The organism is Bacillus sp. BR3(2024), assembly GCF_039134555.1.
In the GTDB taxonomy this organism is placed as follows: Bacteria; Bacillota; Bacilli; order Bacillales; family Bacillaceae_G; genus Bacillus_A; species Bacillus_A cereus.
Map to the genome: position 1 here is coordinate 1774515 of NZ_CP152433.1, position 57671 is coordinate 1832185.

Consider the following 57671-nt stretch of genomic DNA (forward strand, 5'->3'; position numbering starts at 1 on the left):
ATGGGTACAATTCCCGCATACAATTACAGCAGCAATTGCAACAGGTGCATTCTTTATTGCTGGTGTAAGTGCATGGAAAATTACAAAAGGACAAGAAACTGTAGTATTTAAAAAATCTTTCCGAATTTCTATCATTGTTGGAACAATTACAACGGCGCTTGTATTATTCTTCGGTCATGCACAAGCGCAACAATTAATTAAGACACATCCAATGAAGATGGCGGCAGCTGAAGCGCTATGGAATACAAGTGAGGATCCAGCACCATTTACAGTATTTTCGAAAATTGATACAGAGAAGAAAGAAAATTCGTTTGAAATTCAAATCCCTTATATGCTAAGTCTATTATCGTATGATAAGTTTAGCGGTCAAGTTGAAGGGATGAATCAAATTCAAAAACAATATGAGGAAAAATATGGACCTGGAGATTATATTCCTCCAGTGCATACAATGTTTTGGAGTTTTAGAGCGATGGTAATGAGTGGAACATTCATGCTTCTTCTAGGAGCTTACGGATGGTTCTTATCAAGAAAAGATCGTTTAGCGGAAAAAACGTGGTATTTAAAATTAATGGTGTATGCAATTTCTCTTCCATTCATCGGTAATACAGTAGGGTGGATTATGACTGAAATGGGTCGTCAACCTTGGGTTGTATTTGGTGTAATGAAAACAGAAGATGCTGTATCACCAAATGTAACATTCGGTGAAGTATTATTCTCACTTATTTCATTCACATCAATGTATTTAATTATGGGTGGAATTTGTGTGTACTTATTTGTTCGTACCATTAAGGGCCACACGAATAAGAAAACGAAAAAGGATTATCAAAGCCATGATCCATTTGATAAGGAGGAAGAGTATGTTATCTCTTAATGAGTTATGGTTTTTAGTTATTGCAATCTTGTTTGTTGGATTCTTCGTACTGGAAGGTTTCGATTTTGGTGTAGGAATGGTTTCGAGGTTTTTAGGAAAGAATGATTTTGAAAAACGAGTTTACTTAAATACAATAGGACCGTTCTGGCACGCGAATGAAGTATGGCTTGTTTGTGCTGGTGGAGCCATGTTTGCGGCATTTCCGCACTGGTATGCAACTTTATTTAGTGGTTTTTATATTCCATTTGTATTTATGCTTCTTGCTTTAATTTTAAGAGGTGTTTCCTTTAAATTTCGTGCGAAAATAGATAATCATAAATGGAAGAGCGCATGGGATTGGGGGATGTTTATTGGAAGTATGTTACCTCCTATCCTTTGGGGAGTTGCGATTGCAAACTTTATGGTAGGTGTACCTATTGATGAGAGTAAAAATGTTGTAGGTGGATTCTTGCAATTACTTCATCCATTTGCGTTACTTGGAGGAGTAATGTTTCTCCTACTATGTATTGTTCACGGATTACAATTTCTTACGATACGTACAACTGGTAAATTGAGAGAACGTGCACGAATTGCTGCAATAAAAATTGCACCATTTTCATTACTTACACTTCTTGTTTTTGCTGGTGTGGGGTTATGGAAAACCGACATTTTCACTGCTCATGGAACAGAATGGATTATGGTACCAATCGGAGCTTTTGTAGCACTATTAGTGTCCACTTTATTAAATAAAAGAAGAAGAGATGGTTGGGCTTTCTTTATGACGAGTTTAACGATCATTTTACTAAGTGCGAGTGTATTTATCGGTATGTTCCCACGTGTTATGATTAGCTCTTTAGGAGCAATGAATGATTTGACAATTTACAACGCAGCATCAGGAGCTTATGCATTAAAACTTATGACTTACTTTGCGATTGCTATTTTGCCTTTCGTTATCGGAAGTCAAATATGGAGTTATTATGTATTTAGACAACCTGTTAAGTCAGACAACGATTTGGAGTACTAATGAAAAGAAAAAGAGGACTTCCGTCTTATCCCGGTAGCCGTATTTTATATGTAGCGTTAACGATTATTAGTATTTTAGAAGCTTTTAGTATTATTGCGCAAACAATCTTTTTAGCACGAGCTATTACGTTTTTATTTCATGGAGAGACAGTACAAACAATATTAAGTGAAGTTGTTTATTTTGGTATCGCGTTTGCAGCGCGTAACATAGTAGTTCGAACATCACAAATATTAGTGGAACGTTTTGCTGAAAAAACAGGGTCGTTACTAAGAAAACAATTGATAGAGGCATATTTCACATTGGGTCCAAGGTATGTTCAAACTGTTGGAACTGGTCATCTGGTTACCTTATCAATTGAGGGGATTGAGAAATTTAAAACATATATTGAATTAACGATTCCTAAAATGATTAGAAGTAGTATCGTTCCAGGTCTAATTGTACTATATGTTTTTACGCTAGATATTGAGTCTGGAATCATTTTAGTTGTAACGATTCCTATCGTGATCATATTTATGATTCTTCTCGGATTAGCAGCGCAAAAAATGGCAGATAGTCAGTATGAGATATATCGTGTACTTTCGAATCATTTTGTAGATACGTTAAAAGGTTTAGAAACATTAAAGTATTTAGGGAAAAGTGAACAGCACGAAGGAAAGATTGAAAAAGTAAGTAAAAGATATAGAAAAGCAACGATGCGTACTTTGCGAGTTGCTTTTCTTTCTTCTTTTGCATTAGATTTCTTTACGAGTTTATCAATTGCGTTTGTGGCAGTTGGATTAGGGATACGTTTAATAGATGGAACGATTATACTATTACCAGCCCTTACAATTTTGATTTTAGCTCCGGAATATTTTCTGCCGATTAAACAAGTGGGAGCAAATTATCATGCGACATTAGATGGACAAATTGCGATGGAGCAAATAGAAGAGATTTTGCAACAACAAAAAGGAATACAAAAGAAAGATTTAAATGAAGATATAGTATGGAATGCCTCTAGTAGCTTGAAATTACAAGATATCAAAGTTAATAATGCTGAATCTGAAAAGGCTATATTAGAAGGAATTAATTTTACTTGGGAAGGTAACGGTGCTATTGGTGTTATTGGTGAAAGTGGTGCAGGGAAATCGACGTTAATCGACGTATTAGCAGGTTTTTTATCTCCTTCGAGTGGAAAGATGTTAGTAAATGGTGTAGAAGTTGATGGATCTACTCGTGAAGATTGGCAAAAAAATATTGCTTATATTCCGCAGCAACCTTATATTTTTCCGCTTTCATTAAAGGATAACATTCGTTTTTATGAAACAAATGCAACAGATGAAGAAGTTGAAAGAGTTATTAATGAAGTCGGCCTTCGTTCACTCGTTACATCACTTCCAAATGGGATACACGAAAGAATTGGAGAAGGTGGACGTATGCTAAGTGGCGGACAAGAACAGCGTGTTGCTATGGCGCGTGCGCTTTTAAGTAAAAAACCAATCATTTTATTAGATGAGCCTACGGCACATCTTGATATTGAAACCGAATTTGAAATAAAGCAAGCGATGTTACGTCTATTTAATGGAAAGTTAGTATTTTTAGCAACTCACCGTCTACATTGGATGAAACAAATGGACCATATTCTTATTCTAAATAAAGGGGAAATGAAAGAAAGTGGGACGTATGAAGAACTTTTAGAGAATGAGACATTACATTTTCATAGGGAAGAGAGGGGAGAGAAATGAGTAACTGGGTTAAACCTTATATAAAACAAAATAAAGGTAGAATGACTTTAACTATTTTCCTTGGTCTTCTTGGAGTTAGTTCAGGAGCGATGTTACTTTTTATTTCAGGTTATTTGATCTCAAAATCTGCCCTTAGACCAGAAAATGTAATGGCTGTATATGTTCCTATTGTTGCAACAAGAGCGTTTAGTATAGGGCAAGCTGTATTTCATTATATAGAGCGCCTAGTCGGACATGATGTCGTACTACGTATATTAGAAAAAATGAGAACGAGGCTATATAGAATAGTAGAACCACAGGCGTTATTTTTCCGTTCTCGATTTCAAACGGGTGATATGTTAGGAGTGTTATCCGAAGATATAGAGCATTTGCAAAACCTATATTTACGTACAATATTTCCTAGCATATTAGCGCTAGTTGTTTATAGTATCTTCGTACTTGTTATCGGTGCATTTGATTTTGTTTTTGCACTTATTGTAGGTTGTAAGTTAGCTATTATCGTTTTTCTTCTTCCGTTTGTATCATTACTTTTGATGAAGAAACATCATGTTACTTTAAAGCAAGGAAGAAACCGTTTGTATCAACAACTGACAGATGCTGTTTTTGGATTATCTGATTGGCAAGCAAGTGGTCGTAAAGATGAATTTATTAATGAGTATGTAAAACAAAATGATCAGTTGTTAAAAATCGAAAAGAGAGTGAAACGCTGGTATCATATTCGGGACAGTATCATTCAATTAGTAGTAGGTATTGTAGTTATTTCGATGATCATATGGACTGGGAATGAAGCGGCAAGTGAACAAATTGCTCCTACAGTTATCGCAGCTTTCGTATTAATGATTTTATCTGTAACAAACGCGCTTATTCCTATTGCAGATGCCATCGATCGAATACCGTCGTACGTAGAATCTACCCATCGTCTTAATGGCGTAGAAAGTGATAGTGTTTTACATGATGAAACGGATTTGCATGGAGAGAAAGATTATATTGAACCAAAACATGTAGATATTGAACTGAATCACGTATCGTATAGTTATCCAGATAGTAATGAGATTGTATTAAAAGATGTATCATTACAAATAAAAGCAGGGAAGAAAATTGCTATTTTAGGGAGAAGTGGGACAGGGAAATCTACTTTACTAAAATTATTAACAGGGGCGTTAAGCCCAGTAAATGGCCAAGTTGTATTGAATGGTGAACGAGCTCATACGAATCTTTTATCTAAATATATTTCTGTATTAAATCAAAAGCCGCATTTGTTTGATACGACAATTGGAAATAATGTACGAATTGGCAAACCAGAGGCGACGGATGAAAAGATATGGAAAGCTTTAGAGAAAGCACAATTAGCTTCACATGTTACTTCTCTTCCAGACGGATTACAAACAAAAATGCATGAAATGGGAAAGCGGTTTTCTGGTGGGGAAAGACAAAGGGTTGCTTTTGCTAGAACTCTTATGCAAGAAACACCAATTATTGTACTTGATGAACCGACTATCGGTTTAGATCCAAAAACAGAATTGTCTTTAATCGAAACAATGTTTTCTGCAACGGAAGAAAAGACGGTTATTTGGATTACGCACCATCTTGTAGGAATAGAACATGTAGACGAAGTTATATTCCTTGATCGTGGCCAAATTGTCATGCAAGGTAGTCATAAACAACTTCTGAAAGAAAATGAAAAGTATCGTAAACTTTATGAGTTAGATAAAGGAATATGATTTGAATAAGCAATAATTGTAAAAATAGCTACGCCTAATGGTGGAGCTATTTTTTTGTTAGATTGCAGGTGTATATGATTGTTACGAATTAAAAATGAATTTCATATTATACATATAATGGAGGGGATGTACATGAAGGAGCAATATAAAATCATTGTTTTAAGTGATGAGTTATCAGGGGAGAGGATTCGAAATACGTTAGACAAAAATAAATGTAAAACAATAGTTCATGTTGTAGACGTTTCAGATGTTGTTCGTATAGAAAGTTCTTTTCAATATATAGTCATTTGGAGAGGGGACGCAGAAAAACTTACAAATGACTTGATAAATAGGGGCGTGCAAAGTTCAAAAATTATTAATTTAACAAAATACATGTATGAATGGAAGGATAAATTAATTTCTATCTATCAAATAAATCCGGATCTTATGTCTTTATACATTGCTATGAAAAAAGCAAAGAGTGATCCGACGTATGAATTGTTTGCTACCGGTTTGTCTTATCCACATTGTGGCATAAGTACGGAGCTTCTCTCAAAAAAGTCAATAAAATTAACACTTCCATCGCAAGATCTATACTATGATTATTTAATAGCGTCACAACTTTTATCAAACAATCATTCATTTCAATATTGTTTAATAGGAATAGCCTATTTCTCGTTTTACTTTGATATGTCGTTATCATCTGAATCATATAGAATTCACAAAGTATATTATCCATTGTTTCAAGATGGTCATCATACTGCAGTTCATTCTCCTCTACCCACTGATGGATTCTCACATCTAAATACTCCGAAACCACTTCTTTCTATTTTTAATTTGCATTTTGAATATATTTTATTAGACGAACTAAAAGATGAATCATTGACGCTGCCTTGGATAAATGCTGAATGGAATACTACTTCTCTTCATATTCCTTTTGAAGAACACGGGAAAATAAGAGCAGCTTCACATGCTAAATTGGCGTATCCTCATACTTTAGTTGAAAATAAAATGATTTTTAAGAAATATTTAGAATTACTGTTAAAAAACGATATAAAGCCATTAATTGTTGTGTTCCCTGTTACTTCACATTATTTCAATTGTAGTAGTAAGAAATTAAAAGAAGATTTTTATAAAGTTATAAATGATTTTCAAACTCAATATTCTTTTCAAATTATAGATCTATTTGATTCGCCATTATTTTGTGACGATGATTTTTATGATAGTGATCATATGAATAAAAAAGGTGCAAATAAAATGTCCGCATTATTAAATATGTTTATTCAGGAATGAAAAGTATGATATTTTGTTTCATGTTTGCATAAAAGTATATAGGCTCCATACAGTTAAAGTAATGTGATTTTTGTGTCGCGTATATAAATAATATGCGAAGAGGTGAGAGAGTTAAAATGAGAACTCGTATTGAAAGAACTGAAGAAATGGTAGAGCAACTTCCGTTGGTAAGTGTATTAATTCCTACGTATAATCGTCCTAGTTACTTTGAAAAGGCGTTATGTAGTGTGTTAGAACAAACGTACCCTAATATAGAAATTATAGTTGGAGATGACAGCACGAATGATGAAACAGAAAAATTGTTACAAAAATACTTATGTGATCATTCAAATATTATTTATATAAAAAATAGATCAACTCTCGGACAATTTGAAAATGCGTTAATGTTATTTAATGAAGCGAACGGTGAGTATATAAATTTTTTAATGGATGATGATGTATTTCATGTGAATAAAATTGAAAAAATGATGAAGTATTTTTTCAATGATTTAGATAATGAAATTAAGCTTGTAACATCTCATCGTCAAGTAATTGATGATAAAGGGAAAGAACTGCGACATATTTATTCGACTGTCCGTTTATTTGAAGAGGATACCATTATAGAGGGAACAGAATTAGGAAATAAGGTAATTGTGGATCAAAAAAATTACATTGGAGAACCGACAACAGTTTTATTTCGTAAAAATGATTTACAAGAACCATATGGGATTTTTGATAAGAGGCGGTATTTATGTAACGTAGATATAGCTTCATGGTTATCTTTATTAAGTAAAGGAAAAGCAGTATATATAGCAGAGACACTTAGTTACTTTCGATTACATCCAGATCAACAGTTAAATGAATCTAATAAAATGATGGATGGGTTAGAAGATTTTTCACACAGTATTATAGCAGGAGAACAATATGGTTTCTTATCCACCGAAAAAGAGTTAGACAAAGCGATAACTAATTTTCTAGATTATGCAAGAAGGATAGTTCCATCATCAATATTATATACATTAGACTATTACCAAAAAATTAGAGCGAAGAAAATAAACATAGAAAAGAAAAAACAACATATAAATAATAATTCTTCATTACCGAAAGTAAGTATACTTATTCCTGCATACAATAGACCTTATTACTTGGAATTAGCACTCAACAGCGCTTTGAATCAAACATATGAAAATATTGAAATTATTATTTCTGACGATAGTACAAATAATGAAGTCAATGCTATGATTCAACCGTACTTACGTGAATATGAGTGTATTACATATGTTAAAAATGAAACGCCGTTAGTTGCTGAAAACTTTAATAAGTGTGTAGAACTTGCAAATGGGGACTATATAAACTTTTTATTAGATGATGATTTATTTCATCATGAAAAGATCGAGAGAATGATGAAATACTTTTTGACGTTAGAAAATATTTCATTTGTGACGTCATATCGTGAACTGATTGATGAGAATGGAGAGATATTACCACCTTCAACATTAAATATGAAAATCGCGAAAGAAACTACACTTTTTGAAGGAAAAGAATTAGGGAATTATATGTTAAAAAACTTGAAAAATGTAGTTGGTGAGCCGACAACTGTTTTGTTTAATCGGGATTTGTTTGACGGGAAGTTTGGATATTTTAAAGGAAAGGCTTATTCTGCTATTAATGACATTGCAACTTGGCTAGATATGATGAGGAAAGGAAAAGTAGTTTATATACATGAACCTCTTAGTTATTTTAGACAACATAGTGGACAAAATCAAAAACAAATGCATTTTATTTTAATGACAATTGAAGAGTGGATTGAATTAATTATAGATGCATATAATAGTGGGTTTTTAAGCTCCGAAAGTGAGTATAAAGAGAGTTTATCTTATTGTTTAGAAAATGCGGGATTTATAGTTAAGGATGCAGTAAGAAATGGCGAACTAGATCAAATTTATAATGAAAAGATAAAAAAAGGCTTAAATAATTTAGTTGCTCATATGTTCGAGAAAGAATCTTGTTATTGTCAATATTGTAATCAACAATTTGAAAAATTTTCACCTTGGCCAGCACATTATGATTTTCCGAAATATAAATTTGAAATGTGGAATAAAGATACAGGGATATGTCCAGTTTGTAATTCGATGGATCGTGAAAGATTGTACCGTGCGTACATTGAAACGGAAACGGACTTGTTAAATAGAAACTATACAATGCTTCATATTGCACCTGAAGCGAAGTTAAGAGATTGGTTTAACGAGTATAAAAATATTACGTATGTATGTGGTGACTTAGAACCAAAGGATCCATTAATGAAGGAAATTGATGTTACAAGGATTACATATGATAGTAATACTTTTGATGTAATAGTATGTAGCCATGTGTTAGAACACGTTCCTGATGATGACAAAGCAATGCGAGAGTTATATAGAGTGTTAAAGCCAAATGGATGGGGAATTATTCAAGTACCAATCGTAATGAATGTAGATTTTATTGTAGAGAATGAATTAATTGTAACACCACAATTGAGGAAATTAGCTTTCGGGCAAGAAGATCATGTGAGAATTTATAATCAATCGGGATTTATTCAACGATTAATGAATGCAGGATTTAAGGTAGAATTATATAACATAGCGGAAAAACAAGGAATGAAAAGTGCTAGGAAATTTGGATTATCTGAAACAGATATGCTCTATATTGTCCGAAAATGATAGGAAGGAATAGATAGATATGGAGAATATTCCTTTTTTACGTGCTTCAACTGTACCTGTAAGTGAGTATTTGGACGAATTGAAGGAAATTGATACATCTCACATATATACGAATTATGGACCTATAAATCAACGTTTTGAGGAAACAATTATGTCGTCATTTTTTCAAAACAGGGGAGCTGTTACAACAGTAGCAAACGCAACGTTAGGGTTAATGGCGGCTATTCAACTAAAGAAAAGAAGAAAGGGAAAGTATGCTCTCATGCCTAGTTTTACATTCCCTGCGACTGCCTTAGCCGCTATTTGGTGTGGACTGGAACCTTACTTTATTGATATTTCAATAGATGATTGGTATATGGATAAAACCGTACTTTTGGATAAGATAGAAGAATTAAAAGAAGAGGTTGCGATTGTTATCCCGTACGCCACTTTTGGATCATGGATGAACTTAGAAAAATATGAAGAATTAGAGAAGAAGGGGATTCCGGTTGTCGTAGATGCGGCGCCGGGATTTGGTTTAATGAATGGAGGGATGCATTACGGTCAAGATTTTAGTGGAATGATCGTATATAGCTTTCATGCAACAAAGCCTTTCGGAATTGGTGAAGGAGGGCTCATATATAGTAAAAACGAAGAAGATATACAACATATTAAAAGAATGGGGAATTTCGGATTTGATAAAAATCGTGAATGCACGATGATGGGGTTTAATTGTAAAATGTCTGAATACGCAGCCGCTATTGGGATTGCGACTATAAAAAAGTGGGATCAAAAATTAAAAGAACGCAGCCGTATTTCTGAATGGTATAAACAGTTGTTACAAAATACTGGGTTAATGAAAAAAGGGTGGAAAGTCCAAAAGACAGAAGCAGTTATTCACCAATTTATGCCTATCATTTGTCCAGAAGAAGTTCGCAACATACAAGTAATAGAAGAACTGAAAAAACAGAAAATAGAAGCTAGATTATACTTTTCACCATCTTGCCACCAACAAGTTCTTTTTAAAAACTATAAGTCTACAGATTTAACAAAGACGAATAAAATAGCAAAACGAATCGTAAGTTTACCTTTATGGGAAGGAATGACGAAAGAACTAGTAGAGCAAATTGTAATTTGTTTAGAGCAGAAGGTGGTGTCGGTAGATGAATAGTTTTTATAGTCAAGAAGAACTAAAGAAAGTTGGATTTTTATCTGTTGGGAAAAATGTATTGGTTAGTAAAAAAGCAAGTATATATAATCCGAGTGCTATATCAGTTGGCAATCATGTAAGAATTGATGATTTTTGCATTTTAAGTGGTAAAATCACAATTGGAAGTTATTCGCACATATCAGCGTATACAGCGTTATATGGAGGGGAAGTTGGGATTGAAATGCATGATTTTGCAAACATCTCAGCTAAAACAATCATATATGCAGTACTTGATGATTTCAGTGGAAATACATTAATGGGTCCAACCGTCCCGAATCAATATAGGAATGTGAAAGCAGAAAAAGTTATTTTAAAAAAACATGTGATTATTGGTGCTAATTCTATTATTTTTCCAAATGTAACGGTAGGAGAAGATACGGCAGTCGGTGCGATGAGTATGGTAAAAGAGAGTTTAGATGATTGGTATATTTACGCTGGAGTTCCCGTAAGAAAAGTAAAACCTCGTCAAAAAAAGATGCTAGAGTTAGAAATTGATTTTTTAAAAAGCATTCATTCTTAACAAAAAAGAATGAATGTTTTTATTTTTATCTCGCTATTTGCCGGGCAGTAAGACCCTACCTCAAAATTCAGCGGAAGTAAAGAAGTTAGGTGGGGATCGGGCTGATAGCCAGTGGGGATGAACAAAATCCTCACTGATTAAACTTTCACTTTATGATAGAGCAGAGAGTATCTTAACTTATTGTGTTTTAAATTTTGCTGACCAAGGCAATACTGAGCCATAGTGAATGTAAAGTTGGAGGGCGAGCGTATATGTTTGATGAAGATGGGATTGTTTTAATTATGGAACCAGCTGATGAAAGAAACTTGAGGAGATTTATTTTTTCAGTGCCAAAGTCAGTGTATGAAAAGAAGGGGCTTACATTACACTATGGAACAGCTATAGGACAAGGCTATATGGATATAATTGAAGATATTATAAGCGTACATATAGAAATAGATGTTGTAACGATAATAGGGCATGTAAGAGGATAAATAGCTATTTGAAAAAGGTTATAAACAATTTAGCTAGAAGTTATGTATAGAGAAAATTACAGACAATGATAAAGACGAAGGGAGTCTAAAATGAAAATAAAAACAATTTTATTAGTATTTATAGTTTCAATTGGTTTAATGGGATGTTCAATAGTGGAAGAAGGAAAGAACTCCATAGATTATGCTCAAAAGGCGACAGACTATGTAAATGAAATAAGTGCATTTGCAAATGATGCACCAGCATTAGCAGAAAAGGCCGTTAATGATAGCGAGGCTCGAAAAGAATTAGAAACGAAGCTTAGTGAAATTAAACAAGATATACCCGCATTCAATGAATTAACGCCACCCGATGTAGCAAAGGATATTCATCAACAAATCGTCGGATATAACGAAAAGTTAAATACGTTAATTGATACGGCGATGACAAAGATAGAAGAAGGAAAAGTGGATGTAGAGCAATTTAAAAACTCTGAGCTTATGCAGACGGTAGATCAAGTTCGAGATTTGAAAGATAAAGTGCAAAATTTAGGTCAATAGTAAAAAGCTCCGTTTGTGATAAACGGAGCTTTTTACTATTGGATACAATAAACGATTACACCAACGATAATAATCATGTTGCCGATGAGTTTACGTTTCGTTATTTTTTCTCCTAGGAAATACCAACCAAAAATTAATATGATGATATAACTTAAGGATTCTAATGCTGATGCTTGTTTTAATGCCATGCCCTTCATGGCGATAACATTTAATCCGGCGTTAATTACAAATAAAGAGTAGCCGATAATAACATAAGGATTCACATATTCTTTTATTCTAGAATCGTATTGTTGCAAAGTAGCTTTTTTTAATAATATTTGTGAGTAATTAGCTAAAATTATCCCGAAAATAAATAATAACATATAACTATTCATCTTTTGTCACCACCACAATTCCGACGATAATAATAGCTGCACCAAGTAAATGATTCCACTGAATCGTATCTCCAAATAGAAATACTGACCAAAGCATTGACCACAGTATAATAATCCCGCGATGTGAATATGCTTTTGAAATTTCGAAATGTTTAATTACTTGTTGCCATAAAATTGCATATCCGAATAAAAGTATAACTAATCCGAAATAAGCAACAAAAAATGAGATGGAAGCAATGGGGAATTTAGCTGCCCATTTCATGTAAACCATAATGATAGAATATATCAAAAAAGCTACATGTAAAAATACGTAATTTTTAATAGTTGGTTTCATTTATTCACTCTCTTTTGCATATAAATATATATTTATACCTAATTTTTCTAGTGTTAGATATTGGAACATATTTTGTTTAATCTTTCACATTTCAAATTATATAGTATCATGGCTTTTATTGTAAAACAATAGAAGCTATGCATTCATTTTTTCCAAGGTTCTACAATATGTATCGTTTTATTTGTTGCATCCAACTCTACTTGAACACCGATAGGCATGGTAATCATTGGATGTGTATGACAACAATCGAAGTCAGCTAGAAAAGGAATTCTTTGATTTTGAAGTACTTCTAGTAGTATTTCAAAAGGTTTTCGATTTGTACCACAATCATCAAATTGCTCATGTTTTCCAAGAATGATACCTGAAATTTTATCGAATACACCGTTAATTTTAAGTAATGAAAAGCTTCTTTCAATAGTAGCTGCATCTTTTGAACTGTCCTCAATGAAGAGAATGTCGCCTTCTTGAATATGTGGCATATAGGGGCTACCCCAAATTCCTTGTATCGTGTTTAAATTCCCGCCAATAATACGCCCAGTAGCTTTTCCATCAATTACTGAAATCCAATCGTTTGGTCGAAGTTCTTTCTCCTTTGTCTTTTCTTCCCAATTAATAAATTCATCTGACCAAAATAATGGTTGTTTTATATGATAAGGAAGAGAATGATCATGTAGTAAAGTTTCAGCGAAATATTTGTATGTGCAATCAACAAAAGGTTCAAATTCGCCAAAGGAAGGGACGAGAGCTGGTCCATAAAATGTAGGGATTCCTGTTTTGGTGTAAATTGCTAGTAATAAAGCAGTTGCATCTGAATACCCAATCATTATTTTAGGGTTCTTTAGAAAAGCATCATAATCAATATAAGGTAATATTGAATTTGAATTCATCCCACCAATTGTTGACATAATACAAGAAATATTAGGATTTCTTATTAAGACATTTAGCTCCTCAGCACGCTCTTGTATACTACCAGAACGATAAAAATCATATCGACCTGTTAATGAACCTTCTAATATATGAAACCCTTTCTGTTGTAAGTAAGATTTTGCTCGTTCAAATCTCTTTGGTGAAGTGTAGGTTACTGGTGAAGAAGGGGAGTAAATCCCAACTGTGTCTCCGTATTTTAATGATTTTGGAAGTAGCATTTGTATGAATCCCTTCTATTAAATAGTTTATCTCGCTATTTGACGGGTAGCCTGATTGGTGGGGCTGATTAAAGTTTCGCTTTATTTACGAGATTTTATTATTAAATATTCTTACGTTTCAATATTGTAAGTTTAACATAAATAAATTAAAATAATCATTGCTGTACTATGAATAAATATACCTTTTACCTTGACTGTATAAAGGAATTGTTGATAAGGTTAAATGTGAGTGTATAAAAGGTTTGCTAAAGGAGTTTTGAAATGAATCGGTTAAAATGGGGAAGGATGACAGTCCTATTAGTCATTATTTTAGGGATATGTTGGTTCTTATTCCAAGGAAATCAAAAGAGCATAGCGAATGTAGAGGGACAACCTTTGCAAGTGGCAGAACTACCTAAAGCAGGATTTACTGAAAAAGTAGTCCCGCCAAAGTACATCCCACCAGAAATTAACGCAAAAGCAGCTATGATTATCGATGCGAGTGATGGAGATATTATTTATCAATATAATGAAAATGAAGCTTTTGCACCGGCTAGTATGTCTAAGATGATGACAGCGTATCTCTTACTAGAGAGTATACATAACGGGAAAGTTCGCTGGGAAGATCCAGTAAAAATGAGTGCGAAGGCGGCACAAACAGAGGGAGCGAGAATCCCAGTACAAGTTAATGATACATTAACTGTTAAAGATTTATATCATGCATTAATGATTGAGTCAGCTAATAATTCAGCTGTGGCTTTAGCAGAACATATGGCAAAATCGGAGAAAGATTTCGTTCAGCTTATGGATGCAAAAGCGAAACAGTTAAAAATGTCGGAACATGCTAAATTTGCAAATGCTTCTGGATTACAAGAGCCAGATGGAAGTGAAACAAAAATGACGGCTGCTGATGTAGCGCAATTGGCATATCATCTTATAAAAGATTATCCGGAAATATTAGAAGTGACTCACTTACGCCAAAGTCAGCTAGCATTTAATAATATTAATGTTATAAGCACAAACGACATGTTAAATAAAAATAATAAAAGTTTATATATAGAAGGAATGGACGGACTAAAGACTGGATTTACAGATAGTGCAGGATACTGTTTTACTGGGACTGCAAAGCAAGGTGATAATCGAATTATTACAGTGGTCATGGGGACATCAAGTAAAACAAAACGTTTTACAGAGACAAATAAGTTAATGTCGTATGCATTTGGATTAGTTAATTAAGTAAGTAAAATACGAATCTAGATCGCTACATAAGTAAGACTGTTTGTTGTTACTAATTTTAGATAACAACAAACAGTCTTTTTATTTTTATTTTAAAAAGGAAAAAGCTTCTAAATACAAGTGTTATCATTTGAGTTTATTTGTTGCTGTGATATTATAAAGTTATAAGCTTATTAATAATAAGTTTGAGGGGCGTAATATGATATATACATATGAAATAGCCTCAATTGAAAATTGGAGGGAATTATGATGGCAAAAGATTTTTACTCAGCAATTGAAGACAGAAGATCTATTTATGCAATTAGTAAAGAGCAAGTAGTTTCTGATGAGAAAATTCAAGAAGTGATTTATCATGCTGTAAAACATACACCTTCAGCTTTTAATTCTCAAAGTGCTCGCGTTGTTGTTTTATTAGGAGAACAACATGATAAATTATGGGATATTACGAAAGAAACGTTACGAAAAATTGTACCTGAAAATAACTTTGCACCTACTGAAGAAAAAATGAATGCATTTAAAAGTGGTTATGGAACGGTTTTATATTTTGAAGACAGTGAAGTAGTGGAAAGCCTTCAAGCAAACTTTGCATTATATAAAGATAATTTCCCAACTTGGTCTCAGCAATCATCAGGAATGTTACAATTTGCAATTTGGACAGCTTTAGAAATTGAAGGGTTTGGTGCTACGTTACAGCATTACAATCCACTAATTGATGAAAAAGTGAGAAAAGAGTGGGATGTTCCAGCAAATTGGAAACTCACTGCGCAAATGCCATTTGGTAAACCGGTAGTACATGCTGGTGAAAAAGAATTCCAACCGTTAGAAAACCGTGTGAAAATTTATAAATAAAATAATTTGATAAAAGGTGAACAGGAATATAACCTGTTCACCTTTTTTTATACGTAATAAGGGTTTTTTTGTCCGGCATTTTTCATCTGATTTTTTAATTCATTTTTACGTGTTTCAATAGCTGATACTTTTTGTAATGTTATCATTGAAACGAATTGAATAAAAGCATAGTATAGCTCTATGTTTTTTTGTATTGGATCATCTATTATATTTCTCACAAATATGCCTCCTCTTTTTATTCCAATAAAACTCCGCATTAATGGGCAGCCCGAGTGGTGAGGGTTAATAATTAGCGGAGGATGTATAAAACCCTTCCTGATTAAAGTTTCATTTTATAAGGGAATGAAACTTTAATCAATTCGCTAAAATTCTTGTTTATTAAGATATGTATATAATACTATAAATATCCTATAAATTCCATTATAAGAAAAAGAGAACAGTTGATATAGTGTGTGTTTTCTTTAAAGGAGAAATGGCTTTTGTGAAATAAATCTTACAATTCGTCAAATTATTTCAAAATTGTAGATAGTATAGAAATTTAGTTTTCTAAAAATATTATACTATTGATAAATAGAGTGATTTTTGTCATGATGAAAGTATACTTCATGTAAGGAGCTTTATAAGGAAATACATACTTGAGTTTATATTAGGTTAATAGAATTTTTTATAATAGATAGAAAAGGGATATTTTATATTAAAATATTAAATAGAATGTCGAATTTTCATGCGATATATAAGAAATTTGAAAAAACCATTGCAAAAACATTGTGTTTAATGATAAAGTTCACATGAAGTTCACACGGATTTCACTTTGTTCATTTAAAATGAACTCTGTGTGAAAAATAAAACTCTTGCTAAAAAATGGAACTGGATGAATATTTTACTTTGATAATATTGTAAAGTATTAAAGTTTTAGTTTTTTTTAAGAGGATAGTAGGGAAAGGAAGTAAAGACAACTTATGAAAAAAGTAATTGCAGGTTTAGCAGCAGCTTCTGTAGCTGGCGTTGCAGTTCCAGGAATGGATTCTGCTCATGCACAAGTTTCAAATGAAGCGCTAAAAGAAATTAATGGACAAACTCAAACTCAAACTCAAACTCAAACGACTGTAACTGAAACAAAAACTGTAGAAACAACTTCTGAATTAAAATACACAGTAACTGCTGATGTATTAAATGTTCGTTCAGGTGCTGGTACAGGACATAACGTTATTTCTAAAGTAAAATCAGGCCAAGTGCTACAAGTAGTTGGACAAGAAAATGGTTGGTTCAAAGTAAACGTAAATGGTCAAACAGGTTATGTAAGTGGTGACTTCGTAACGACTGGTGGCAAAACAGGAACGACTGTTCAACAAGGAACAGGTACTTACACAGTAAACGTTTCTTCACTTAACGTACGTACAGGCCCAAGTACATCTCATACAGTATTAGGTTCTGTAAACAAAGGTAAAACAGTACAAGTTGTAGGTGAAGTACAAGATTGGTTTAAAATCAACTTCAATGGTGGAACTGGATACGTAAGCAAAGACTTCGTAACAAAAGGTGGTTCTGCTGTATCTAACGAAACACAACAACCAACTACAAACAACAATACTACAACAGTTCAAACTGGTGGTTCTTATGTTGTTAACACTGGTGCTTTAAAAGTACGTACAGGCCCAGCTACATACAACGCTGTAATCGGTGGAGTAACAAATGGTAAAGTATTAAACGTTACTGGTGCTGAAAATGGTTGGTACAAAATTAACCATAACGGCCGCACAGGTTACGTAAGTGCAGACTTCGTTAAGTTTGTAAAAGGCGGAGTAAACAACGTTACAAACAACAATAATGTTACAAATAACGTTCAACAACCAGGTAAAGACGTACAAAAACCAACAACAGGTGGAGATACATCTTCAATCGCTGGATTCGCTAGATCTTTAAATGGTTCACCATACAGAACTGCTGGTACAACACCTGCTGGTTTTGACTGCAGTGGATTCATTCACTACGTATTAAATCAAACTGGTCATAAAGGCGCTCGTCAAACAGTTGCTGGATACTGGAGCTCTAAAACAAAAACTAGCAATCCACAACCAGGTGATTTAGTATACTTCCAAAATACTTATAAATCAGGTCCTTCTCACATGGGTGTTTACTTAGGAAACGGTCAGTTCATTAGTGCAGAAACAGATGCAACTGGTGTACGTATTAGTTCTGTAAGTAACTCTTACTGGAGCAAGCACCTATTAGGTTACACAAAAGCATACTAAGAAAAAGTAGTTTTATATACTTTTCGTATAGAGAAAAGGCTTTCCAAGGAAACTTGGGAAGCCTTTTTATAGTTGAATAAATTGGAAGTTTAATAGTTTTTATTTTAACTTTCCATTTAAAAATCGATCATATAAGTCATGGAAATAGTTAGGACGAAATAAGTTCGCTGCATGTCCCGCTAACGGTATTTCCTTATATAGAACGTTAGGCAAAATAGATTTCAAATCAAATAGACAAGATTTATAGAGATGATCATGCTCTCCCATTACCCATAGTATAGGGTGAGGAAGTGATTTTAATTTAGATTTTAAATCGAATTCTAACCGATGTCGTAATGACTGGGCAATTATGGATGAATGTAATTGTAATCCGAAACGGTAGTAAATATTTCTTGAAATGACTGCGAACGGATTTGCTTTTAATATACCGCTTGGAAAAATAGTATTTGCGTATTGAGAGAGCCATTTAGAGTATTCATCTCCTCGCTTCTCCCAAAAATTTTGAAATACATTATATAAACGAGAAGGGTTATTGTAATGTCCTCCAATATGACAAATACTTAATACTTTTTCTGGATGCATTTGTGCAAAAATTGTAGAGATGTAACAGCCGTAACTTAGCGCACAAATATGTGCTTTTTTAATACCTTCTTGTTCATATAAGTTTAATAATTGATCTACGAGGCGCTGTAATGAAAAGTCGATTGCTTCTCCTTTATCATCACCGTGACCTAATAAGTCATAAGTTATAATGTTGTAGGAGGCAGAAAATCGTTTTTGCTCTTTTTTGAAGGCACGACGATTGCCAACTAATCCATGAATAAAAATAATTGTTTCCTTTTCAGAATGTATATTTGTTTGCAAAAAGGATACTCCTTTCACTAACTGGAGATTTATATCGTGTTTTAAATTATTTATCTATAATTTACATAGAATAATATTAAGTACCAGGTAATAATATCAGATGTTTATATCTGTTGTAAAGATGAGTTTTTATGTATATTTTGTAAAAATAGAAAAAGTGTGTTTACATTCAGTTTACATTTGTATCGTATTCTAATTTTAGAAAGAACAGTTTTGTTTAACATGAGGAGATGAACAGGAATGGAAGTTAGAAATGAAATAAAGAAAAAAGGGAGTTGGAGGCAGTTTTTACGCCTTATTCAAGATACAAATCCTCCGAAAGGAATTTTAGTTTTTGCGTTGTTAATGAGTTTGCTTTCTACGGGAGCGAGTTTATTTATTCCTATGCTGACAAAAGGATTAGTAGATAATTTTTCGCTTTCTTCAATTAGTGTAGGACAAATTGTTGGGTTAATTGCTTTCTTTGTAATGCAAACTATTGCGGCAGGGTTGTCTATATATTTACTAAATTATATTGGGCAGAAGATTGTAGCGGGACTAAGAGAACGTTTGTGGAAAAAGGTACTTATCTTGCCGGTATCTTATTACGATCAAAATAGAACAGGTGATACGATTAGCCGTATGACGAATGATACAGGTGTTGTGAAAACGTTAATTTCTGAGCATTTGTCAAACTTATTAACAGGTGGTATTTCAATTGTTGGATCGTTAATTGTATTATTTGTTTTAGATTGGAAAATGACTGCGTTACTTTTAACGGTTATTCCGTTGTCTGTGTTAATTTTAGTTCCACTTGGACGAAAAATGTATAAGATTTCAAAAGCGCTTCAAGATGAAACTGCATCTTTTACAAGTGTGTTAACGCAAGTGTTATCAGAAATTCGTTTAGTGAAATCTTCAAATACAGAAAAGAGAGAATATGAAACGGGTAATACAGGTATACAAAAGTTATTACAATTTGGTTTGAAAGAAGGAAAAGTGCAAGCATTAATTTCGCCAGTTATGTCGTTTGTTTTAATGGCACTACTTGTTATTATCGTAGGGTATGGCGGGATGCGAGTTTCTAGCGGTGCATTAACAACCGGTGAACTTGTAGCGTTTATTTTGTATTTAGTTCAAATTGTAATGCCAATGAGTCAATTATCTATGTTCTTTACACAATTCCAAAAGGCAATTGGTGCAACGGAAAGAATTAGTACGATTTTAGAATATGAAGTAGAAGATCATGAAACTGGTGTGAAAGTGACAAATGCTAAGCAACCGATCGTTCTTGAAAATGTACATTTTGAGTATAACGAAGAAGAGCAAGTTTTGAAAAATATTGATTTCACAATTGAATCTGGAAAAGTGACAGCAATTGTAGGACCAAGTGGTAGTGGGAAAACAACGTTATTCTCATTACTGGAACGTTTTTATGAGCCAACTAGTGGTGCCATTAAATTAGGAAAAGAATTAATTACGAGTTATTCATTAGAGTCATGGCGACGTCAAATCGGTTACGTATCACAAGATAGTCCGTTAATTGATGGAACGATTCGTGATAATATTTGTTACGGCGTTGAGGGCGAAGTAATAGATGAAGAAATTGAAAAAGTAGCAGCAATGGCATATGTTGATGCATTTATTCATGACTTACCAAACGGTTATGCAACAGAAGTTGGAGAACGCGGTGTGAAGCTTTCTGGGGGACAAAGACAGCGAATTGCCATTGCCCGAGCGTTGCTTCGAAATCCGCAAATTCTTATGCTAGATGAGGCGACTTCAAGCTTAGATAGTAAATCTGAGTCTGTCGTTCAAAAAGCGTTAAATAACTTAATGAAAGGCAGAACAACGTTAGTGATTGCGCATAGACTTTCTACTGTTGTAGATGCAGATAAAATTGTCTTTATTGAAAAAGGGAATCTTACAGGTAGTGGTACGCATGATGAATTATTACAGACGCATGATATGTATCGTGAGTTTGCAACGCAACAATTGAAAATTAAAGAGGGTGCATTATAAAATGAATCATCAGCGGGAAGTTTACTCCACTGATGATTCATTTTTAAAAAATATATTAGATGCTAAGTAGAAAGGAAATGGTTCCTTTGATACCTAAAATTTTAATAGTAGATGACGATCCACACATTAGAGAACTCGTTTCGGTATTTTTAGAACGAGAAGGTTTTCAAACATATGAGGCAATTGATGGAGTAGATGCACTTCAGAAAATGGATGACGTAAAAGTCGATATGGTTATTCTTGATATCATGATGCCAAATATGGATGGATTTGATGTATGTTTTGAATTAAGAAAATACTATGATATCCCGGTTCTGATGCTAACTGCCAAAGGGGAAACATCACAAAAAGTAAAAGGATTTCACCTTGGGACAGATGATTATCTTGTAAAACCATTTGACCCTATAGAATTAGTAGTGAGAGTAAAGGCATTATTGAAACGTTACCAAATTACAGTTTCCCAATCGATTCAAGTTGGAAATGTATTATTAAATCGTAAAACATTCGAAGTTACATCTGGAGAACAAACGGTTACATTACCGTTAAAAGAATTTGAGCTGCTCTTTACTTTAGGGTCTAAATCGGGAAGAACTTGTTCGAGAGAGCAATTAATTGAAGAAATATGGGGATATGATTTTGAAGGGAATGAACGTACACTAGACGTTCATATTAATCGGTTACGTGAGAAGTTTCAAGAAGAGCAGTCGAAATTTAGTATTAAAACAATAAGAGGATTAGGGTATCGCTTAGAGGTAAGTAAATGAGAAAAAGAAAACGAATGAGTAAGTTGAAGATGCTGAAAGTATTTGGAGCGGTATTAGCGCTCTTTTCTTTTCTTACTATAATTTGGTCTATCGCATTTTATGTAGCAACTAGTATATTGAATGCTTTTGACGTAAACGTATCGCCGTTTGTTGCTTTTCTAATTAGTGATATGGTCGGTTTTGTCTTTATTATTCTTATTTGGACATTGATTGGAATATTAATGAGACCAAAACGAGAGGCGATGATTTGGACTATTATTGAACCGATACAAAAAATTGCAAAAGGAGACTTCTCCGTAAAAATAAGAAATGAAGAAAAGTATGATGGTGAAATTGGCGTGCTCGTAAAAAGTATAAATGATATGACAGATGAACTGAATACGATGGAGAAAATGAGACAAGAGTTTGTATCGAATGTTTCTCATGAAATACAGTCACCGTTAACTTCTATAAAAGGATTTGCTAGAGCACTACAAGACGATAATCTTTCTGAGGAAAAAAGAAAGCATTATCTTACCATTATTGAAACTGAAACAACGAGATTATCTAAACTAAGTCAAAATTTACTAAAGCTAACTCTTTTAGAATCAGAAGAGTATACACCAGAAAGAGTGAGCTATCGATTAGATCAACAATTAAAGCAAATTGTGTTAAATAGTGAACCACTCTGGGCTGAAAAAGAAATTGAGTTAGAACTAGATTTAGAAAAAGTATATGTTATTGCTGACCAAGAAAGTATGAGTCAAGTGTGGATTAATTTAATTCATAATAGTATTAAATTTACTCCAAGCGGTGGTACGATTACTATTCAGTTAAAGGAACATGAGACAGTAGTGGAAGTGCGTATCCGTGATTCAGGAATTGGTATATCAGAAGAACAGAAACAACATATTTTTGAGCGTTTTTATAAAGCGGATTCTTCACGAAATCGTGCCTATGGAGGAAGTGGCTTAGGTTTAGCTATTGTAAAGAAAGTACTCGACCTTCATCAAGGAGAGATAAAAGTGGAGAGTGAGGAAGGAAAAGGTACTGAATTTATTGTGCGTATGCCGAATCATGAAGAGAAATAGTGTTAGAAGGAGAACCTTCTAACACTATTTCTCTTTAAAAATGCATTTACCGTTACTGCAATTATATTGAAAAGCTTTTCCTTCGCTTTTCATACTCATACACTCCCCTATGCTGGATTTGTTTTTATTTTACATGAATAATGGTAAAAAAATGAAACTTATAAATAAAAACTTTCTATAGTTACCTACAAGTAACCTACGCACATGAAAGTGCATCATTGCCTTTTTACATAAACATAGATACAATTTTAATATAATACATAACTGAGATGATTAAGGAGTGTTATACTTGGCAGAATTATTACAAGGTAAAAATGCTTTAATTACAGGAGCAGGTAGAGGGATTGGTCGCGCTGTAGCAATCGCATTAGCGAAAGAAGGCGTAAATGTAGGCTTATTAGCTCGTTCAGAAGAAAACTTAAAAGCTGTAGCAAAAGAAGTAGAAGCAGAAGGTGTAAAAGCTGTTATTGCAACTGCTGATGTTTCTTCATATGAAGAAGTAACAACTGCGATTGAAACGTTAAAAAATGGTTTAGGATCTATCGATATTTTAATTAATAACGCTGGTATTTCTAAATTCGGTAAGTTTTTAGAACTAGACGTTGCTGATTGGGAAAAAATCATTCAAGTAAACTTAATGGGTGTATACTATGCAACTCGTGCAGCTTTACCGAGCATGATTGAACAACAATCTGGTGATATCATTAACATTTCATCTACAGCAGGACAAAAAGGTGCACCTGTAACAAGTGCATATAGTGCTTCTAAATTTGGTGTCCTTGGCTTAACAGAATCGTTAGCGATGGAAGTTCGCAAACATAACATTCGTGTAACAGCTTTAACTCCAAGTACAGTAGCAACTGATATGGCTGTAGATTTAGGATTAACTGATGGAAACCCTGATAAAGTAATGCAAGCAGAAGATATTGCAGAATTTATCGTAGCGCAGCTGAAATTAAATAAACGTACATTTATTAAATCTGCTGGGCTTTGGTCTACTAATCCATAGGAATTAAATTTAACTTTAAAAGAAGGGATATCTATTCTGTAAGGGGTAGATGTCCTTTCTTTATTTTTTGTATTCGAGACAGAATTTTCGGTATAATTAAAAGTGAATGGTAGAAAGCATTGGGAAATTGAAAGGGATGGCAGTTGTAAAAGAGTGATGTAAGGAGGAACAAGGGATGAAAAAGAAGTTTCAAAAATTATAACATGTATCGTGTATAACGAGATTAGCTCGTGGACCTCCAATATACATAACACTATATTATATATTAAAAAATTGGAGGATATAAATAGATGAGAACTGAAAAAGAAATGTTAGACGTAATTATAAATATAGCAAAAGAGGATGAAAGAATTCGAGCAGTTATCATGAATGGATCGCGTGTAAATCCAAATGTGAAAAGAGATTGTTTTCAAGACTATGATATTATGTATGTTGTAAATGATATACAATCTTTTACGTCTAATCATAATTGGGTTCATAGATTTGGAGAAATAATGATAGTACAAATGCCAGAAGAAATGTCGTTAGTTCAACCAGATGAAGATGGGAAGTTTCCATATTTAATGCAGTTCATGGATGGGAATCGGATTGATTTAACGCTAGTTCCAGTTGAGTTAATAAAAAAGTTCGTTGGACAAGATAGTTTAAGTAAACTGCTTCTTGATAAAGATAATTGTCTGGAAGAATTCCCGCCAGCAAGCGATAAGGATTACTTAATAAAAAAGCCTACAGAAAAAGAGTTTTTGGATTGCTGTAATGAATTTTGGTGGTGTAGTACAAATGTGGCAAAAGGGTTATGGAGAGAGGAACTTTCTTATGCAAAAGGAATGCTTGAAGGACCAGTGCGAGATATGTTCATCGTAATGCTAGAATGGCATATTGGTATGAAAACAGACTTTACAGTTAATACAGGGAAGTTTGGAAAGCATTTCGAGCAATATATTGAAGAAGATATGTGGGAGCAATTTAAAAGGACATTTTCTAATGCTGAATATGAAAACATATGGGAGTCATTCTTTGTCATGAGTGATTTATTTAGGGAAGTGGCGAACGAAATCGCTAACACGTATGAATATCAATATCCGCAAGAAGATGATGATAAAGTGACGAACTATTTAAAACATGTGAAAGCTTTGCCAAAAGATAGTACATCAATTTATTAATAATATAAAGTAGTAAGGCTGTCCTAATTAAGGACAGTCTTATTTTTGTTTATGAATAACAATTTCTCTAACAAAGTGCAGATGAATCACATATGAAAATTTAGGGAGGTTTTTTATCATGTATTATTTTTATTCGCCAGAAATGTTTGCTCCATATCAATGGGGACTAGAACGAGATGTTTCGTATGCTTATATGCCATATAACTCATTTTATTATGGAGATTATATAAGCGCATTGCCATACGCATATATCCCTCAAAGCTATGAAGTACAAATGAAAGCAGATGATCGTGGATCGTGGACACCATTTACATGGGTTGAAAAATATGCGTACGCATTTTCAGGACCGTATAATAAAGCGGAAGTAGCTCTTACATTTGATGATGGACCAGATTCAGAATTCACGCCAAAAATATTAGATAAGTTAAAACAACATAATGTAAAAGCTACTTTTTTCTTACTTGGTGAAAACGCAGAAAAATTTCCGAATGTAGTAAAGCGTATTGCAAATGAAGGGCATGTAATTGGTAATCATACGTACAGTCATCCGAATTTAGCGAAAGTAAATGACGCTGAGTACCGTAATCAAATTATAAAAACGGAAGAAATATTAAAACGTTTAGCCGGCTATGCCCCTAAATTTATACGTCCACCGTATGGTGAAATACTTGAAAATCAATTGAATTGGGCAACTGAGCAAAATTTTATGATTGTACAGTGGAGTGTTGATACAGTTGATTGGAAAGGTGTAAGTGCCGATACGATTACAAATAATGTGTTAGGGAATTCATTTCCAGGTAGTGTCATACTGCAGCATTCTACTCCAGGTGGGCATTTACAAGGATCTGTTGATGCACTAGACAAAATCATTCCGCAGTTAAAAACGAAAGGGGCACGTTTTGTAACACTTCCAAGTATGTTCCAGACATCAAAAGAAAGAAAGTGAATGTGTTATAAATTGGAAAAATAAGGGTTGTGTCGTATAATGAAAGTGTAAGTTAGGGGGGGATATAATTGATTGATGCACTAGTAAACATAGGAATAAGCATATTGATTGGTATTATTTTTATACTTGCGGCAATTATTCTTCAAAAAAATCCACCGACCGATATTAATGCGGCATATGGTTATCGTACGAAACGATCTATGAAAAATAAGGAATTATGGGATGCGGGTAACAGGTATAGTGCAGAAGTGATGAAGCAAAACGGATTTATCATGATGTTAATTGGAAGTGTTATTAGTATACTGTTTAGATATCCACATACAATAATAGTGATTATAGTGGTTATGCTGTTATTAATGATTCGTTTATTTATACAAGTAGAGAGTAGATTAAAAATCCTTGAACAATAATAAAAAATAGGACTCTACGCAATATTATGCTAGGAGTCCTATTTTATTTATAAACTATTATTTTTTAATAATTCTTTTCCTTGCTCTATAACAAATTCATAGTATGCAAGATCATACGGATAAATATCTTCAAATGTTATCGTAATCGGTGTATTGTTTAAGACTGAAATAGTCGTTAAAGATGAAATCTCTCCTTTTAATAGTTGTAGAAAAGAAGTTGCATGTACTTTCATCACATCGTCTACTTCTTCACCTGGTGCGAATGGAAGTGGATTGATGACGTTGTGAAAATACATATGACAAAACTCGCGATCAGTAAGATTTGAAATTTCATAATCTATTTTAAAGATTCCCTTGTATGTTAAATCATTAGTTTGAAAGGAAAGCCCTAATTCTTCCTCAATTTCACGAAGACCACCAATTTGTACATCTTCATCATGCATAATATGTCCAGCTGAAGTAATATCCCATATACATGGAGCTTCTTTTTTATTTTTAGAGCGTAATTGGAAATATAAAAACATATCTTCATTATCTTTTTCTACAAACCAGCAATGAAATGTTTCGTGCCAATCGCCGTCACGATGCACTTCATCACGTAATTTCTTCCCAAGTGTATTTCTTTCAGGATCAAATATTGTTAACCACTCTGTCATTTTAATTCCCCTTTCCTCAAATTTTATTATACAATATTTGTATTGGATTTTGGGAAAATAAAGAAAAAGGAGTGGTTATAAGTGGGGATAGAGCGTACGGAAATAAAATCGATTATTTCAACAGAGGAAGAGTTACGGAAAATATTGGGGCAACCAAGTGAGCGAGCGTTGAAAAAAGTCATTTCATCATTAGACCACCATTGCGTAGATTTTCTTTCTAAATCTCCTTTTCTAGTATTATCCACTGGAAATAAGTTGGGGGAGTGTGACGCCTCGCCGCGAGGAGATGCACCTGGATTTGTATACGTACTCAATAATAATAAAATTATCATTCCAGAAAGACCAGGAAATCGTCGTATAGACTCCATTTTGAATATTATTTCAAATCCACGTGTAGGATTAATCTTTTTTATTCCAGGTCTTGGGGAGACACTCAGAATAAATGGCCGAGCGTATATTACAAACGACGAAGAAATTTTGAAAGAAATGCAGGCGAATGGACGCAATCCGTTGCTTGGAATTGTTGTTGAAATAGAAGAGTGTTATATTCATTGTGCAAAAGCGTTTATTCGTTCTAAGATGTGGGATCCAGAATCTTGGTTAAATAAAAAAGAGTTACCATCAGCAGCAAAAATGTTGCTGGAGCATGCGAAAGTGAATACTTCAGAAGAAGATGTTGCACGTTCTTTAGAAGAAAGTTATACAAAAAGATTGTATTAAAAATTTTATTAATATAGTTTTGTAGAGCGGATATGTACGGTTTTTAGAATGGGGAATTTATATATGAACCGTTGATTTATAAACTGGAGAAATAACAAAATAGGTAAATTGAGTGGCGGTTGCATAATGATATTGTGAAATATAATAAAAAAAATTCTTGAAAATAGTTAGTAAAAATAGGCTTGCTTTTTAAAAAGTTGATAACTATAATGAATTAACAAATAGACATGAACGAAAAAGTAACGATAAGGACAAGAAATCATTTTTACGGTTTACAGAGAGGGAAGCCAAGGGTGTGAGCTTCCTAACACGAGAAATGATTTTACCACCTTTGAACTTCAATAGTGAACGAGTAATCTAGTAATTATTGACGGTATCAGCCGTTATCTGAACTTGAGCAATCTAGGGAGAAATACGTCTAGATTGGAACAAGGGTGGAACCACGAAAACACATTCGTCCCTTTCCTAGGGATGAGTGTGTTTTTTTACGGATTTAGAGATTGAAAATTTAAAATAATTTAAAAATAGTATTGATTTTGTTTTTTATGCGAGTATAATGAGTTAACAAATAAACATGAACGAAAAAGTAACGATAAGGACAAGAAATCATTTTTACGGTTTACAGAGAGGGAAGCCAAGGGTGTGAGCTTCCTAACACGAGAAATGATTTTACCACCTTTGAACTTCAATAGTGAACGAGTAATCTAGTAATTATTGACGGTATCAGCCGTTATCTGAACTTGAGCAATCTAGGGAGAAATACGTCTAGATTGGAACAAGGGTGGAACCACGAAAACACATTCGTCCCTTTCCTAGGGATGGGTGTGTTTTTTTTATTACTTTGAAGGGAGGTGCGGTAACATGAAACGATTTATAAGTACGGAAATAACCATCACCTGCATGACAAAAAAGCAGAATAAGGTGATTTATAGGTGTAACAATTAAACTTTTAGGAGGAGATTAGAAGATGAATAACGTTATAAATGTTGGAGTATTAGGTTTAGGTACGGTCGGAAGTGGTGTTGTTCATATTTTGAAAGAACATTATAAAAAAATCGCTCTTGATACAGGATACGAAGTGAAAGTGAAAACAGTCGTTGTACGTGATTTGGAAAAAGAACGCGATGTTTGTATTGACGGGATTGCAGTAACAAGTCATGCAGATGAAGTTCTAAATGATTCGAATATTGATATTGTAGTAGAGGTAATGGGCGGAATTGAAGAAGCGAAGCAGCATATTGTTAAGGCTTTACGAAATAAGAAACATGTCGTGACAGCAAATAAAGATTTAATGGCTGTATACGGTGCAGAGCTTCTTCAACTGGCGAACGATAATGATTGTGATTTATGTTATGAAGCGAGCGTAGCAGGCGGTATTCCAGTGTTAAGAGGACTAACTGACGGGCTAGCATCAGATCAAATTGAAAAAATAATGGGAATTGTAAATGGTACAACAAATTATATGTTAACAAAAATGAGTCAAAATGGGTGGTCTTATGAAGAGGCTTTACAGGAAGCGCAAAAATTAGGTTTTGCAGAATCGGATCCGACAGCAGATGTAGATGGACTAGATGCGGCGAGAAAGGTAGCAATTCTTGCAAACTTAGGTTTTTCGATGAATGTTTCATTAGATGATGTGCAAGTAAGAGGGATTCGAAAGGTCGAAAAAGAAGATTTACAAATGGCTGAAAAGTTAGGATTTACTATGAAGTTAATTGGTAAAGCTGAAAAACAAGGACCAGCCATTCATTTAAGTGTAGAACCGACGCTTTTACCGATCCAGCATCCATTATCAAATGTGAATAATGAATTTAATGCGGTGTATGTCCATGGCCAAGCGGTAGGAGAAGTGATGTTTTATGGACCCGGAGCTGGGAAGTTACCGACTGGTTCTGCTGTAGTAAGTGATATTATTTCAATCGTTAAAAATATGAATCAAGTTCCGAAAAATAAAAGTGCGTTAAAAGAACCAGTTCCTTATGAATTACAAGGTGATGAAGAAGTAGTTTCGAAATATTTCTTACGCATTTCATTACAAGATGAGCCTGGGATGTTACAAAAAATAACAGAATGTTTCGTTAATTATTCTGTAAGTTTAAAAGAGGTTATTCAATTACCTTTAAACCGTGAACTGGCAGAAGTCGTTGTTGTGACACATCGAACTTCCAAGTATCAATTTGAACGAGTTTTAGAAGCGATAGAAGCTGTCGCAAGTGAAATAAACAGTTACTACATTATTGAGGAGGAAAAACAATATGTATAAAGGACTATTAAAACAATATGCGTCTTATTTACCGGTGAATGAAAATACACCTGATGTCAGCTTAATGGAAGGAAACACACCACTTATTCCATTATTAAATATATCAAAACAATTAGGGATTCAGCTATATGGTAAGTACGAAGGAGCGAATCCGACAGGTTCTTTTAAAGATCGTGGTATGGTCATGGCAGTTGCTAAGGCGAAAGAAGAAGGTTCAGAAGCAATCATTTGTGCATCAACAGGTAATACATCAGCGTCAGCTGCAGCATATGCGGCACGTCTTGGGATGAAATGCATTATCGTAATACCAGAAGGAAAGATTGCACATGGAAAATTAGCGCAAGCGGTCGCTTATGGAGCTGAAATTATTTCAATAGAAGGGAATTTCGATGATGCACTTAAGGCTGTAAGAAATATTGCTGCAGAAGAGCCGATTACGTTAGTAAACTCAGTAAATCCTTATCGAATTGAAGGGCAAAAAACAGCAGCGTTTGAAATTTGTGACCAATTGCAAAATGCACCAGATGTTCTAGCTATCCCTGTTGGGAATGCAGGGAATATTACAGCGTATTGGAAAGGCTTCTGTGAATATGAGAAAGAAAAAGGTTATAAAAAGCCAAGAATTCATGGCTTTGAAGCGGAAGGAGCAGCTGCAATTGTAAAAGGGCATGTAATTGAAGAGCCTGAAACAATTGCAACAGCGATTCGCATCGGTAACCCAGCAAGTTGGTCGTATGCAGTAGAGGCTGCCGAGCAGTCTCGTGGTGAAATAGATATGGTATCAGATGAAGAAATTTTACATGCGTATAGGTTATTAGCAAAAACTGAAGGAGTTTTCGCTGAACCAGGATCAAATGCTTCATTAGCCGGCGTAATTAAACATGTTCAATCTGGGAAAATCAAAAAGGGAGAAACAGTTGTTGCGGTATTAACTGGAAATGGTTTGAAGGATCCTGATACCGCTATTTCTTCAAATCAACTAGACATCGCAAGTGTGTCAAATGATATAGAACAAATTAAAGATCATATTAAAGGGGTGATTATGTCGTGATACCATTTAGCGTTCGTGTCCCTGCTAGTACGGCGAATGTTGGTCCTGGATTTGATTCAGTTGGAATAGCTTTGTCATTGTATTTAGGTGTGGTGGTTAAAGAAAAAGCTGATAAATGGCAAGTAATCCATTCCTTTGAAGAATCAATTCCGACAGACGATAAAAATTTAATCGTTAGCACGGCATGTAAAGTATGTCCTTCTATATCACCCCATATAATAGAAGTTACTAGTAATATCCCATTAACGAGAGGGCTAGGAAGTAGTGCATCAGCGATTGTAGCTGGGATAGAGCTTGCGAATCAACTAGGCAATTTGAACTTAACTGCTGATCAAAAAGTTCAAATTGCTACAAATTTTGAAGGACATCCTGATAATGTTGCTGCTTCTATATTAGGTGGAACTGTAATTGGAGCACTTGATGGAAAGGATGTTTCCGTCGTAAGAATTGAGAGCAAGGAATTGGGTGTAATTTCTCTCATTCCGAATGCAGAATTAAATACAGATGAAAGTCGATCTGTATTACCAAAGATGTTTCCGTTTCATGAGGCAGTTAAAGCTAGTGCGATAAGTAACGTATTAGTAGCTGCATTATGTCAAAAGCGGTGGGAAGTTGTAGGTGAAATGATGGAGAGAGACCATTTTCACGAACCATATCGTTTAGAACTCGTACCGTTATTACCATCTATTCGTAAATGCGCAAAAGAATTTGGTGCGTACGGTACAGCACTTAGCGGTGCGGGACCATCTATTTTTATATTAACGCCATATGAGAAACGTCAAGAAATCGCTGAGCAATTAGCGAGAGTATTTACAGATATGAAAGTATGTGAGCTTGAAATCGACCATAAAGGTATTATTGTAAATAAGGAAGAGCATATTGGATCGTAAAGAAAGCTGGCATGGCTAGCTTTCTTTACGTTGCAAACCTATTTTAAATTAGGTTTTTTTCGGAAAAAAATATAAAACAAATGTTGATTTTGAATAATGTAAGTAAAGAGTGCATTCATTTTGGAGGTGATTAAATGAATAAAGAGTCACCAGAAGAAAAAAGAGAGCGTATGAGACAAAGTGAATTAAAAAGTAATCCTACGGGTTCTTTACATGACGGACTCAATAGAGCGGAAACAGGTAGTCCAGTTGATATAGCAGGCGGTATGAATTGGAAAGGCACAGGAATAATCATTTTAGTACTATTTTTAGGATACATTGTATACACTTATTTTTTCAGTTGAAGAATGCTTGTTAAAATTTTGATTTGTTTAGTTTCATAATTATTGAGAAAAAAACGCAGTTACTGTATTACATATCTTCTAAGCAAGTTATAGTTGTTCATATCAACTTTTAATACTCCAAATAGAGCTAGCAAAATGCTAGCTCTATTATTTTTTGCCACATTCCTGTAACAAACCACCTGTATATTCATTGGTGGAGGTGCAGAGGATGAAAAAAATGATAGCGATATGTCTTCTAACAACTATGCCATTTTCGACTTTAGTCGGTTGTGACGTAAAAGGTAGTAATGCTGTACAAGAGTCTAAAATAAAGAAATCGACGTATAAAGATTTTACTTATGATGTAAATCCAGAAACATTCACATTAACTGTAGAACATGAGGGGGTAAAGGAACAGGCATCACGACCCCTACCGAAAATGAAGGTATCGAATGTAAAAAAAGAAAAGGATCGTACATCGTGGGAATATCCAGATCAAAAAGTAAAAATAAAATTAGAAAAGAAAAAAGACCACTTAAACATTGAAGTGGAATCGACTGGTGCAGAAAGCTTTACATGGCCGAAAGTAGAAGCTGAAAATTATACACTTCCGTTATGGGAGGGTAAGCAAATTCCGAGCAATGATGAGAATTGGAAGAAGTTTTTAAAGGATGATGCATATTCATTTGCTGAATCATTTTCTATGAAGTTTTTCGCATTAAATGGTTCGAAATATTCAATTGTATATATTGCAAACAATATGTTTAATAATGAATTGAAGTTTCATTCGGATCCGAAAATAGGATTTGATTTTACACATGAATTTCCGAGCATAAATAAAAATAAAACATATGGATTTCAATTATATGTGACAAATAATGATGCGGTAAGCATTGCTAAACTGTATAAGGATGATATTGTTCGAAAAGGTGAATTTAAAACATTACAAGAAAAGGCTAGAAAAAATAAAGAAATCGAAAAGTTATATGGAGCGGCGCATTTTTATTTTTGGAATCAAAATGGTCTATCAGAAAATAATATAAATTGGCCAAAACTAAGGGAGCAAATAAATAGCCCGCTGTTTAGTCATATAAAAGAACTTATTCAAAAGAATAGTTCAGAGCCTGGGGAACTGAATGTATTAGATCAAGTAAGTAAACAAGATTTCATTGATAAGTATCAAAAAAATGTTATTTTACGTTATATAAACGAAGTATTATCCATGAAGGAATTTTATAAAGAGGATATTTTTCAAAACGTTGATCAGGAAGCTAGTGTGCTATTAAAGAAAGGTGTAGGTCACTTAACGAACACAGAATTGTATAGCTTAAATAAGCATTTATTAAAGTCGCTACTTGGTGATGCGGTTGAAGAGGTAAGTAAATGGGGTAATGCAGATGGAACGGACATACTAAAGGAAATGAAAGAGGTAGGAATAGAAAAAGCGTGGATTGGTCTGCCGAACTGGGAACAAGGATTTATGCAACCTAATTTCGTGACAAAAGCGAAGGAAATGGGGTATTTAGTTGGTCCGTATGATTCATATCATTCCATTCACGAAAAAAGTGATAAAAATTGGAACACAGCATCCTTTAATGACCCATCATTATATGAAGAGGCTACTGTAACGAAGAAAAACGGAGAAAAGGTGCAAGGCTTTTTAGGCAGAGGTCGCAAGTTAAACCCGACTTTATCGCTGCCTAGTGTAAAGGAACGCATGAATGATATATTACAAAATGGTCCTAAATATAATTCATGGTTTATTGATTGTGATGCGACAGGTGAAATTTACGATGACTATTCAGCGAAACATATAACGACACAAGAGCAAGATTTAAAAGCACGTTTAAAACGAATGGACTACATTGCGCAAGAAAAGGGTATGGTCGTTGGTTCTGAAGGTGGAAATGATTTTGCTAGTAGTACGATTGCATTTGCACACGGAATTGAAACACCTGTTATTAAATGGGACGATGAAGATATGCGGAAAAATAAAACAAGTCCGTATTATGTCGGTGGATATTGGTCACCAAATCAAAATGTTCCCGAAAAATATGCAAAACAAGTACCATTGAAAGAAGAATATAAACAAGTGTATTTAAACCCAGTATATTCGGTACCATTATATAAATTAGTATACAATGATTCCGTTATTACAACGCACCATTGGGAATGGGGAAGTTTAAAGGTAAAAGATGAAGTTGGAAATCGAATGCTGTCTGAATTATTGTATAATGTTCCTCCGTTGTACCATTTAGATGAAGTAGAGTGGAATAAGCATAAAAAAGAAATTACAGAGCATCTAAAAGTTTGGAATGAAGTTCATGAAAAAGCAGTAAAAGAAGAGATGACGAATTTTGCGTATTTGTCAGAAGATAAGCTAGTACAATCTGTTTCTTATGGAAAAAATATTAAAATCATTGTGAACTTCTCAAATGAAGACATGGAAGTAGAAAAAACGAAAATAAAAGCAAAGTCGGCTTTTATTGATAATCAGGGGAAGAAAAGCATGTATACGCCGTTTGAGAAATAATAACGTCAAATATACTGTATTCATAGAGATTTTATAATTAGCTGGATTCTTTATTCATATCGTTTGTTAGGAAAAAGACATTCTAATTTAAAAAGAAAGAGTTAATAAATTTGTAAATCCGCATGTTGCGAAGTGCTAAATTTTTGAAATTGGTAAATAGTGACTTGCCAAAAATAAGTACGAGAGTATAATGTGAAATGGAATACGTATTGGGTTTAAGTAGTAACCTTACAAAATTGTAAGGTTAGTGAAAGGAAATTCAATATGAAGATAAATAGACTTACATTATACTTGGTAAAGAGAAAGAGAGGCGAATGGGTATGAGCTCTGAATTAGAACAAAATACGAGAAGTAATAAAAAGCGTTCTAAAAGAAAGTCAATAAAATGGTTCATATTAATTCCATTTTTCCTACTTATTTTTGGAGGAGTAGGATATGGTTCGTTTATATATAATAAAGCAAAAGCTGTTGTAAATGATGCGTATGCAAAAATTGATAAGTCATCAAAGCGTGATAAAGAAGTCGAACCTTTAAAGGATAATATTTCAATATTAATCATGGGTGTAGATGGAAGTGAGATGAGAAAAAGCCAATATGGCGAAGCAGTTCGAACAGATGCACTTTTATTAGCAACAATTAATAAAGATGATAAGTCTGTTAAGCTAGTAAGTATTCCACGTGATTCACGTGTTTACATTCCAACTAGAAAAAAATTAGATAAAATTACTCATGCTCACGTATTTGGTGGCGTAGAAAGCACACGCGATACAGTGGAAAGATTTTTGAATGTCCCTGTTGATTATTATGTGAAGTTTAACTTTGAATCATTCGTACAAATTGTCGATTCAATTGGTGGTATTGATATTGATGTACCAGTTACTTTCACTGAACAAGATAGTAAAGACCAAGCTGGTATGATTCATTTAGAAAAAGGTTACCAACATTTAAATGGAGAACAAGCACTTGCACTTGCAAGAACGCGTAAAATTGATAGTGACGCAATGCGTGGACAGAGACAGCAACTTGTAATAGAAGCAATTGCCAAAAAAGCGATGTCTGTTCAATCAATTAGCAAAATGGGCTCTTTACTAGATGCGGTTGATAAAAATATGAAAACGAACTTAACATTTGACGATATGCTTGCCATTACAAAAAATATGGCAGGATCTAGTTTGGAAATGGAAAAATTGCAAATAGAAGGTACAGATAAACGTATCGGTGGTATTTATTATTACATTCCAAATGAAAAAAATGTAAAAGATATTTCAAAAAAATTACATGATCATTTAGGTGTAACGCCAAAATCAGTCCGAAACGAATAATAAAAAAAGATTGGCTTTTGCCAATCTTTTTTTTTGGAATGTATTTGTAACTTTTCTGTAACGATTTTTTAGTTTAGAAAAATTATACTCATATGTATGAGTATAATGGATAGGTAAAAAAGTAAAAGGACATATTCAAAATTTGTGGTAAGGAAAGATATCATATGCAGAAATGGTTAAGCATGATGGGAATTATCTTTATATTGACTGGATGTAAAATGTCTGAAGCTCCAACAAGTCTAATGGAAGCTCCTACAAATGAAAAATGGATTAATGAATTAAAGGAACAAATTGATAAAGATTTACCTGTTAATTATCGCTTACTTACTCCAATGTCTAACAAAGATAAACAGATGATTTGGTCAATGAATTTTAAACAAGATAATAAGAAAGAAGCCATCTTATTTTATAAATTGCCGAATGAAGATCATAGCGTATATTTAGCCGTATATGAAGAAATCGGAAATGGCTGGAGAATAAAGTCCACACATAAATTTGATGGTGGAGATGTAGATATCGTTGAAGTCGGTGATTTTACAGGGAACGGGAAGAGAGAGTTGTTAATCGGAATCTCTGTAAATCGTGAATCGTTAGAACATGTTATGTATGTTTTTTCGGAAGAAAATGAAGAGATGAAGGAAATATATAATCGAAGTTATACGAAGTTATTCATAGAGGATCTAAATGAAAATGGACTGAAAGATATAAGCCTTGTTACATTTGAAAAAGATGAGAAGCTGACAGTTGAGTTCATGGAACAATTTAAGACTTTATCTGAAGTGTCATACGATCCATTTATAAATAGTATTCAAAGAATACAAATGGGTCGTATATCTAAATCACTAAAGGCGGTAGTAATTGATGCAGGAGTTGGCGCTCATTCAGGTATAACTTATGTAGCAAAATTTGATCAGGATCATTATGAAGTATTACCTATAGGTGGGAAAGAAGATTTATTTAATGAATATGTTGTAGAAAGTAAAGATGTTAATGAAGACGGCATTATTGAATTTGTTCGTACTGTACGTCCAAAAGGTTGGGAGGATAAATCACATGGTGATAGTCCGCTTTTTGAACGTTACATACAGTGGAGTGAATCTGGAATTAAACCAATTGAAGAACGATATATAGATATAGAAAAAGGGTATTATGTGAAAATTCCTAAAGAGTTAATAGGGAAAATTACAATACCAGATCAGCAAAAAGAATCAAATTCTCAAAAGTTTTTGGATACAAGAACAAATAAAATATGGCTTGAAGTTCATATTTTTAAGCGGAAAGAATGGTTCAATATAAAAGGCTACAGCGCAGCAATTAAAACGGCTTCTCACGTATATGCAGTACCGAAGCAATCGGAATTTGAAAAAGTGAAAGCATATATAAAACCGCTAGCGGATTATCAACAAGAGTAGGAGGTGGGAATTATGTCAAAAATTTTAGTTTTAGAAGATGAATTAACGATCCGTAGCTTTATTGTTTTAAATTTAAAACGTGCTGGATTTTATGTAATAGAAGCTACTACTGGAGAAGAAGCGTTACAGATTTTGAGTGAACAAACTGTTGATATAGCACTGCTGGATGTAATGTTACCGGGGATTGATGGTTTAGAAGTTTGTAAGGCTATCAGGAAAGAAAATAAAAAAATGGGTATTATTATGTTAACCGCACGTGTACAAGATGAAGATAAGGTGCAAGGACTAGGAATAGGTGCAGATGATTATATTGCAAAACCGTTTAGTCCAGTAGTATTAACTGCACGTATACAGTCTTTATTAAGAAGAATAGAAGTACATGAAGAAAAAACGAATATTGTTACGTCAGGTCCATTTTCGTTAAATATTATAGAAGAAAGATTGTATAAAGATGGACAATTAGTCGATTTAACACCTACAGAGTATATGATATTACAGTATTTAATGAATCAGGCTTCAAAGCCAGTTTCGCGTGATGAAATTTTAAATATGATTTGGGGAACCAATTACGTAGGTGAGACGAAAGTAGTAGATGTAAATATGAGACGGTTACGTCAAAAGATAGAATGGAATCCATCAGAACCTGAATTTATTCTTACGGTGTGGGGAAAAGGATATGTGTGGAAGGAAAGTATGAGATGAAACGGAAAGTGACTTTATATTTTATGACGGTCATTACACTTATGCTTGTATTATTTGAAGTTGTATTTTCAGTCTCAATTTATCGATACTATTATAATGGTATTGTGCAATATATAGAGTCTCATGCGAAAACGAGTACACGTTTTTTTTCAGAATACAATTCACTATACTTTATTCGATTACAAGAATATAGTGGTGACATAATTAGTAGCTTTCAATTAGAAGGAACAGAATTACAGTTAATTGATCGTCACGGCTCGGTTATACAATCTTCAAGTGGTGAAAAGGTAAAAGGTAAAGTGAATATTCCACAATCATTATTAGAAGGTGAAATGTATAATCAAGTTACTACGAAAGGTAATAAAAAACAACTAGAGGTGCTAAGCCCACTTATACATCAAGGACAAACTATTGGTGTTTTAAAATATACGACTGTTTTAACAAATGTAAATAAAAAGATTATTGAAATTATTACGTTTACTATTTCTGTAGGTATTGTTATTTCGGGAGTCGCCTTCTTAATTAGTAGACGTTTGGCAAATTCATTTGTTGAGCCAATTGAATCCATTATTCAAGCCTCTTCACAAATTGCAGAAGGCACATTAAAGCAAAAAATTAAAGAAGATTATCCTGGAGAATTAGGTGAATTGGCACATAGTTTAAATTATATGGCTTATAAAATAGATAAGGCTGAGCAGATGAAAAATGAATTCATTGCTTCTATTTCGCACGAAATACGAACGCCTTTAACAGGAATTAAAGGTTGGAGTGAGACGTTAAAAACAGTAGATCATTTAACAGAAGAAGAAATAAAGCAAGGTATGGGCATTATTTCAGGTGAGACAGATAGATTGATTCATTTAGTAGAAGAATTGCTAGATTTTTCAAGATTACAATCAAATCATTTTAATTTATATAAACAAAAGGTGCAGTTGTACGATATACTAGAGGAGACGATTTGGCAATTAACTCCTAAATCGGAAGAGAAGGAAATTCAATTTATTACTACTATAGACCGAATTGAATTGATGGGAGATCGAAATAGGTTAAAGCAAGTTTTCTTGAATATTGTTCAAAATGCAATTAAGTATTCACATAAAAAAAGCACAATACACATTGAAGCGACTAAAATAGAAGGACAAGCAGTGATTAAGGTAAGAGACGAAGGGATTGGAATTGCTAAAGAACATTTACCATATATTGAGCAATCATTTTACCAAATTAATAATCATGCTGCAGGTGCAGGTATTGGTTTAGCTATCGTTAAAAAAATGGTAGAGCTTCATGGCGGTGTGCTTAGTGTTACAAGCAAAGAAGGAATAGGAACAACAATTTTGATAAAACTCCCATTATAATACAAATAAAATCTATTTATATGGTGAAATAAAAATAAATAGATGTATAATTATATTGGGCGATTTATATATAAGATTAATAGGGAGAGGAATTCGATAGAATGGAAAAAGCTTTAAAAATTAAACAAATAGTAGTCGTTTTAATAGCGATTGCCGCAGTAGCTATTGGGTATTACATGTTTCAATCAATTACTTCACCAGCAAAAGCTGTTGCGAAACAAGAAAATGTAGTGCAGCTTGCAAGTGAACAGCCGAAAGTTGAAATGAATAAAACGGCACCAAGTCGTTTTAATGGAAAAGAAAGAAAAGTTGCTTATCTTACATTTGACGATGGGCCAGGGAAATATACGGCTGAATTATTAAATACGCTAAAACAACATGATGCGAAGGCGACGTTCTTTTTAATTGGAGCGAATGTAAAAGAATTTCCTGATTTAGTGAAACGTGAAAATGCTGAGGGTCATTATGTAGGCATGCATAGTATGACACATAATTTCGCAAAGTTATATAAAAATGGCGAGTATGTAAATGAGATGAAAGAAGATCAAGGTTTAATCGCTAATATTATTGGGAAATCACCTAAATTAACACGTCCTCCATATGGTTCGATGCCTGGATTGAATGAAGGTCTTCGAAATAAAGTGGTAGAAGGCGGATTTAAAGTATGGGATTGGACAATTGATTCATTAGATTGGAGATACAATAAAATGCCAGTTGATGCAGCTGCAGCACAAATTGCTCAAAACGTATTAACAAACGCAACAAAACCACAAGAAGTAATTTTAATGCATGATATTCACCCGCAATCAGTTGCTGCTGTGCCAGCAATTTTAAAGGGGCTAAAAGAAAAAGGTTATGAGTTTGAAGCTTATCATGAAGAGAGTCACTTCCCAGTGAACTTCTGGCATGATAACCGTATGTAATGGAGGAATGAACGTTGAAGTATGGAAAAGTAGCAGTAGTTGGAGCATTATCAGTAGGACTTTTAACAGGTTGTTTCGGTGAAAAGCCAGAAGAAAATCTATATACAGCTTTTGAAACAGCAGCAACACAAGAAAAATCTTTAGTGGATGAAGCAAAAAAATTAGAGCAGTTAGAGAAACAAGGGCAAGAATTATATGCACAAATTTTGCAAGAAGGTAAAGATCATAATGAAGCAGTTGTGAAGAAAATAGAGCAAGCTACTGCAAATGTAGACGATCGTGAAAAAGTATTGAAAAGTGAGAAAGAAATGCTAGAAAAAGCACAGAAGGAAACGAAGTCTGTTCAAAGTAATATAGAGAAGATTGAAGATAAGAAGTTACAAAAACAAGCAAAAGCAGTAGAAGAGTCGTATAAGAATCGTTATGATGCATTCCAAAAGATGAATGAAAATTACACGAAAGTGTTAGCGACTGAAAAAGAACTGTATGAAAAATTAAAAGTAAAAGAAACGAAATTAAAAGAAATCGGTGAAAAAGTTAAAACTGTTAATGAATTAAATGTGGAAGCACAAAAGTGGAAAGAGCAGTTTAACAAATTTACAAAAGAGTATAATGACAGTAAATTAGCATTCTACAAAGATGCAGAAATTAAGATTAAAGATCAGAAATAAAGAAGAATCTAAAGTGTAATAAAAAGCCGGAGAAACATCGTTATAAATGTTTTTTCGGTTTTTTACGTTAAATGAATAGAAAAGACTGGAATTGATATCATAAAAGAGTTATAGTGAGTTATTCTAAGGGAAACATTGTAAAGTAAGGAGAATGGGAATATGTCATATGAATTTTTACTCAAATTAGGTTTAGCACTCTTTTTAGGATTATTCATCGGGATAGATAGGCAGCTAAAGAATAAACCACTTGGTGTGAAAACAAGTATGGTTATTTCTGTAGCAAGTTGTTTAATTACGATGGTTTCAATTGAATCTGTACATGTATATTCTGTTCCAGGACATACAAATATGGATCCGATGCGACTGGCCGCTCAAATTGTTAGTGGAATTGGTTTTCTTGGCGCGGGTGTCATTTTACGAAGAAGTAATGACGTTATTTCTGGATTAACAACAGCTTCTATGGTGTGGGCTGCTTCAGCTTTAGGGATCGCAATTGGTGCGGGATTTTATTTACAAGCGACAGTTGCGATGGTTTTAATTATTTTAGCGATTAATGTACTTCCGCAACTTGTGAAAATTGCAGGACCGTATTCATTAAGACAAAAGGATTTATCTATAAAAATTACTGTTAAAGAGCATCATGAGTTAGATGGTATATTTAAGCAAATTAAAAATTTAGGCATGCATGTGAAACGCGTGAAAATTAAAGATATAGATAGTGGAGCATTTCAGCAACTAGAGATGGTTATTTTAGCTCCAGAAGATTTATATACAACAGAGTTATATAGTTCCCTGAAAGAGATAGATCGAGTAGTTTCAGTTGAAGTGGAAAGTAGATAATTGTGATAAAAAAGAGTGAAGTGAATTCACTCTTTTTTATTTGGATTCTTAAGGAATGAAATTGATATAATGATGAGTAACAAGGAGGGAGAAATGATGGGAATACATATTAGAAGAGCAATAAAGGATGATATACAAGGTATAGCAAAGGTGCATGTTGATAGTTGGAAAACAACGTATAAAGGGATATTTGCTGACGAAATTCTAGATAATATAGCATATGAGAAACGAGAAAAACAATGGGAAGATATTTTTCAAAAAGAGGGTAATCATCAATTTAGATTTGTAGCAGAGAATTTAAATGGAGAAATAGTTGGATTCATCGATGGGGGAGTAGAAAGAACTGGTACATATAATTGTGATGGAGAATTATATGCAATCTACCTTTTACAAGAGTATCAAGGAATGAAAATAGGACAAAAGTTATTTCAAGCTTTATTATCGGATTGTATAAATAATGATATGCAATCACTTTTAGTTTGGGTTGTTACGAATAATCCTTCTAAAAAGTTTTATGAAAAATTCAACCCTGAAAAAATTGATACGAAATTTTTAGAGAGAGTAAGGGTAGAAGAAACAGCGTATTGTTGGAGAGATTTGAATTTGTTACAAAAACAAACAGCTATATAGATTGATGCATATAATAATATTATGTAAACATATCGTATAGAAAGGTATACCTCATTTGGTGTACCTTTTTATTAATCCATCAAAAGGTGGATTAATAAAAAATAGTAGGTAATTAGTTTGAAAGCAAGAATTTTTCTAGTGTACTTTTAACTAGATTAAAGAAAAGAAAGAAAAAAAGAAAAATTTAATTTGATAAAAAAATTCTGAAATATACTATTGAATTGAATATCATTATCAATTAGAATCATAGTTGATAACGATATTCAATTATCAATTGTAATATGAAATTCTCATAGCGTTAATATAAAGAGGAGGACCAACATGCAGCATGCGAAACAAATCGCAGAACATGCAACATTACAAAGCTTTTTAAACTGTTATTTAAGAGAAACAGGGAGTGGAGAATGGATTACAGAGGATGAAAGAATGAAGAGTATCTTCAGTAATACGTTGAATAGAGATACAGTCCCCACATATTTATGTTGTCGGCTATCGGCACAGAACGTTACTTTGTATGGAGAAGTTATATATAAATCATCAACAGATCGCCATTTGTTTGGAGAACAATTTTATTATCAAATTGGAGATAGTCATTCTGTTATTACAGCAGATTATGTTACAGTTATTACATTTTTAATAAAAGAGATGTCTATCAACTACGGAGAAGGAACGAATCCTGCGGAACTTATGCTTCGAGTCATCCGTAGTTGTCAAAATATTGAGGAATTTACAAAAGAGAGAATAGAAGATACATCCGCATTATACGGTTTTCATACAACTTTTATAGAAGCGGAGCAGTCTTTATTATTTGGGCATTTAACTCATCCTACACCAAAGAGTAGACAGGGGATATTGGATTGGAAAAGTGCAATGTATTCTCCAGAATTAAAAGGAGAATGTCAGCTTCATTATTTTCGGGCACATAAAAGTATAGTAAATGAAAAATCATTATTATCAGATTCTACAACAATGATTATAAAAGAAGAATTAAGTAATGATGAGATGGTTAGTAAGGAATTTATAGCGAAGTACTGTAAGGAAGATCAATATGCATTAATTCCAATTCATCCGCTTCAGGCAGAATGGCTCTTGCATCAAGCTTACGTACAAGATTGGATAGTTCAAGAATTGCTTGAGTATATTGGTCCTGTAGGTAAGTATTATATGGCAACATCATCACTAAGGACGCTATATCATCCCAATTCGAAGTATATGCTTAAGTTTTCATTTCCGGTGAAAGTAACGAATTCAATGCGTATTAATAAACTGAAAGAACTTGAGAGTGGTCTTGAAGGGAAGGAAATGTTAAATACGGCTATTGGTGAAGTACGAGAAAGATTTCCAGGATTTGATTTTATTTGTGATCCAGCCTTTATTACATTAAATTATGGAACACAAGAATCTGGATTTGAAGTGATTATTCGTGAGAATCCTTTTTATAGTGAACATGCAAACGACGCAACATTAATTGCTGGGCTAGTTCAAGACGCTATACCTGGGGAGCGTACGCGGTTATCGAATATTATTCATCGCCTAGCAGATTTAGAAAGTAAAAGCTGTGAAGAAGTAAGCTTAGAGTGGTTTAGACGATATATGAATATTTCTTTAAAGCCAATGGTATGGATGTATTTACAGTATGGTGTTGCATTAGAAGCTCATCAGCAAAATAGCGTTGTTCAGCTAAAAGATGGTTATCCGATCAAATATTATTTCCGTGATAATCAAGGATTTTATTTCTGTAACTCAATGAAAGAGATGCTTAATAATGAATTAGCTGGTATTGGAGAACGTACTGGAAATTTATATGACGACTATATTGTGGATGAGAGATTTCGTTACTACTTAATTTTCAATCATATGTTTGGCCTCATTAATGGTTTTGGCACAGCAGGATTAATTAAGGAGGAAATTCTTCTCTCGGAATTAAGGTCTGTACTTGAATCATTTCTTCCATATAACCGGGAACCTTCTACATTTTTAAGAGAATTATTGGACGAAGATAAGTTAGCGTGTAAAGCAAATTTACTAACGAGATTTTTCGATGTCGATGAGTTAAGTAATCCATTGGAGCAAGCTATTTATGTGCAAGTACATAATCCACTCGTTAGAGAAGTGGCTGTTCGTTCATAAATAACGTTAAAATTTCACGTAATACAAATAATGGTATTTTGTCATAAGGTGGAGGGTTTTATGAGAGTGGACATGTATCATACGAAAGTATTGAAGGCGCTCGAATCAGAAGATTACATTTCAGTACGAAGAAGAGTGCTACGTCAATTAGTAGAATCGTTAATTTATGAGGGGATTATTACACCGGTTCGCATAGAAAAAGAAGAACAACTTCTTTTTCTAATACAAGGACTTGATGAAGAAGACAAAAGTGTCACGTACAAATGCTATGGCAGGGAACGGATGACATTTGGACGTATTTCGTTAGACTCATTAATAGTAAGAGTTCAAGATGAACAGCAAGAAATACAGTCTGTCTCGCAATTTCTAGAAGAAGTTTTTCGGGTTACTAGTGTAGAACAAGCTAAATTAGATTCTTTTATGCACGAATTAGAACAAACAATATTTAAAGACACGATTGCACAATATGAAAGAAATAATAAGAGAGAATATACTCAAAAATCTTACGATGAGTTTGAAAGCCAATTAATAGATGGCCATCCATACCATCCTAGTTATAAAGCACGTGTTGGATTTCAATATCGTGACAATTTTCAATATGGTTATGAATTTATGCAGCCAATAAAACTCATATGGATTGCAGCACATAAGAATTATGCGACTGTAGGTTATGAGAATGAAGTGATGTATAACAACCTTTTAAAAGAGGAGATTGGCGATCGTAAATTAGAAGAGTTTATGGAACGAATTCGTAATAAGGGATGTAATCCAAAACAGTACGTGTTTATACCTGTTCACCCATGGCAGTGGGAGAATTTCATCATTTCAAATTATGCGGATCATATACAGGGTAAATTTATTATTTATTTAGGAACATCAGAGGACGATTATTGCGCGCAACAGTCAATGAGAACGTTAAGAAATATTACGAGTCCAAAGAAACCGTACGTTAAATTATCGATGAATTTACTCAACACTTCAACACTTCGTACGCTGAAACCATACTCTGTTGTGAGTGCACCAGTAATATCAAATTGGTTAAATGATGTTGTAAATAATGACGCCTATTTAATGGATGAAGCACGTTTAATCTTGTTAAGTGAGTTTTCAAGTGTAACGTATGACACGAATAAGAAAGCTATATATGGTTCATTAGGATGTATTTGGCGCGAAAGCGTTCATAAGTATTTAGATGCACAAGAGGATGCAATTCCTTTTAATGGTTTATACGCTAAAGAGAAAGATGGTACACCAATTATTGATGTGTGGTTGAATAAATATGGAATGAAGGATTGGCTACAATTACTTATTCAAAAAGCGATAATACCAGTTATACATCTTGTTGTAGAGCATGGCATCGCACTGGAATCACATGGACAAAATATGATTCTAGTCCATAAAGAAGGGGTGCCTGTTCGTATTGCGTTAAAGGATTTTCATGAAGGGCTTGAGTTTTATCGTCCATATTTGAAAGAAGTTGACAAATGTCCCGACTTTACTAAAATGCATAAAACATATGCGAATGGAAAAATGAATGATTTCTTTGAAATGGATGGCATTGAATGTTTGCAAGAGATGGTGTTAGATGCACTATTCCTGTTTAATTTAGGAGAATTAGCATTCGTACTTGCGGATGAATATGGATTGAAAGAAGAACATTTTTGGATGATGGTTGTTGAAGAAATTGAAGATCATTTAAGAATATATCCACATTTGAAAGGTAGATTTGAAAATATTCAATTATATGCACCTACATTCTATGCTGAACAATTAACGAAACGTCGATTATATATGGATGTGGAATCGCTTGTTCATGAAGTTCCAAATCCATTGTATAGAGTAAGAAAACTTATGAAACAAAAATCAATTGTTACAGGGGGAAATTATGCTAATCGTTAATAAACAAGAGTATAGCAAAAGTAATTTTAATTTGAGATTACAAGTTTATGAGGAAATGGAACAATTTCAAGAAGCAGAAGGAAATAGATTTGCACTTTGTCTGAAAGATCCATTCGATATTATTACGCTTGTGTTTTTCTTAAAAGAAAAGAAATCATCAGTATTACTTATACATGAAGATACGCCAAAAGAAACGGCTATTGAAATGGCAAAGCGTGCAAATTGTGTAGGAGTTTTATATGGAGAATATGGCGATTTTACAAAATTAGAAGTAGGGAACTTTTTACTAGAAGAGCCTTCTTTATTGCAATATAGTTCGGGAACTACGGGAGAACCGAAACTGATTCGTAGAGCATGGACGGAAGTTGATACAGAAATTACTGCCTATAATGAAGCTTTAAACTGTGAAGTAGATGAAGTGCCAATCGTTATGGCTCCTGTTTCACATTCATACGGACTAATATGTGGTACGTTATCAGCAATTACGAGGGGGAGCAAACCTGTAATCATTACGAACAAAAATCCTAAATTCGCATTAAATATAGTTCGCAATACAGAAAAACATATCATATATGCAGTACCACTTATGTTACACATTATGGGGAGTTTTCCATTAGGAACGTTCCAGTTTCATAAAATTATGACATCAGGATCGCCTTTGCCAGAAGCACTATTTTATAAACTAAAAGAAATGACAACATATATGATGCAGCAATACGGTTGTTCTGAAGCAGGTTGTATTAGTATATGTCATGATATGAAGAGCCATTTAGATTTAGGAAACCCTCTACCTCATGCGAGTATAAGCATAGGTTCAGATGAAAATGCACCGGAAGAAATCGTCGTGAAAATGAATGATAAGGAAATTTTCACGAAAGATTTAGGTTATAAATCTGAGCGTGGCATTCATTTTATGGGGCGTATGGACGATGTAATTAATGTTTCAGGATTAAAAGTCTTTCCTATAGAGGTAGAAGAAACGATGCTTCGATTGGAAGGTGTGCAAGAGGCAATTGTATATCGAGGGAAACATCCTGTGATGGGCGAAATAGTTAAAGCGAAAGTGATCTCTCATGTTGATCCAGTGAAAATAAGAGAATGGTGTATTCAGCACTTACCTTCTTATAAAGTTCCGTATGAAATTGAAAGTGTAAATGAAATTCCTAAAAATAAAACCGGAAAAGTAAGTAGAAAGTTACTAGAGATGGGAGAGGTTACAACATGAGACGGGAAGCGTTAAAGAATGCCGTGTTAAAAATTATGATAGAAAAAATGGAACTGAAAAATGTAACGCATTTAGAAGAAACGATGCGCTTAAATCAAGATTTATATATAGATTCGGTAATGATGTTACAGCTTATTGTATACATAGAAATGGATGTAAAGCTATGCGTTCCAGAGGATGAGGTAGATCCAAAGGCATTTCTTACTGTAGGATCTTTGCTTGATTTTATGGAGGAGTTAGAGCCGTTACAGGAAGTAAATGTGAATAACTAACCTTTAGGAAAGTGGATGAGAGTATGACTTCAATTAAAGTGCACTGTTTAGTGAGTTGTTTTTGTGAAATTATAAAAAGGCGTAGCGACATTGATTTTCGTCCATTTTATTTTGGACTATGGGATGGAGATTTTGATATAACAGAAGGCGGAATTATTTCATATCACTCTGAAAACATTAACCATGATCATTATTTACTTTGGTTTGAAAAATTGTACGGTATTAAAGTAAACGAATGGTATGATCATGCAAAAGATAAAGATAGCAATGTAGAAACGTTTTTAGAATTAGTAGAAAACAAGCCGGAAAATCGTTATGTCATTGTAATGGTTGATATGTCTCTATTACCAGAGAGGGAAAATAAATTTCATCAAAAACCGTTTCCACATTATTTAATGATATCAAAAACAGAGAAAGAAGAAGAGTGGTTCATGCTAGATCCTGATTTTCGTTGGGAAGGAAATATGGAAAGAGAAAAAGTACTTCACTCTATTCAAGATAACCCATTTGGTGGAGGTTATTTCATTGATATAGAAGGAATTGGGGAGCCAACGCAAGAAACAGTAGCTAGTTATTTCACAGAAACATTCAAAAAGAACGACAATGAACTGACTATGGAACTGAAAAATTTAATTGTAAAAATGGCAAATGAGGAAGAAGGATATGCGCTTTCTGGACTTGTAGCAGCAGTAAAACAAATACCAGTACTTGCAATTCGTAAATATAGTTATGAGCATGCCTTTGCATACTTCCGTGAAACGTTGCAATATTCGGAGCAAGAATTTGATTATTGGTGTGATCGGGTAGAGGATATTGTACAAGGATTTACAAATGTACAGTATCGTGCAATTAAAATGGCAATGACGAATAATAAAGGTATGCTAGTATCGATTATTGAAAAACTGGATGAAATGAATGCAATTGAACTGCAAATTAAGAAGGAATTAGAGAGACAGTTTCTATCATGGAAAGGTATGAAAACAAATCAATCTGTCGCAACTCTTTAATAAGCTAACTGAATTTAAGATAGGGGAGTTTAATGCTATGAAATATTCGCTATGTACCATTTCATTTCGTCATCAATTAATTTCATTTACTGATATTGTTCAATTTGCATATGAAAACGGTTTTGAAGGAATTGAATTATGGGGGACGCATGCACAAAATTTGTACATGCAAGAACGTGAAACGACAGAACGAGAATTGAATTTTCTAAAGGATAAAAACTTAGAAATTACGATGATAAGTGATTACTTAGATATATCATTATCAGCAGATTTTGAAAAAACGATAGAGAAAAGTGAACAACTTGTAGTACTAGCTAATTGGTTTAATACGAATAAAATTCGCACGTTTGCTGGGCAAAAAGGGAGCAAGGACTTCTCGGAACAAGAGAGAAAAGAGTATGTAAAGCGAATACGTAAGATTTGTGATGTATTTGCTCAGCACAATATGTATGTGCTGTTAGAAACACATCCCAATACACTAACGGACACATTGCCTTCTACTATAGAACTATTAGAAGAAGTAAACCATCCGAATTTAAAAATAAATCTTGATTTTCTTCATATATGGGAGTCTGGCGCAGATCCAATAGACAGTTTCCATCGATTAAAGCCGTGGACACTACATTACCATTTTAAGAATATATCTTCAGCGGATTATTTGCATGTGTTTGAACCTAATAATGTATATGCTGCAGCAGGAAGTCGTATTGGTATGGTTCCGTTATTTGAAGGTATTGTAAATTATGATGAGATTATTCAGGAAGTGAGAGGTACGGATCTTTTTGCTTCCTTAGAATGGTTTGGACATAATTCAAAAGAGATATTAAAAGAAGAAATGAAAGTATTAATAAATAGAAAATTAGAAGTAGTAAGTTCGTAATGTGAAATGATGTGAGAGTCTCGTTTTAGAGGCTCTTTTTTTATGGTAAAAAATAACCAAAAATTTCCATGTATTTTAATTTGAATTTAACACAATTTATATATAAATAAGGAGGTGATTGGTAATGGCTAGAAATCGTAATTCTAATCAATTAGCATCACATGGAGCACAAGCAGCTTTAGATCAAATGAAGTATGAAATTGCACAAGAGTTCGGTGTACAACTTGGAGCTGATACTTCTTCACGTGCAAACGGTTCTGTAGGCGGTGAAATCACAAAACGCCTAGTAGCGATGGCAGAACAACAGCTTGGTGGCGGATATACTCGCTAAATGTAGAAGGTTATAGGAGAAAGGAAGGATTCTTCCTTTCTTTTTTTTTTCAATTAATTGGTATGAATATATTGCGAACAGAATTCAAAGAATAAAAGTAATACTATATTTTACCCAATTTCTTTTGTTGTGAATGGGAAGTATTAAAGATGTAATAGCCCTGGTGGAATGAAAATTATGTTCCAGCAGGGCTATTATATGGTAAGAAATATATGATGAAAGGTTCCGAAATCAACATGTTAAAAAAAGAAAACTGTTGTTTAATTGCGCTTGCATCAGTTCCACTTGTCATGACATTAGGGAATTCAATGCTCATTCCAATCTTGCCGACAATTGAAAAGAAATTACATATTTCATCGTTTCAAGTATCCATGATTATTACAATTTACTCTATCGTAGCCATTTTACTTATACCGATTGCTGGTTATTTATCAGATAGATGGGGACGAAAGATGGTAATGGTTCCGAGTTTGCTGATTGCGGCTATAGGAGGAGCTATAACTGGTTGGGTATCTTGGAAAGTTGATAATCCCTACACTTGGATATTAATCGGTAGAGCGATTCAAGGTATTGGTGCTGCTGGGGCAATGCCGGTTGTTATACCGTGTGTTGGTGATTTATACAAAGACGAAAAACAAGTTAGTACAGGCCTGGGAATTATTGAGACATCCAATACATTTGGAAAAGTGCTGAGCCCTATTTTAGGATCTGCTCTTGCTGCCATTGTATGGTTCTTACCATTTTGGGCGATTCCAGTTTTATGTGTCATATCAATTGTTTTGTTGCTTGTTCTAGTAAAGGCAAAGAAACAAGAAGGAGAAGTACCACCACTTAAAGAGTTTATAAAATCTATTCTGTCTACGTTTCGAGAAAAAGGAAGATGGTTAATTGCCATTTTTGCATTAGGTGCAATTATTATGCTTATTTTATTCGGAATTCTCTTTTATTTGTCGACTATACTGGAATCAAAGTATGACATTCATGGTATATGGAAAGGGTGTGTGCTTGCTATCCCGTTACTTGTACTGTCACTTAGTTCATATATGGCCGGTAAAAAAATTGGAGATAATCAAAATGTTATGAAGAAGTGTATTTATATTGGTTTTTTAATGGCAGCTGCATCAGTCATCATTCCTTTATTTATAAAAGGGATTTATTTACTACTTCTTTGTCTCGTTATTATGGGGATAGGGATTGGTATGGCACTCCCATGTTTAGATGCCCTCATTACACAAGGAATTGAAAAGGAGCAAAGGGGAACGGTTACGTCATTTTATAGTTCAATGCGATTTATCGGTGTAGCAGCTGGACCACCTTTATATTCTTTTTTCATGAAAGGGGCGGACCATGAAGTGTTTTATTTGACAAGTATTTTCGCTGCCATTGGTGCTATCATAGCAATCATTTGGATTAAACCAGCAAAGGATGCAAAGACGGTAAAACAGAAACCAGAGCCTACTTCATAATTTGTAAGAGAATTGCATGATGTTTTGAGTAACATGCAATTCTCTTTCGTTCATTAAGAATAAATAACTTGTTTTAACATATAAAGCGCGACACCCCATATGATGAGACCAGAAAATTTATTTAATAATAAAATTGTCTTTCCGGTTGAGTCTAGTCTTTTTAGAAATTTCCCCGCTAACGCTAAGCTTATAAACCAAATCCAAGAAACGATAATAGTTGCAAGTGTGAAAGCCCATTTTTCACTTCCTATGTATTGAATAGAATTTGTTCCAATTACACCGATTGTGTCTAAAATAGCATGTGGATTTAATAACGAAACGGATGCTGCGAAAAGGATTTGCTTTTTTAAGGGCATACTTTTTTCTTGTTTTACATCGTTGGAAGGGTTACTTCTCCAAATAACAAAGCCCATGTATAGGAGAAAGAAAAATCCAATTATATATAACGAGTTAGTTAGCCAAGAAAAAGTAAGGAGTACAAGGGAGACACCTTGCACTGCAATCAATATGAGTAACGTATCACATATAGAGGCAGTTAATACTACAGGGGCTGCCCTCCAAATGTTTGGTTGGCTCGCACCTTGGTTAAAGACAAAAACATTTTGTACACCTAATGGAATGATAAGTCCAAATGCAAGAATGATACCATGAATAATTGCTTCACTCATCATATTACCTCCTATTTTAATTCATTATGATAGTGTATATTGTATAGAAGAAATGAAAATTTGTATCCATCCATATGGTTGGGGAGGTTACCAACCAAAAAGAATATAAGGTGATATAATGGAAAGATTCGTTTGGAAACCGAATATGTCTCTAGCGACTCCTCTGTATAAACAAATAGAAACGTATATAAAAGAAAGGATCGTTAATGGAGAATGGACCGTTGGAACGAAATTACCTTCACAAAGAGATTTGGCACATACATTTGGTGTGAATCGAAGCACAATTGTAATGGCTTTCGGTGAACTAGTTGCAAAGGGATACATAGAAGGGAATGGCAGGAAAGGAACAATTGTTGTAAATAATAATGAGAATGCTTCAACTTACGCACCCCCGCCTAATTGGCAGTCTTATGTAGAAACAGGACTTCATTATCCGAATCTCCCAGCTATTCAGGAGATTAATCAAGCTGAATTTTATCCACATGTAATTCGATTAGGAACAGGTGAGCTCGCGCCGAGTCTCTTACCTGAGAAAAAGATGAAAGAAATTATGAATAAGCTTTTAAAGTCAAATGTGACGCTTGGGTATGAAGAGCCGAAAGGAAATTTTTATTTAAGGGAAAAGATTTCCGAATACTTAAAGGGGCATGGTATATGTGTATCTCCTGACTCTATATTAATTGTTTCAGGAGCAATTCAAGCGCTGCAACTTATCTCTATGGGGCTTCTTCCAAAAGGGGCATCCATCTTATTAGAAAAACCATCCTATTTATATTCGCTTAATGTTTTTCAATCCGCAGGAATGCGTTTCATTGGAATACCAATGGATGAGAACGGTTTAAATACATCATATATTACAAAATATAAGAAGCAATTTAATGCATCTATTTTATATACAATCCCGTCTTTTCATAATCCAACGAACTTTAGTATGAATGCGAAGAGACGAATAGAAGTGATGGAAATATGTAATGAAATTGGATTACCTATTATAGAGGACGCAGTGTATCAAGACTTATGGTTTGATGCACCTTGTTCGAAACCTTTAAAAGCCTATGATAAAAATGGAATCGTACTACATATTGGAAGCATGTCCAAAGTAATTAGTCCAGGGTTAAGAATTGGATGGATTGTTGGACCTGAGCCAGTAATTCAAAGATTGTCAGACATAAAAATGCAAACAGATTATGGTTCAAGCACTATATCCCAGCAAATTGCAGCAGAGTGGTTTACAAATGGTCTATATGATGAGCATTTGCGCTTTGTAAGAAGTGAATTGAAAAAACGAAGAGATTTTATGTTACTAATGTTAGATAAATATCTTCGTGAAATAGCAACTTGGCATGAACCAACAGGGGGATTTTATATATGGGTACATATAAAAGTAACCATTTCATATCGCAGTTTATTTGATAAAGCTCTGCAAGAAAAGGTTTTATTAAACCCAGGTACTTTATATGATAGAAGTGCAAATCAATTTTTGCGCCTATCGTATTCATATGCAACGTTAGAAGAAATTGAAATAGGTATAAAAAAACTTGCACAACTAATGAAAAAGTAAGAGGAGAAAGTAATGAAACAATATGTAATTTGCCAAATGATCAATGGAGAAAAATATTTAGCTGCTTATGCGGAGACGAAGCAAGAAGCGATTGAAAAAGCAGAACTGTTAGGATTAAGAACGGGAAATCGTTACATAGTTATTACTGCAGAGGAAGCCGAAGGGTTAACGTATCCTTAAACAATGTACGAGATTATATAATAATAAATAAGTCTAGTAATATAAGAAATTACTAGACTTATTTATTATTAAGTTGTTAAACGTTCTCGTATTTATACGCAAAGTAATAATATTATGAGTCAAGTTGACGAAAAAATCGATTTGTCTTTCGGTCTTGCTTTCCTTTTCTATATTCATCGATATATTGCCTAAAGTTCCAAGCTTGTAAAAATTTATTAGCAGAGTTATAACCAGAATTGTAAAGCCATTCTTTTTCTTCCTTTGTCAGTTCAAAATTAGTACTTGTAATCGTTCCTGTTGGAATTGTAATCGTTCTTGCTTTTGATTCCTTATCTAAATGACGTAAATCATGAGCTTGCATCATTGTTTTAAATAGTCCTTTGAACATGGAAATAGGCTCGTTATAGTGAGCAGGATCAGCTTGAATCTCATCTTTTACAAAATGAAATCCGAAAGTCGGCCAGCGAGGAGTGGTAGGTGAATCGAAGATCCAAATTGGATAATTACTTAGAATTCCTCCATCAACCATATAACAAGGCTGCTTCCATTTTGGAATTCTCCATTTTACGGGTTCAAAGAAGAAGGGGATTGTACTACTCATTCTTACCGCTTTAGCGATAGAGAAGCGATAATTTAAAAATCCGTAGTTTGGTAAGTCGTCAGGAAAGACAACCATTTTACCATTACTAATATCAGAAGCGATGATTTTGAGTTTGTTTAGATCCGGTAAATCAGTAAATAAATGAACACCTTTTTTTCGAAGTAATTCTTCAATCCATTCTTCTATAAATACATTAGAGTATATACCTAAAGTAGTCCATGCACTTAGTCCTTTTCCGATAAAGGGGATTTTGTCAATAAAGGTTTTCTTCGTAAATTTGTTATAATCGATATCAGTTATAATCGTTTTTAGCTCTGAACAAGAATATCCTGCCGCTACAAGTGCCGCGATAATTGCACCAGCTGATGTTCCAGCTACACGTTCCCATTCATAACCTTTTTCGGCTAATGCGCAAATTGCTCCAACATGTGCAATACCGCGTACACCGCCTCCTTCAAAAACACCATCGATCTTCATTAAACATACTTCCTTTCAAATAAAAGATTTGGAAATGGCAAAAAAGCACGTATTGTACGTGCTTTTTTACAATGGTTTTTAAGTTTACTAGCAGCCTACAAAGCCGCCCCAACAGCTAGCTCCGATGATGATTAGAAGGATGAATAAAACGATTAATAAAGCGAAACCTCCGTAACCACAACCACCACAGCTACCGCCGTAACCGTAACCGCCGCAACTATATCCGTAACCCATGTGGAATTCCTCCTTATATTAAAAATAAAAATGAACGAGGGGAAAATGTACTGGAAGAACTAAAGAACTATCGTGTTTGTAGGAACAATGTATAGTATGCTTTTTTAAACTTGTTCGCGTACGAAGGATAAGCCCGTTTTTGGGAGGCTTGTTGATTTTGTAAAGAATGAAGTATAATCTTTGTACTATGATATAAATAAGTATGTAAATGTAAGGAGAATTTATGAATAAAAAAATTGAAGTATTAATTGATAAATATGAACTAACACACTTGAAAGAAGAACTTATTAATACTGTATTTCCTTGTATAAAAGTTGTGCCAAAGCAGCAGGGAACTGTTGCGATAGGTAGTTCGAAAATGGGAGGAGTTCCTGATCTACCAGCTTTATTTGAATATCCAAAGCATAAAGGAAATCCACTACAATTTATCGCGCAATTTAACTTAAGTGATTTACAAAACGTTGGTATGGATCACAATCTTCCTAAGACGGGGATGCTGTATTTCTTTTGCATTGAAAATTATTTTGAAGAAAATGTGAATCTAACAGAAGCTGGGCGTGTACTTTATTATGATGTTCCTGTAGAGCAATTACGAAGAGAAAATGAAATACAAGCGAAATATAACCAGTGTGCAATTACTTTTGAACTGACATACAAATTACCAGAACTTTTTATTGAAGATGAGGCTGATTCAGATCGTTTCTTGCAATTACTTGAAGAGCTAATTCCAGATAACTACGATAACCATCAAATGTTTGGTGAGCCATTCTCTGTACAAGAAGAAGTGTTATATGAGACAGGAGAATATATGGGAGTAGACCCGCAGCAAATGACTCTTTTATTCCAAATTGATTCAGATCATAAAAATTGTAATATGGTTTGGGGAGAACTAGGGATGCTATATTTCTGTATTAGTAATGAAGATTTGAAAAATCAACGTTTTGAAAATACATGCTGTGTATTACAAACATGCTAATGAAAAAAGGTTGTTCTTTTAAAAAGAACAACCTTTTTATGTGAATTAGTTAATATGCATAATCTCATATGACCTATACGAAAAAGTATTGTATACTCTGAAACTATACGATACTTTTTCGTATAGTTATAGAATATAAGGAGTGACAAGATGGGAAAGACAAGTAAGTATGTGACAGCTGCCGCACTTTGTTCAACTATAGTAATGGGAGGCTTGCAAGCGTCATCTGTATCTTATGCAGCTACAAATCCGACTACAGTGACAGCACAATCAGATGTAAAGTTATTAGATGATTTCAGAAAAGAATTAAAAAAACAGATTGATAATCGAGAAGAAAATATTACAATCACATATAAAACAAAAGATAGAAATGCTAGAAATATTATGGATCAATTGTATGGTGAGTTTAATAAAATTGTAGATGCTGATGAGTATGTAAAATATAATGTAGCGTCTACTAGATATTCTATTAAAGGAATGCCAGGGGACTATACGTTTACACTGCAAGTAAAATACCGTGAATCAAAAGAACAAACTCAATATGTAAAAGCTCAGGCGAAATCAATTGTTGGATCAATTGTAAAACCAGGGATGGATGAGCATGAGAAAGTAAAAGCTATTCACGATTACGTTGTTAAGCATGTGTCTTATGATACGTCTTATCAAGCGTATACAGCATATGAAGCATTAGCGAATCGTTCTGCCGTTTGCCAAGGATATACATTATTAACGTATGAGTTGTTAAAAGAGGCAGGTATTCAAAACCATATTGTAACAGGCACAGGAAACGGACAAGCTCACGCGTGGAATTTAGTGAACATTGAAAACAAATGGTATCACCTAGATACTACATTTGATGATCCAGTACCAGATAAAGCAGGGCGTGTAACTTACTCATATTTTAACATGTCTGACGAACAGTTAAGTAAAGATCACGACTGGGATCGTAGTAAATATCCAGCAGCAACTACAAGTTATTTTGGTGAATTAACAAACAAAATAAAAGCTGGTAGCTCAAAAACTGTCGTATATGAGCAGATGTTAAAAGAAACAAATTTACAATACTTATCTGCAGAATACGGAGCAGAAAAT

General features: G+C 33.8%; 55 protein-coding genes and 2 other annotated features (2 of these 57 cut by a window edge). Of the genes, 46 read left to right on the forward strand and 9 right to left on the reverse strand.

Translation table 11 applies throughout. From position 1 onward, the window contains the following. The 10 genes from cydA to V7S45_RS09265 form a co-directional block, all read left to right on the forward strand. Window positions 1–871, forward strand: partial view of a cytochrome ubiquinol oxidase subunit I gene (gene cydA / locus V7S45_RS09220; RefSeq protein WP_000448870.1) — the 3' portion only. Its footprint begins 533 nt before the window's first position; the window shows 871 of its 1404 coding nt (coding positions 534–1404); its start codon lies off the left edge, out of view; its stop codon occupies window positions 869–871. Beyond that, window positions 858–1874, forward strand: coding sequence for a cytochrome d ubiquinol oxidase subunit II (gene cydB, locus V7S45_RS09225; RefSeq protein WP_000950085.1), 1017 nt, complete (start codon window positions 858–860; stop codon window positions 1872–1874). The genes cydA and cydB overlap by 14 nt, the downstream gene beginning before the upstream one ends. Then, window positions 1874–3595 (forward strand): thiol reductant ABC exporter subunit CydD, encoded by a 1722-nt coding sequence (cydD, locus tag V7S45_RS09230; RefSeq protein WP_342761753.1) that lies wholly within the window; start codon window positions 1874–1876, stop codon window positions 3593–3595. The genes cydB and cydD overlap by 1 nt, the downstream gene beginning before the upstream one ends. Beyond that, a complete protein-coding gene (cydC, locus tag V7S45_RS09235; protein WP_342761754.1) occupies window positions 3592–5316 on the forward strand; it encodes a thiol reductant ABC exporter subunit CydC in 1725 nt (574 codons plus the stop codon). Before cydD ends, cydC begins: the two co-directional genes overlap by 4 nt. A 132-nt stretch (window positions 5317–5448) precedes the next feature. Next, window positions 5449–6588, forward strand: coding sequence for a hypothetical protein (locus V7S45_RS09240; protein WP_342761755.1), 1140 nt, complete (start codon window positions 5449–5451; stop codon window positions 6586–6588). A gap of 116 nt (window positions 6589–6704) precedes the next feature. Then, a complete protein-coding gene (locus tag V7S45_RS09245) occupies window positions 6705–9266 on the forward strand; it encodes a glycosyltransferase (RefSeq protein ID WP_322357979.1) in 2562 nt (853 codons plus the stop codon). A gap of 19 nt (window positions 9267–9285) precedes the next feature. Next, window positions 9286–10416 (forward strand): DegT/DnrJ/EryC1/StrS family aminotransferase, encoded by a 1131-nt coding sequence (locus V7S45_RS09250; protein ID WP_000427966.1) that lies wholly within the window; start codon window positions 9286–9288, stop codon window positions 10414–10416. After that, entirely contained in the window at window positions 10409–10975 is a 567-nt protein-coding gene (locus V7S45_RS09255; protein ID WP_342761756.1) for an acyltransferase, read from the forward strand. Before V7S45_RS09250 ends, V7S45_RS09255 begins: the two co-directional genes overlap by 8 nt. 251 nt (window positions 10976–11226) lie before the next feature. Beyond that, window positions 11227–11448 (forward strand): hypothetical protein, encoded by a 222-nt coding sequence (locus V7S45_RS09260; RefSeq protein WP_000459099.1) that lies wholly within the window; start codon window positions 11227–11229, stop codon window positions 11446–11448. A gap of 90 nt (window positions 11449–11538) precedes the next feature. Next, window positions 11539–11985, forward strand: a complete 447-nt coding sequence (locus tag V7S45_RS09265) for a DUF6376 family protein (protein ID WP_025687202.1) — start codon at window positions 11539–11541, stop codon at window positions 11983–11985. Between the two features lie 35 nt (window positions 11986–12020). Here V7S45_RS09265 and V7S45_RS09270 read toward each other — a convergent pair whose 3' ends face one another. From V7S45_RS09270 to V7S45_RS09280, 3 genes are all read right to left on the reverse strand, one after another. Further along, window positions 12021–12359 (reverse strand): EamA family transporter, encoded by a 339-nt coding sequence (locus tag V7S45_RS09270; protein ID WP_001089868.1) that lies wholly within the window; start codon window positions 12357–12359, stop codon window positions 12021–12023. Then, complete coding sequence (locus tag V7S45_RS09275; RefSeq protein WP_000805125.1) at window positions 12352–12693, reverse strand: EamA family transporter; 342 nt, start codon at window positions 12691–12693, stop codon at window positions 12352–12354. Before V7S45_RS09275 ends, V7S45_RS09270 begins: the two co-directional genes overlap by 8 nt. 143 nt (window positions 12694–12836) lie before the next feature. Beyond that, on the reverse strand, window positions 12837–13838 hold the full coding sequence (locus tag V7S45_RS09280; RefSeq protein WP_000926333.1) for a S66 peptidase family protein: 1002 nt from the start codon (window positions 13836–13838) through the stop codon (window positions 12837–12839). A 261-nt stretch (window positions 13839–14099) separates the two neighbouring features. On the opposite strand from V7S45_RS09280, the gene V7S45_RS09285 reads away from it, so the two are divergent. After that, window positions 14100–15053: a D-alanyl-D-alanine carboxypeptidase family protein gene (locus V7S45_RS09285; protein ID WP_001080870.1), complete on the forward strand. Its 954-nt coding sequence runs from the start codon at window positions 14100–14102 to the stop codon at window positions 15051–15053. A gap of 246 nt (window positions 15054–15299) precedes the next feature. After that, a complete protein-coding gene (locus V7S45_RS09290) occupies window positions 15300–15902 on the forward strand; it encodes a nitroreductase family protein (RefSeq protein WP_025687201.1) in 603 nt (200 codons plus the stop codon). Window positions 15903–15949: 47 nt separating this feature from the next. Here V7S45_RS09290 and V7S45_RS09295 read toward each other — a convergent pair whose 3' ends face one another. Beyond that, entirely contained in the window at window positions 15950–16120 is a 171-nt protein-coding gene (locus V7S45_RS09295; protein WP_001244279.1) for a hypothetical protein, read from the reverse strand. A gap of 741 nt (window positions 16121–16861) precedes the next feature. Between V7S45_RS09295 and entFM the strand changes: the two genes are divergently transcribed. Continuing rightward, the gene (entFM, locus tag V7S45_RS09300) at window positions 16862–18154 is read left to right on the forward strand and encodes an enterotoxin EntFM (protein WP_000755498.1); all 1293 of its coding nucleotides are present in this window, start codon (window positions 16862–16864) and stop codon (window positions 18152–18154) included. A 99-nt stretch (window positions 18155–18253) separates the two neighbouring features. Here the strand turns inward: entFM and V7S45_RS09305 are convergent, their stop codons facing one another. Beyond that, window positions 18254–19018 carry an alpha/beta hydrolase gene (locus tag V7S45_RS09305; protein WP_001194306.1) on the reverse strand — a complete coding sequence of 255 codons (765 nt, stop codon included), beginning with the start codon at window positions 19016–19018 and terminating at the stop codon, window positions 18254–18256. 240 nt (window positions 19019–19258) lie between these two features. Between V7S45_RS09305 and V7S45_RS09310 the strand changes: the two genes are divergently transcribed. The 7 genes from V7S45_RS09310 to V7S45_RS09340 all read left to right on the forward strand — a co-directional run bounded on the left by V7S45_RS09310 (window position 19259) and on the right by V7S45_RS09340 (window position 26381). Continuing rightward, window positions 19259–21019, forward strand: a complete 1761-nt coding sequence (locus V7S45_RS09310; protein WP_025687790.1) for an ABC transporter transmembrane domain-containing protein — start codon at window positions 19259–19261, stop codon at window positions 21017–21019. A gap of 86 nt (window positions 21020–21105) precedes the next feature. Next, entirely contained in the window at window positions 21106–21783 is a 678-nt protein-coding gene (gene hitR / locus V7S45_RS09315; protein WP_000612414.1) for an envelope stress response regulator transcription factor HitR, read from the forward strand. Then, window positions 21780–22853, forward strand: a complete 1074-nt coding sequence (hitS, locus tag V7S45_RS09320; RefSeq protein ID WP_001231621.1) for an envelope stress sensor histidine kinase HitS — start codon at window positions 21780–21782, stop codon at window positions 22851–22853. The genes hitR and hitS overlap by 4 nt, the downstream gene beginning before the upstream one ends. A gap of 289 nt (window positions 22854–23142) precedes the next feature. Further along, window positions 23143–23862 (forward strand): 3-ketoacyl-ACP reductase, encoded by a 720-nt coding sequence (locus V7S45_RS09325; protein WP_000818985.1) that lies wholly within the window; start codon window positions 23143–23145, stop codon window positions 23860–23862. 290 nt (window positions 23863–24152) lie between these two features. Then, the gene (locus V7S45_RS09330) at window positions 24153–25025 is read left to right on the forward strand and encodes an aminoglycoside 6-adenylyltransferase (protein WP_025687791.1); all 873 of its coding nucleotides are present in this window, start codon (window positions 24153–24155) and stop codon (window positions 25023–25025) included. Between the two features lie 118 nt (window positions 25026–25143). Beyond that, window positions 25144–25971: a peptidoglycan-N-acetylglucosamine deacetylase gene (locus V7S45_RS09335; RefSeq protein ID WP_000291203.1), complete on the forward strand. Its 828-nt coding sequence runs from the start codon at window positions 25144–25146 to the stop codon at window positions 25969–25971. 71 nt (window positions 25972–26042) lie between these two features. Beyond that, window positions 26043–26381 carry an SdpI family protein gene (locus V7S45_RS09340; protein ID WP_025687792.1) on the forward strand — a complete coding sequence of 113 codons (339 nt, stop codon included), beginning with the start codon at window positions 26043–26045 and terminating at the stop codon, window positions 26379–26381. Window positions 26382–26428: 47 nt separating this feature from the next. Here V7S45_RS09340 and V7S45_RS09345 read toward each other — a convergent pair whose 3' ends face one another. Next, window positions 26429–27037, reverse strand: a complete 609-nt coding sequence (locus V7S45_RS09345; protein WP_000141352.1) for an NUDIX domain-containing protein — start codon at window positions 27035–27037, stop codon at window positions 26429–26431. Between the two features lie 81 nt (window positions 27038–27118). On the opposite strand from V7S45_RS09345, the gene V7S45_RS09350 reads away from it, so the two are divergent. The 22 genes from V7S45_RS09350 (at window position 27119) to V7S45_RS09455 (ending at window position 51882) form a co-directional block, all read left to right on the forward strand. Continuing rightward, window positions 27119–27757 (forward strand): pyridoxamine 5'-phosphate oxidase family protein, encoded by a 639-nt coding sequence (locus V7S45_RS09350; protein WP_000510728.1) that lies wholly within the window; start codon window positions 27119–27121, stop codon window positions 27755–27757. Between the two features lie 233 nt (window positions 27758–27990). Continuing rightward, window positions 27991–28222 (forward strand) — a binding site (T-box leader). A 115-nt stretch (window positions 28223–28337) separates the two neighbouring features. Continuing rightward, window positions 28338–28569 (forward strand) — a binding site (T-box leader). A 155-nt stretch (window positions 28570–28724) separates the two neighbouring features. After that, the gene (locus tag V7S45_RS09355; RefSeq protein WP_025690265.1) at window positions 28725–30020 is read left to right on the forward strand and encodes a homoserine dehydrogenase; all 1296 of its coding nucleotides are present in this window, start codon (window positions 28725–28727) and stop codon (window positions 30018–30020) included. After that, window positions 30013–31071, forward strand: a complete 1059-nt coding sequence (thrC, locus tag V7S45_RS09360; protein WP_074553849.1) for a threonine synthase — start codon at window positions 30013–30015, stop codon at window positions 31069–31071. The genes V7S45_RS09355 and thrC overlap by 8 nt, the downstream gene beginning before the upstream one ends. Continuing rightward, the gene (gene thrB, locus V7S45_RS09365; protein WP_000612105.1) at window positions 31068–31961 is read left to right on the forward strand and encodes a homoserine kinase; all 894 of its coding nucleotides are present in this window, start codon (window positions 31068–31070) and stop codon (window positions 31959–31961) included. The genes thrC and thrB overlap by 4 nt, the downstream gene beginning before the upstream one ends. 134 nt (window positions 31962–32095) lie before the next feature. Continuing rightward, window positions 32096–32305 (forward strand): DUF6366 family protein, encoded by a 210-nt coding sequence (locus tag V7S45_RS09370; RefSeq protein WP_001031478.1) that lies wholly within the window; start codon window positions 32096–32098, stop codon window positions 32303–32305. A 208-nt stretch (window positions 32306–32513) separates the two neighbouring features. Continuing rightward, the gene (locus V7S45_RS09375) at window positions 32514–34817 is read left to right on the forward strand and encodes a glycoside hydrolase (protein WP_000738105.1); all 2304 of its coding nucleotides are present in this window, start codon (window positions 32514–32516) and stop codon (window positions 34815–34817) included. 320 nt (window positions 34818–35137) lie between these two features. Further along, the gene (locus tag V7S45_RS09380) at window positions 35138–36139 is read left to right on the forward strand and encodes an LCP family protein (protein WP_342761757.1); all 1002 of its coding nucleotides are present in this window, start codon (window positions 35138–35140) and stop codon (window positions 36137–36139) included. 164 nt (window positions 36140–36303) lie between these two features. Beyond that, window positions 36304–37551 carry a hypothetical protein gene (locus V7S45_RS09385; protein WP_001174867.1) on the forward strand — a complete coding sequence of 416 codons (1248 nt, stop codon included), beginning with the start codon at window positions 36304–36306 and terminating at the stop codon, window positions 37549–37551. Window positions 37552–37563: 12 nt separating this feature from the next. Further along, the gene (locus V7S45_RS09390; protein WP_025690276.1) at window positions 37564–38253 is read left to right on the forward strand and encodes a response regulator; all 690 of its coding nucleotides are present in this window, start codon (window positions 37564–37566) and stop codon (window positions 38251–38253) included. Next, window positions 38250–39608: a HAMP domain-containing sensor histidine kinase gene (locus V7S45_RS09395; RefSeq protein ID WP_000824536.1), complete on the forward strand. Its 1359-nt coding sequence runs from the start codon at window positions 38250–38252 to the stop codon at window positions 39606–39608. Before V7S45_RS09390 ends, V7S45_RS09395 begins: the two co-directional genes overlap by 4 nt. 101 nt (window positions 39609–39709) lie before the next feature. Next, entirely contained in the window at window positions 39710–40531 is an 822-nt protein-coding gene (locus V7S45_RS09400; RefSeq protein ID WP_000409484.1) for a peptidoglycan-N-acetylglucosamine deacetylase, read from the forward strand. Window positions 40532–40545: 14 nt separating this feature from the next. Continuing rightward, entirely contained in the window at window positions 40546–41202 is a 657-nt protein-coding gene (locus V7S45_RS09405; RefSeq protein ID WP_025690279.1) for a YkyA family protein, read from the forward strand. 159 nt (window positions 41203–41361) lie between these two features. Further along, the gene (locus tag V7S45_RS09410; RefSeq protein WP_000119510.1) at window positions 41362–42042 is read left to right on the forward strand and encodes an MgtC/SapB family protein; all 681 of its coding nucleotides are present in this window, start codon (window positions 41362–41364) and stop codon (window positions 42040–42042) included. Between the two features lie 93 nt (window positions 42043–42135). Further along, window positions 42136–42672: a GNAT family N-acetyltransferase gene (locus tag V7S45_RS09415; RefSeq protein WP_033666136.1), complete on the forward strand. Its 537-nt coding sequence runs from the start codon at window positions 42136–42138 to the stop codon at window positions 42670–42672. Window positions 42673–42993: 321 nt separating this feature from the next. Continuing rightward, complete coding sequence (locus V7S45_RS09420; RefSeq protein ID WP_001163345.1) at window positions 42994–44802, forward strand: IucA/IucC family protein; 1809 nt, start codon at window positions 42994–42996, stop codon at window positions 44800–44802. 60 nt (window positions 44803–44862) lie between these two features. Continuing rightward, window positions 44863–46701, forward strand: coding sequence for an IucA/IucC family protein (locus V7S45_RS09425; RefSeq protein ID WP_025690281.1), 1839 nt, complete (start codon window positions 44863–44865; stop codon window positions 46699–46701). Next, on the forward strand, window positions 46688–47926 hold the full coding sequence (locus tag V7S45_RS09430; protein WP_000909585.1) for an AMP-binding protein: 1239 nt from the start codon (window positions 46688–46690) through the stop codon (window positions 47924–47926). Before V7S45_RS09425 ends, V7S45_RS09430 begins: the two co-directional genes overlap by 14 nt. Continuing rightward, entirely contained in the window at window positions 47923–48198 is a 276-nt protein-coding gene (asbD, locus tag V7S45_RS09435; protein ID WP_001250560.1) for a petrobactin biosynthesis protein AsbD, read from the forward strand. Before V7S45_RS09430 ends, asbD begins: the two co-directional genes overlap by 4 nt. 23 nt (window positions 48199–48221) lie before the next feature. After that, on the forward strand, window positions 48222–49205 hold the full coding sequence (locus V7S45_RS09440) for a DUF6005 family protein (RefSeq protein ID WP_000200705.1): 984 nt from the start codon (window positions 48222–48224) through the stop codon (window positions 49203–49205). A 37-nt stretch (window positions 49206–49242) separates the two neighbouring features. Continuing rightward, window positions 49243–50085, forward strand: coding sequence for a sugar phosphate isomerase/epimerase family protein (locus tag V7S45_RS09445; protein WP_000877681.1), 843 nt, complete (start codon window positions 49243–49245; stop codon window positions 50083–50085). Between the two features lie 124 nt (window positions 50086–50209). Beyond that, window positions 50210–50416: an alpha/beta-type small acid-soluble spore protein gene (locus V7S45_RS09450; protein WP_000113545.1), complete on the forward strand. Its 207-nt coding sequence runs from the start codon at window positions 50210–50212 to the stop codon at window positions 50414–50416. 236 nt (window positions 50417–50652) lie between these two features. Beyond that, window positions 50653–51882: an MFS transporter gene (locus V7S45_RS09455; protein WP_002197672.1), complete on the forward strand. Its 1230-nt coding sequence runs from the start codon at window positions 50653–50655 to the stop codon at window positions 51880–51882. Between the two features lie 53 nt (window positions 51883–51935). Here V7S45_RS09455 and V7S45_RS09460 read toward each other — a convergent pair whose 3' ends face one another. Further along, window positions 51936–52550 (reverse strand): LysE/ArgO family amino acid transporter, encoded by a 615-nt coding sequence (locus V7S45_RS09460; RefSeq protein ID WP_001287303.1) that lies wholly within the window; start codon window positions 52548–52550, stop codon window positions 51936–51938. Between the two features lie 118 nt (window positions 52551–52668). Between V7S45_RS09460 and V7S45_RS09465 the strand changes: the two genes are divergently transcribed. Together V7S45_RS09465 and V7S45_RS09470 are read left to right on the forward strand one after the other, a co-directional pair. After that, on the forward strand, window positions 52669–54111 hold the full coding sequence (locus tag V7S45_RS09465) for a PLP-dependent aminotransferase family protein (RefSeq protein WP_000439422.1): 1443 nt from the start codon (window positions 52669–52671) through the stop codon (window positions 54109–54111). Between the two features lie 12 nt (window positions 54112–54123). Beyond that, window positions 54124–54291, forward strand: coding sequence for a DUF3933 family protein (locus tag V7S45_RS09470; RefSeq protein ID WP_000816389.1), 168 nt, complete (start codon window positions 54124–54126; stop codon window positions 54289–54291). Between the two features lie 112 nt (window positions 54292–54403). Here V7S45_RS09470 and V7S45_RS09475 read toward each other — a convergent pair whose 3' ends face one another. Next, on the reverse strand, window positions 54404–55369 hold the full coding sequence (locus V7S45_RS09475; protein WP_017656809.1) for a patatin-like phospholipase family protein: 966 nt from the start codon (window positions 55367–55369) through the stop codon (window positions 54404–54406). Between the two features lie 87 nt (window positions 55370–55456). Next, a complete protein-coding gene (locus V7S45_RS09480) occupies window positions 55457–55603 on the reverse strand; it encodes a YjcZ family sporulation protein (RefSeq protein WP_000540425.1) in 147 nt (48 codons plus the stop codon). 223 nt (window positions 55604–55826) lie between these two features. Between V7S45_RS09480 and V7S45_RS09485 the strand changes: the two genes are divergently transcribed. Further along, complete coding sequence (locus tag V7S45_RS09485; protein WP_001034844.1) at window positions 55827–56579, forward strand: YwqG family protein; 753 nt, start codon at window positions 55827–55829, stop codon at window positions 56577–56579. A gap of 150 nt (window positions 56580–56729) precedes the next feature. Further along, window positions 56730–57671, forward strand: the 5' portion of a protein-coding gene (locus tag V7S45_RS09490) for a transglutaminase domain-containing protein (protein ID WP_000520862.1). Its footprint extends 219 nt past the window's final position; only the first 942 of its 1161 coding nucleotides appear in the window; the start codon lies at window positions 56730–56732; its stop codon lies beyond the right edge, outside the window.

Excerpts from the sequence above, each read along its gene's own strand:
- V7S45_RS09240 (WP_342761755.1), top strand. The coding sequence starts at position 5,449 with ATGAAGGAGCAATATAAAATCATTGTTTTAAGTGATGAGTTATCAGGG.
- V7S45_RS09355 (WP_025690265.1), top strand. The coding sequence starts at position 28,725 with ATGAATAACGTTATAAATGTTGGAGTATTAGGTTTAGGTACGGTCGGA.
- V7S45_RS09395 (WP_000824536.1), top strand. The coding sequence starts at position 38,250 with ATGAAACGGAAAGTGACTTTATATTTTATGACGGTCATTACACTTATG.
- V7S45_RS09430 (WP_000909585.1), top strand. The coding sequence starts at position 46,688 with ATGCTAATCGTTAATAAACAAGAGTATAGCAAAAGTAATTTTAATTTG.
- asbD (WP_001250560.1), top strand. The coding sequence starts at position 47,923 with ATGAGACGGGAAGCGTTAAAGAATGCCGTGTTAAAAATTATGATAGAA.
- V7S45_RS09420 (WP_001163345.1), top strand. The coding sequence starts at position 42,994 with ATGCAGCATGCGAAACAAATCGCAGAACATGCAACATTACAAAGCTTT.
- V7S45_RS09480 (WP_000540425.1), bottom strand. The coding sequence starts at position 55,603 with ATGGGTTACGGATATAGTTGCGGCGGTTACGGTTACGGCGGTAGCTGT.
- V7S45_RS09470 (WP_000816389.1), top strand. The coding sequence starts at position 54,124 with ATGAAACAATATGTAATTTGCCAAATGATCAATGGAGAAAAATATTTA.
- V7S45_RS09385 (WP_001174867.1), top strand. The coding sequence starts at position 36,304 with ATGCAGAAATGGTTAAGCATGATGGGAATTATCTTTATATTGACTGGA.
- V7S45_RS09245 (WP_322357979.1), top strand. The coding sequence starts at position 6,705 with ATGAGAACTCGTATTGAAAGAACTGAAGAAATGGTAGAGCAACTTCCG.
- V7S45_RS09400 (WP_000409484.1), top strand. The coding sequence starts at position 39,710 with ATGGAAAAAGCTTTAAAAATTAAACAAATAGTAGTCGTTTTAATAGCG.
- hitS (WP_001231621.1), top strand. The coding sequence starts at position 21,780 with ATGAGAAAAAGAAAACGAATGAGTAAGTTGAAGATGCTGAAAGTATTT.
- V7S45_RS09255 (WP_342761756.1), top strand. The coding sequence starts at position 10,409 with ATGAATAGTTTTTATAGTCAAGAAGAACTAAAGAAAGTTGGATTTTTA.
- V7S45_RS09425 (WP_025690281.1), top strand. The coding sequence starts at position 44,863 with ATGAGAGTGGACATGTATCATACGAAAGTATTGAAGGCGCTCGAATCA.
- V7S45_RS09285 (WP_001080870.1), top strand. The coding sequence starts at position 14,100 with ATGAATCGGTTAAAATGGGGAAGGATGACAGTCCTATTAGTCATTATT.
- V7S45_RS09335 (WP_000291203.1), top strand. The coding sequence starts at position 25,144 with ATGTATTATTTTTATTCGCCAGAAATGTTTGCTCCATATCAATGGGGA.
- V7S45_RS09410 (WP_000119510.1), top strand. The coding sequence starts at position 41,362 with ATGTCATATGAATTTTTACTCAAATTAGGTTTAGCACTCTTTTTAGGA.
- V7S45_RS09260 (WP_000459099.1), top strand. The coding sequence starts at position 11,227 with ATGTTTGATGAAGATGGGATTGTTTTAATTATGGAACCAGCTGATGAA.
- V7S45_RS09370 (WP_001031478.1), top strand. The coding sequence starts at position 32,096 with ATGAATAAAGAGTCACCAGAAGAAAAAAGAGAGCGTATGAGACAAAGT.
- V7S45_RS09250 (WP_000427966.1), top strand. The coding sequence starts at position 9,286 with ATGGAGAATATTCCTTTTTTACGTGCTTCAACTGTACCTGTAAGTGAG.
- V7S45_RS09345 (WP_000141352.1), bottom strand. The coding sequence starts at position 27,037 with ATGACAGAGTGGTTAACAATATTTGATCCTGAAAGAAATACACTTGGG.
- V7S45_RS09330 (WP_025687791.1), top strand. The coding sequence starts at position 24,153 with ATGAGAACTGAAAAAGAAATGTTAGACGTAATTATAAATATAGCAAAA.
- V7S45_RS09460 (WP_001287303.1), bottom strand. The coding sequence starts at position 52,550 with ATGAGTGAAGCAATTATTCATGGTATCATTCTTGCATTTGGACTTATC.
- V7S45_RS09440 (WP_000200705.1), top strand. The coding sequence starts at position 48,222 with ATGACTTCAATTAAAGTGCACTGTTTAGTGAGTTGTTTTTGTGAAATT.
- V7S45_RS09380 (WP_342761757.1), top strand. The coding sequence starts at position 35,138 with ATGAGCTCTGAATTAGAACAAAATACGAGAAGTAATAAAAAGCGTTCT.
- cydD (WP_342761753.1), top strand. The coding sequence starts at position 1,874 with ATGAAAAGAAAAAGAGGACTTCCGTCTTATCCCGGTAGCCGTATTTTA.
- V7S45_RS09375 (WP_000738105.1), top strand. The coding sequence starts at position 32,514 with ATGAAAAAAATGATAGCGATATGTCTTCTAACAACTATGCCATTTTCG.
- V7S45_RS09455 (WP_002197672.1), top strand. The coding sequence starts at position 50,653 with ATGTTAAAAAAAGAAAACTGTTGTTTAATTGCGCTTGCATCAGTTCCA.
- V7S45_RS09265 (WP_025687202.1), top strand. The coding sequence starts at position 11,539 with ATGAAAATAAAAACAATTTTATTAGTATTTATAGTTTCAATTGGTTTA.
- V7S45_RS09465 (WP_000439422.1), top strand. The coding sequence starts at position 52,669 with ATGGAAAGATTCGTTTGGAAACCGAATATGTCTCTAGCGACTCCTCTG.
- V7S45_RS09275 (WP_000805125.1), bottom strand. The coding sequence starts at position 12,693 with ATGAAACCAACTATTAAAAATTACGTATTTTTACATGTAGCTTTTTTG.
- cydC (WP_342761754.1), top strand. The coding sequence starts at position 3,592 with ATGAGTAACTGGGTTAAACCTTATATAAAACAAAATAAAGGTAGAATG.
- V7S45_RS09450 (WP_000113545.1), top strand. The coding sequence starts at position 50,210 with ATGGCTAGAAATCGTAATTCTAATCAATTAGCATCACATGGAGCACAA.
- V7S45_RS09290 (WP_025687201.1), top strand. The coding sequence starts at position 15,300 with ATGATGGCAAAAGATTTTTACTCAGCAATTGAAGACAGAAGATCTATT.
- entFM (WP_000755498.1), top strand. The coding sequence starts at position 16,862 with ATGAAAAAAGTAATTGCAGGTTTAGCAGCAGCTTCTGTAGCTGGCGTT.
- V7S45_RS09475 (WP_017656809.1), bottom strand. The coding sequence starts at position 55,369 with ATGAAGATCGATGGTGTTTTTGAAGGAGGCGGTGTACGCGGTATTGCA.
- V7S45_RS09280 (WP_000926333.1), bottom strand. The coding sequence starts at position 13,838 with ATGCTACTTCCAAAATCATTAAAATACGGAGACACAGTTGGGATTTAC.
- V7S45_RS09390 (WP_025690276.1), top strand. The coding sequence starts at position 37,564 with ATGTCAAAAATTTTAGTTTTAGAAGATGAATTAACGATCCGTAGCTTT.
- V7S45_RS09415 (WP_033666136.1), top strand. The coding sequence starts at position 42,136 with ATGATGGGAATACATATTAGAAGAGCAATAAAGGATGATATACAAGGT.
- V7S45_RS09445 (WP_000877681.1), top strand. The coding sequence starts at position 49,243 with ATGAAATATTCGCTATGTACCATTTCATTTCGTCATCAATTAATTTCA.
- V7S45_RS09270 (WP_001089868.1), bottom strand. The coding sequence starts at position 12,359 with ATGAATAGTTATATGTTATTATTTATTTTCGGGATAATTTTAGCTAAT.
- thrC (WP_074553849.1), top strand. The coding sequence starts at position 30,013 with ATGTATAAAGGACTATTAAAACAATATGCGTCTTATTTACCGGTGAAT.
- V7S45_RS09485 (WP_001034844.1), top strand. The coding sequence starts at position 55,827 with ATGAATAAAAAAATTGAAGTATTAATTGATAAATATGAACTAACACAC.
- cydB (WP_000950085.1), top strand. The coding sequence starts at position 858 with ATGTTATCTCTTAATGAGTTATGGTTTTTAGTTATTGCAATCTTGTTT.
- V7S45_RS09310 (WP_025687790.1), top strand. The coding sequence starts at position 19,259 with ATGGAAGTTAGAAATGAAATAAAGAAAAAAGGGAGTTGGAGGCAGTTT.